This window comes from Kitasatospora sp. NPDC023120, from assembly GCF_055560835.1.
Map to the genome: position 1 here is coordinate 111810 of NZ_JBVHHY010000014.1, position 55911 is coordinate 167720.

Sequence of the window (55911 nt, forward strand, 5' to 3'; positions counted from 1 at the left end):
GCTCTCCCCCGAGACGCTGCTCGCCCGGATCCTCGCCGCGCTGCGCTCGGCGGGTGCCGCGGCCGACCTCTCCGACCTCGTCCTCGCCGACGAGATCCGCCGCCGCATCCGGGACTTCCGCGCCCTGGTCGCCGCCGAGGCCCGCCGCCGGGTCGCCGAACTCCGCGGCCCCGAGCGGATCGCCGAACGCGCCGTCGCCCCCACCGCCGACCGGATCGACTTCCTCTACGCCGGGCGCGACCAGCTCGCCGAACTCCGCCGCACCGTCCACCCCCTGGCCCGCAAACTCGCCACCCGCCTCGCCGCCCGCCGCCGCCGTGCCGCCCGCGGCCACATCGACCTGCGCCGCACCCTGCGCCGCTCGCTCACCACCGGCGGCGTGCCGCTGCGCCCCGCGTACCGGCTGCGCCGCCCGGCCCGACCGGAGCTCGTGCTGCTCTGCGACGTCTCCGGCTCGGTGGCGGGCTTCGCCGACTTCACCATGCTGCTGGTCCAGGCGATGAGCGAACAGTTCAGCAAGGTCCGGGTGTTCGCCTTCGTCAACCGCACCGCCGAAGTCACCGGCCTGCTCCGGGCCGGCGACGACCCGGCCCGCCTCGCTGCCCGGATCCTCACCGAGGCCAAGGTCATGGGCTACCACGGCAACAGCGACTACGGCTCCGCACTCGGCGACTTCGCCGACCACCACCTCGACGCCGTCGGCCCCCGCACCTGCGTCCTGGTCCTCGGCGACGCCCGCAACAACCACCGCGATCCCAACTCCGAGGCCCTGCGCCGCATCGCCGCCCGGGCCCGGCGGGTCTTCTGGCTCAACCCCGAACCCCCGTCCCTCTGGCCCACCGGCGACTCCGCCGCCCTCACCTACGCGGCCGTCGTCGAGATGCACCCCTGCCGCAACGCCCGCCGCCTCGGCGAACTCATCGCCCGCCTCCTGCCGGTGTAGGGCGGTGCGTCGGAGTGCACCACACCCGTCGACCGGCCCGTCTAGGGTGGTCCGGTGGACATAGCAGCGGTGGCGATCGCAGTGACCGGTGTGGCGGGCACCCTCGGGGCCGCGCTGCTCACCCAGCGGGGCGCCGAACGCGCCAAGCGGCGGGAGTTGGAGCTCAGCCAGGCCTTCCAGGAGACCCGCGAAAACCTCGCCCTGCGGCGCGGCTGCTACACCCGGATGTACCGCGACGCGCGGCAGTTCGCGACCGCGCTCAACCGGCACCTGCACGTCCTGCGCCACCGGACGCCCGGGGAGGATGACATCCGTGCGCTGGAGGAGGCCAAGGACGCGCACCGCAACCACTGGTCCGAGACCCTGATGGTCGCGCCCGATGCCGTGATCGCCCCGGGCGACACGGCGAACCGGGCGCTCACCCGCGTGTACGGGACGGTCAAGCGCCTGGAACAGGGCAACGCCCGGCCCGGAGAGAGCCTGCGGTCCGCCACCGAGGCGCAGCGCGAGCTGTGGCCGCTGATCAAGGTCCTGCGGCATGCCATGCGGCAGGACCTGGGGGTGGGCGGGGAGATCTAGCGCCACGCGCCCGGGCGCCCGGGCGGCCGCCGTCCGACCGCCCGGGCGTTCCTCGGGAACCGGCCGAGAAACCGGCCGAGAAGCCGGCCGTCAGTCCAGCGACTTCAGGAAGTCCAGCAGCGCCTCGTTGACCTCCGCGGGCCGCTCCTGCTGCGTCCAGTGCCCGGTGTCCGGGAGCCGGAGGTGCCCGCGCAGCTGCGGCAGGCGGCCCAGCAGGTGGGTCAGCACCTCGCGCGGGACCATGGCGTTGACCAGGTCCTGCTCGCCCGCGATGTACAGAGCGGGCACCTCGACCGTCACCCCGGTGAAGGCGGCGAGCAGTTCGGCGTTGCGGTCGAGGTTGCGGTACCAGTTGAGGCCGCCGGTGAAGGCGCGCTCGCCGTGGGTGGCGTAGTCGGCCGTGAAGGCGTCGAGGTCCGCGTCGGTGAGCCAGTCCGGCAGCTGCTCCGGCTCCGGGAGGGTGCCCAGCAGTGTCCCGCCCTCCGGGACGACCCACGCCCGGGGCACGCCGTCCGGCTGCTTGCCGGAGAGGATCCGGCGCAGGCTGGACCTCACGTCGGCGGCCAGTTCGGCGTCGGCCCGGCCGGGCTCCTGGAAGTAGATCTGGTAGAAGCCCTCGCCGAAGGCCGCCCGGGCGGCCTGCAGCGGCGGCGGCCCGCCCACCGGCAGCGGCGGCACACTCAGCCCGGCGACACCGCGCACCAGGTCGGGCCGCAGGGCGGCGGTGGCCCAGGCGACGGGGGCGCCCCAGTCGTGCCCGATCACCACGGCCTGATCCGCGCCGAGCGCGCCGATCAGCGCCGTCACGTCGCCGACCAGGTGCAGCAGGCTGTACGCGTCCACGTTCTCGGGCTGCTCGCTGCGGGCGTACCCGCGCTGGTCGGGTGCCACCACCCGGTAGCCGGCCTCGGCGAGCGGCGCGAACTGGTGCCGCCAGGAGTACCAGCTCTCCGGGAAGCCGTGCAGCAGCAGGACCAGCGGCCCCTCTCCCTGCTCGGCCAGGTGCAGCCGCACCCCGTTCACCTCGACGTCACTGTGCTTGACGGCGTCGTTCAACTCCCGCTCCCTGCTCGCTCCGTAGGTCTCGTCGGACCCCCTGCCCAGCGCGACCCCCGGGGAACCCCGGCAGTTTCGACAAGCAGCCGAGGCCGCCCCGGAATCCGGGACGGCCTCGGCCTCACAGCGGATCCGACGTGGCGTCAGTTCACCGTGTAGCTGTACGGAATCGCCGCGAGCACCGAACCGGTGGTGTTCAGGGCGTTGTTGGCGGTGGCCACGCCGGTCGGGCCGGACACCAGGTACAGCACGCCCTTGACGGTGCTGCCCTTCGGGCCGGTCGGGGTCAGCGTGACCTGCAGCGAGCCGGTGGCACCCGGTGCGACGGTCACCGGGGTGGCGGCCTGGGCCGCGGCGTTCACCGAGGCGGCGTACGGGTCGCCGGTGCTGGAGGTCAGCGCCGGGTCGAAGGCCTGGGTGTGCGCGGTGGCCGTGATGGTGGAGGTGCCGGTCGGCGCGCCGCCGGTGCCGAACGGGCCGATCTGCTGCACGAATGTGCTCCAGTTGCCCGGGACGATCGGCTGCTCGGCAGTGCCGTTGTCGGTCACGACCGAGATGGTCGAGCCGTTCTGGGCCTTCTTCAGGTCGCCGAACAGGTCCGGCGAGCCGGTGGTGGCGCTCAGCTCGATCTGCGCCGGCGTCGTGGACGCCGCCACGGCCTTGAGCTGGTCGGTGCCCGGCGGCACCAGGAAGGACGGCACCGTGGAGCTGGTGCTCAGCGGCAGGTTGACGGTCGCCGAGGCGGCCTGCGGCACCAGCGGCAGGTCCACCCTGCGGTCCAGTCGGCCGTCGGCCCCGATCTTCTGGGTGGCGACGGTGTTGTTGGTGTAGTTCACCTGGACGGTGACCGGCTTGCCGGCCGCCAGCTTGGTGCGCGCGTCGTTCGGCAGTCCGGCCGCGGTGGCCTGGTTCTGGTTGAACGCGACGGTGCCGGTGAAGTCCTGGGCGAGCTGCTGGCCGCTGACCGGGCCGAGCACGTTCAGGACGAACCGCCAGCGGCCGGCCACCGGGTTGACGGTGGTGGCCGAGACGCCGGCCGCGGTGCCGGTCAGGGTGCCCTGGGCGTCGAACTGGCCGTTGCCCTCGATGTCGATCGGGGTGCCGTTCGGGCTGATCAGCGCGCCCTGCATGAGCAGGTTGGAGTCCTTGCCGACGGTGACGCCGACCCGCAGGTCCTTCTGGCCCTTCGGGACGTCGAAGCCGTAGGTGAAGCTCTGCGTCGGCGAGTAGCTGCGGCCGTTGCCACCGGTGATGGTGCCGGTGAAGGTGCCCTTGCCCTGGGTGACCGGGACGAGGCTGCGCAGCACGACCGGGACGCTGGTGGTGTTGCCGTTGGAGCTGGAGACGGTGATCGCCTCGCTGGAGTCACCGCTGGTCGCCGGGGTGGTCAGATGGACCTTGAGGGTCTTGGTCTGACCGGGCTTCAGCTCGGTGGTGCTCGGGCTCACGGCGCCGGCCGGCACCGCGCGCTGGGTGGCGGTGCCCAGCTGGACGGGGCCGGTGTAGCCCTTGCCCGCCTGGGTGTAGAGGATCGCGGTCCACTCGCCGGCCACCGGGTGCGGGACGTCGACCAGGCCGAAGTTGGCCGGGGTGGCGCCGCCCTGCGGACGGGTGTTGGTCTCGAAGCGGCCCGACGGGTCGAGCAGCGTCATGCGGACCACCGGGCCGTTGGTGACCGGGTTGGGCGCGCCGTGCCAGGCGATCGAGGCCGCGAGGCGGTCGGCGCCTGCCGGGACGGTGAACTTGACCTGCTTCTGCACCCAGTCCGTGCCGTTGGTCGCGTACTTGAAGGTGTCCTTCGAGTTCGCGTCCAGCTGGACGGTCTGCTGGTCGCCCGCCTGCGGGGTGAAGCTGCGGGTCGCGGCGCTCACCGTCTGGGGCTCGTCACTGGTGTTGGTGACGGACACGTCGGTGGTGTGGGTCGAGCCGGGGGTGCCGGCGATGTCGACCTGGCCGGTGTTGACCACGACGGTGTTGGCGCCCGGGGTGCCGTCCCCGTCGTCGTAGCCGCGGGCGGCCTCGACGGCGGCGCGGACGTTCAGCAGGCCGGCGCCCTGCTCCTCGGCCGGAACGCCGAGGTCGGTGGCGGTGCCGGTGAGGAACTTCTTCACCAGGGCCGGGCTGGGCGAGTCGCCGCCGTGGGTGTCGCGGTAAGCCTGGATGACCAGGGCCGCGGCGCCGGTGACGAACGGGGCCGACTGGCTGGTGCCGCCGAAGGGCTGGATCGGCGAGGGCTTGCCGTTGAAGCCCGTGCAGTCCTCGTACTTGGCGGTGTCGGGGGTGCAGAGCGCCCAGTCCGACTCGCCCGGCGCGACCAGGTCGACGGTGCGCCCGGCCTGGGTGAAGCCGCCCGAGGAGAGCGCGGAGATGCGGCTGTTGCTCCAGGTCTTGTCGGAGAACTGGGCGGCCGCGTAGCCGGTCTGCTGGTAGTTCTGGTTGTCGGTGGAGGCGCCGACCGAGATCACGTACGGATCGGTGGACGGCGTGCCGACGGTGCCGCTGATGCCGGCGTCACCGGAGGAGACAGCGACGGTGACACCGGCCTTGACGGCTTGCCCGTTGAAGAGCGAGATGGTGTCGTGCGCGCCGCTGTCCGGGGTGACGTTGCCGCCGAAGGACTCGTTGAGCACGTCGACGTGGGCGACCCGCACCGCGTAGTCGATCGACTGCAGGATCGACGAGTTGGACATCAGCTCGCCGCCGGCCTTCAGGGCGACCAGGTCGGCGTCCGGGGCGAGGCCGCGGATGCGGATGTTGCAGCCGGCGGGCAGCGGGTGCGAGGGGTTGACGAACTGCGAGACGTCGTAGACCTGGCGGCCCTGGGCGATGACCGCCGAGGCGTCGCCGAAGGCCTCCGCCGCGCCGGTCGGCGCGTCCCAGCCGTCGCCCGCGAAGTCCTTGTAGTCGACCACGGCGTGCGAGCCGTCGGCCCGGATGAAGTCCGGGTTGTTCGGGTCGAGGCCGTCCGCGATGTAGGCGACCTTGACGCCCTTGCCGGTGGCCAGGTTCTCCACGCCGGGCTTGCCGTTGCCGGTGTAGGCCCGGGTCGAGTACAGGCCCTCGGGCTCCAGCAGCGGCTTGCTCGGGTCGGAGGGGCAGACCGTGTTGGTCGCGTTCTCCTCGGCACCCTGGCCGTTGCTGCCCGTAACGGCCTGCGGAGCCGCGGCGGCCTTGGGCGCCTTCGCACCCGCGGCGCCCGCGGATTCGGCGGCGTCCTTGGCCTGCTTGGCCTTTCCGGCGGCCGCCGGGGCGACCTGGACCTGGGTGTCCGCCACGACGGCGGAGACGGCCGGGTCCGCCTGCAGCTGGGCGCGCAGGGCGGGGCTGACCGTGGCCGAGAAGGCGTTGCCGACCACGAAGGTCTTGATGTTGGTGCCGCCACCCGCCTTGACCTTGTTCAGCAGCGGCGCCTGGGAGTCGGCGGCCTTCTGCTGACGGGCGCCCAGGTGGCCGTGGTCGGCCGGGGCGTCCGCGATCTGGTCCTTCAGGATCACGATCACCGGCACCGGAGTCCCGTCCGCGGACGCCGTCTGGGCGTTCTGCGGATCGGGAGTCGGAGCTGCGTTGGCGCCGGTCCCGAAGCTCAGGACCATGGACGCGGTGGTGACCGTGACGGCAGCTGCTAGCTGGGCTTTCCGCCAGCCGATCATGGACATCCTTTCGTCTGATGAATGGCTGACGCAATCCAACTCACCCGAACGCGATCACAACAAGGGGGTAAATCCCCATCAGAAAGTAAAGTTGACCATCACTCAGTAAAATTCGCGGCGGAAATCGGGCCGAATCCGCATCTTTCAGCCGATCGGCCCTGCGCGGCGCCGCCCACCCCCGCACCGCGGATTCCGGTGGCGAACTCCGGACACTGGCGAAATCCCGCCACCGGGCTGACCACTTGTCGACACTGCGACATTCCCTTCCCCTGCCGCCCCCGCCGAAACCGGAACCCGCGCGCCGTCCTCCCGGTTCCGCGCGGACGGCGCGCGGGATTCAGTACGCGGCCAGCCGCTCCTGAGCGTCCGCCAGGTCCTCGGCGGTGGGCGCGTCGTCCTGGGTCAGCCGGTGCCGCCAGTACCCGGTGAAGTCCACGGACGGCTTCGGCACCCCGCGCTCCTCGACCAGGTGGCGGCGCAGCACCCGGACCGCGCCCGCCTCCCCCGCCAGCCAGGCGAACGGCGTCCCGGCCGGCAGCTCGGCGGCCCGGACGGCCCCGGCCAGCACGGTGCCGGGGGCGGCGCCGTCCCGGTGCAGCCAGTGCACGGCGAGGTCGGCGCGGCTCTCCAGCGGCTGCCGCTCCGCCTCGTCCGCGACCTCGACGTACGCGAGCGCGCGCACCCCGGCGGGCAGCGCCTCGACCAGCGTCGCGAGCGCGGGCAGCGCCGTCTCGTCCCCGGCCAGCAGCACCCAGTCGGCCGCGGCGGCGGCCTCGGCGAACGGGCGCGGCGGAGCGTACAGCACCGAGGGACCGACCATCCCCAGCCGGTCCCCCGGCGCCGCCCGCAGCGCCCAGGCGACGGCCGGGCCGGTGGCGTTGCGCTCGTCGCCGTGGATCTCGCGGCGCGAGTCACCGTGCAGGTCGCCGCGCAGGGCGCCATGCAGGTCACCGCGCAGGTCGCCGTGCAGCACGAAGTCGATCTCGACCAGCCGGGTGCCGGGGTGTCGGCGGCGCAGCGTGAAGCTGCGCATCAGCGGCCGCTCCGCCTCGGGGATCGCGAGGTAGGCCTGGTACCAGCCCATCGGGTCGTCCTGCTGCGCGGGCAGCTCCGGCTCGGCCTGCCCCGGGCGGGGGAAGCAGAGCTTGAGCTGCTGGTCCGGGGCGGTGCCGACGGTGTCGGACAGCGTCTCGGCCTCGAAGGTGATCCGGGCGGTGCGCGGCGTGATCCGGCGCGCCTCGACCACCTCGACGAGGGTGACGGGCAGTGTCATCGAGAAACCCCTTCGATTGGTAACCTTACGGCATAAAGAGTTGCCGCCGAGGCGATACTTTACGCCATAAGGAGATGTCGGATGACCGTCTACGCCGGGCAGGGCGACGCCCGCCGCTCGCTCGCCCTGCTGTGGGGCACGCCCGAGCAGCCGCGCACCGGGCGCAGCGGCCCTAAACCGGGCCTGAGTGTGGACGCGATCGTGTCCGCAGGAATCGCGGTGGCCGACGCCGAGGGCATGGCGGCGCTCTCGATGCGCGCCGTGGGCGAACGACTCGGCCGCACCGCGATGGCGCTCTACACGTACGTGCCGGGAAAGGCCGAGCTCCTCGACCTGATGCACGACCGCGCGCTCGCCGAACTCCCACCCGCGCCACCGACGGCGGACGACACGGCCGACGACTGGCGTGCCGCCGTCACCGCCTGGGCCGAGGCGCTGTACGCCTGCTACCTGCGCCACCCCTGGGTGCTCCAGGTCTCCCAGGCCCGCCCGGTCCTCGGCCCCGCCGAACTCGCGGCGATGGAAGCCCTGTTGCACGCCCTCCGGCCGGCCGCCCTGCCCCCGCAGCGGCTGCGCGGAGCGGTCGCCGCCCTCTGGCAGTTCGTCCGCGGCCTCGCCGCCACCACCGCCGACGCCCGCGCCGCCGCAGCCGCCACCGGCGTCACCGACGAGGACTGGTGGACCGCCCGATCCACCCAACTCGCAGAGCTGGCCCCGGACTTCTCCGACCGCTTCCCCCTGCTCACCGCCCTGCAGAGCTCCGCCGGCGGCCCCCCGGAGGACAGCCACCGGGAGGCCTTCCGCACCGGCCTCGCCGTCCTGCTCGACGGCATCGCCGTCCCCGCCGACTAGGGTCCGTCTGACAACTCCCGCCGGGCGCGGGTGCGGTGGGCGGTGCGCAGCCCGTGCTTGGCGGCGGTCGCGACCAGGCCGCCGAGGCTGGTCCTGGCGAGGTCGTGGGCGGCGAGGCGTTCCAGCACGGGCAGGGCGCGGTCGTCGGCGGTGGAACCGAGGGCGCGGGCGGCCAGTGCCCGCAGGTCCGGGTCGGGGTCGGCGGTGAGGGCGATCAGGTCGTCCACCACCGGCGGGCCGAAGGCGGCGATCGCCGCCGCGAGGTGACCGGCCTTCGGGTTCCGGCGCTCCGTCATGACCCGCCAGAGCCCCGCGAGCGCCTGGTCTCCGCCGATCTCGCCGAGGGCCCGGGCGGCCATGCTGCGCACCCACTCGGTCTCGTCGTCCAGCCGGGCCGCCAGGGCCGGCACGGCGGCGCGCTCCCCGAGGATGCCGAGCGCCTCGCAGGCGCCCTCGCGGACCATCGGGTCCGGGTGCTCCAGCAGGGCGGTCACCAGCGGAGCGGCCCGGTGGAAGCCGAGTTCGGCGCAGGCGAGCGCCGACCACCGCACCCCGCCGTGCCCGGTGTCGGCGAGCGCGCGCAGCAGGCCGGGCTCCAGCGCCTCGTCGCCGAACAGCTCGATCCGGTTGAGCGCCTTGGTCCAGACGGTGACGTCCTGCGTCCGGTGGTCGGCGGCGACCTCGGACAGGGCAGCCCGCGCCTGCGGGTGGCCGAGCTCGACCCACTCCAGCAGCGCGTCGATCGCCCGCAGCCTGGTCGCGCGGCCGCCCCGCAGTTCGGCGGCGTGGACGGTGACCAGGGACGCGGGCCCGTCGGGCGCAGGCCCGAGCGCGTCGCCGAGCGGGGCGGCGAGGGGCGGTTCGGACGCGCCCAGCCGCAGGGCCAGTGGACCGATTCGGGCGCCGACGTCCGCGTCGTAGCGGCCGTCGCCGCGCAGGTTGGCGGCCAGCTTGGCGACCGTGCGGAACAGGAGCCGCGCGTGGTCGGACGGGTCGTCGGCGAGGGCGCCGAGCCGGCCGGAGACCGCCGCGGCGACGGCGCCGGGCGGGCGGGCGGCGGCCCGCAGGACCGCCTCCGCCCAGGCCAGTGGTTCGCCTTGGCGCTCGTACAGTTGACGCGCCCACAGGCGGAGGACGGCGTCACGATGGTCGGTCACCCCGGGATCCTCCCAGCGGCGGCGCAGGCCTCCAACGGATTTTCCGCCCCGGCCCCGAGTGCCCCGCGGATCGACCTGAGAGGATGTTAAGTCCCTTTTCTCTCGGTTGGTGATCGCTCGTTCGTGGTACTGATTGTCGTACGGGCCAGGTGTTCAGCATGTGCATGCTGGGATCTGGGGCATGGAGCGAGAGCCGTATCCCAGCGACTTATCTGATGAGCAGTGGGTGTTGATCGAGCCGATGATCACGGCCTGGAAACAGGACCGACACCGCGTCATCGCGCCCGACGCCCGCCTTCCACGTGAGCTACACGGTGGAGGGCACGTGGCGGCTGCTGAAGCGGCACGGCTGGTCGTGGCAGCAGCCGGCGCGTCGGGCGATCGAGCGCGACGACGCGGCCGTGGAACGGTGGAGGAAGGAGACCTGGCCGTTGGCAAGAGCACCGCGGCGGCCCTCGGAGCCTTCGCTCAGCCGGTCATGCGTTCCAGGAGTTCGGGATGGTTGGCGAGGGCCTGGTGAAGAACCTTCTGGCGCTGGGGGGCGTACTGACCGGGGTCGGCGGCCTCCCAGTCGATCGGGCCGAACGGAGGCTCGGGGTCGTACTCGACGAACAGCTGGACCTTGCGCGCGATGTCCTGGCCGGCGAGCTCGCCGACCAGGTGGAGTGCCATGTCGATGCCGGCGGACACCCCGGCGGCGGTGATGACGTTCCCGTCCCTCACCCAGCGTTCGGCCACCGGGATCGCCCCGAACTTGGTCAGCAGGCTGAGGACCTACAGGGGGCCGACGATGTCGAGCGGGGTGAGACGAAGGCGATGGTCCTCTACCGGGGCTTCGTGCCGGGGAGCCGAGGATTCGGTCATGGGGATGCTCCTGATGGCTGAGCCGACCCGCTGGGGGCGGAAGAGCTGCCCTACCACCATGCGTGCTGCGGCGGACGGGGACAACGGAAGCGGCTGCGGAGTCCGAGTGAATCCGCAGGTCAGGTGCCGTGGCGAGTGGCTGTCAAGGTGGAAGTCACCACCCCGGCCCCGCCACGCTGCGCCAGGCCTCAGCGGCGAGGGAAGGCGTCCGGCTCGGCACCGGCCGACGCACGTTCGAGGCTTCCATGGGCTCGCCCCACTATTGAACGAGTTCAAATTGGCCTCGCGATACCGGGTTCGGTCGATTCGACGGCCCGTCGCCCCAGCGGGTCTCAGCTGCTGAGCGGGCGCCGGATCGGTGCGGACAGGCCGCGCCGGACGGGCTCTTGGTGATGCCAGTGTGGACTTGTCGATCACTGCGTCCACCTGGCCACCACTGACCCCCGCCTGGAAGACGCGCTCCAAGCCGCCAGGGTCGCCGACCCGGGCCGAGCACGGGCCGCTCGGGCGGCCTGACCGTCATCGACGTCGAGGGAGCCATCGGCGCTCCCGGGAACGCCAGGACGGCGGCCACCTGATGAAGCGTCAAAAATAGAGATTTGTTCTAGAGAACTTCTTCAGTTCTGCTCTATGCTGGCCGAGTTGGCGGCCGGGGCGACGGTCGAGCGGAGGTCCGAAGATGCCCCCCAAGCAGCAACGGGGCGAGGCCACCGTCGAGTTGCTCCTGACCAGCGCGCTGCGCGTGTACGCGGAGGCGGGCCAGCAGGGGTTCACCGTCAGTGCCGTCACCGCGGCGAGCAAGGTCAGCCTGGGCAGCCTCTACCACCACTTCGGGAGCTTCGACGGCCTGGCCGCCGCGCTCTACATCCGCTGCATGGAGCAGTTGTTCGACGAGATGATCGTCGCGCTGCAGCGCAGCCGCACCGCGCGCACCGGGGTGCGGGCGCTCGTCCAGGCCTACCTGCGCTTCACCGAGGAGCACCGGGATGCCGCGCTCTTCCTGCACGCCTCCGCCTACTCCGGCTACCTGGCCGCTCGGGCCGAGCAGATCAAGGCCGCCAAGGCGGCCAAGCTGGCGGTGATCGGCGCCTGGATGCAGCCCCGGATGGAGCGGGGCGAGATCCTGCCCGTTCCCGGTCCACTGGTCGAGGTCCTGGTGATGGGTCCGGTCGCGGAGGCGGCCCGCCGTTGGCTGTCCGACACCTACGAGCTGGACCTGGGTGAGGTCGCGCGAATCCTGCCGGAGAGCATCTGGCGCTCGCTGCGGCCCGAACCGTCCGAGCCGGGCGGTACGGCGGTACGGGCGGGGTGACAGGTGAGGAGGACTGATGGCAGGACATGACGCGCTAGTGGCAACCAGTTGGAGCCGGGCATCGCGAAGGGGCGGGACATGACTGGTCGGGGGGCCGTACTCGGAGGTCGCTACACACTGACCGAGTGGATCGGCGGCGGGGGCATGGGTGCTGTCTGGCGCGCCGACGACCGGGTGCTGGGGCGGCAGGTGGCGGTCAAGGTCCTGCACGCGGGGCTGCTGCAGGAGGGGACGTTCGCCCGGCGCTTCCGGCGCGAGGCCCAACTGCTCGCGGCGATCAGCCACCCGGGCATCGTGGACGTCCACGACTACGGGGAGAGCAGCGGTGAGGCGGAGGGCGGCGCGGAGGGGGAGCGGATCGCGTACATCGTGATGGAGCTCATCGACGGGCGGCCGTTGGACAAGGTCCTCGCAGAAGAGGGCCCGATGCCGCCCGAGCGGGTGCTGAGCATGCTCGCCACGGCGCTCGACGCGCTGCAGGCCGCGCACCAGCAGGAGATCGTGCACCGGGACGTCAAGCCGTCCAACCTGATGCTCGGGGCCGACGGCCAGGTGACGGTGACGGACTTCGGCATCGCGCGGGCGCTCGCAAGCACCACGCTCACGGCGACCAACGTGGTGATCGGCACTGCGCTGTACATGGCCCCCGAGCAGGCCGGTGGCGGCGGCGTCACGCCGGCCTCGGACCTCTACTCGATCGGCGTGGTCTGCTACGAACTGCTCACCGGCACACCGCCGTTCACCGGCGAGAGTGTGGTCGAGGTCGCGCTCAAGCACGTCCAGCAGCCCGCGCCGGAGCTGCCGGAGGAGTTCGCGCCGGCGGTGCGGGAGTTCGTCGCGCGGGCCCTGGCCAAGCAACCGGGGGACCGGTTCGCCGACGCCGCGGCGATGGCGGCCGCAGCGCGGGCCGCGGTCGGCGACCGGTCGGTGCCGGTCGCCGCGGTGGTGCGGGCCGTTCCGCCCGCCCTCGCCGTGGCCGGGGCCGCGGGCTCGTCGGTCGAGATCGCCCGGGTGTCGTCCCGAGCCGCCGCCGAGCCCGGCACGAGGCGGCCGTGGCGTCGCTTCCTGGTGCCCGTCGTCGTCCCGGTGATCGTCACCACCAGCGCCGCCACGGTCCTGCTGGTCGACCGGGGCCCGTTCCAGTCGCAGGGCGAGACCCGCGGCGCGCAGCCCGCCGTCTCAGCGTCCGCCTCCGCGATCACCGGCTCGCCGACGCCCGGCGCGCCGCCGACCGAGCAGCCCCCGACCACATTACCGGGCGGGGAGACGACGCCGGGCACTCCGCCGCCCGCCCCGTCCGAGGCCAACCCGGCGCCGAACGCCGGTGGTCAGCCCCCGGCCCCGGCGCAGAATCCCGGCGGCGGGTCGGCGGGCGGCACCAGCTCGTCGGGAGTGTCCGTCGGTGGATCCGGCGGCACTCCGCCGAAGGCGGGCGGTGGCGGTGGCGGTGGCGGGAGTGCCAGCGGCGGTGGTGGCGGGGCCGCACCCGCGCCCAACCAGCCGGCCCCGCCGGCTCCGGTTCCCAACCAGCCTGTCCCGTCGGCGCCCGCGCCCAATCCGACCGTGTCCAAGCCGCCTACCTCGACCGTGCCCGCAGGGTGCGGCGGCGCGAACTGGGGCGCCATCATCAACGTGGCCGACGGTCAGAAGCTCGGCTTGGCCACCGACAGCCCGTCGGCGGGCGCCGCGGCCGTCATGGGCGGGACGACCGCCTACGGGTGGGTCCGTTCCGCACCGAACCCCGGCGCGTGGTACCAGATCTATCCGTGCAACCTGAGCAGTCCGGCGCTCGTCCAGGGCGACGGCGATGGCTGGTCGGGCCAGAACAGGAAGGTGATGCTTTCGCCGGGCTTCAGCGTCATGACGAACTGGTCGGTGGTCGGGGCGAGCACCTCGGGCGCCTACTACCTCAAGGACTACTCGGGATCGACCTGCCTGACCGACAACGGCCCGGGCAAGCAGGTCACCATGACCACCTGCACCCCGGCCAACAAGTTCCAGGAGTGGCGGATCCCGTAGGGCCTGCCCGGCGGATCTCGCCGCCGCCACCGCCCGCCTTCGGCGGAGTGCCGCCGGATCCACCGACGACCCGCTCGGCTGCCCCTCGGGCTGCTGTCCCCTCACCCCTGCGGATGACGCAAGCCGGCAGATTCTCGTTCAGCATTCCTGCTGAACCGGCCGCTCGGTTGCGGGCCGGTTGAGGGCCCGCGCACGCTCGTCGACGCGCGGACCCTCCGAGCCAGTGCCTCAGGGCCAGCCTCGAGAGGCGTCTGAGGCACCGGGGGTCAGTTGGTCCAGAAAGGCGGGAGGTTCTGGTAGGTGGGGTGATCGGCGATCGGGCCGTCGAAGGAGAGCCTGTTGCCGTTCTGGGTGTCGATGACGACCAGGTGGGAGCCCTTGAAGAGGCGGTAGTCGGAAGGGCCGAACCAGGTTGTCGCGTCGATGCCCTGCTTGAACTCCGCCGGGATGTGCTGGTAGGTGGGGTGATCGGCGATAAGGCCGTCGAAGGGGATGCTGTTGCCGTCCTGGGTGTCGATGACGACCAGGCGGGGGCCCTTGAAGAGGCGGTAGTCGGAACGGCCGATCAGTGTGGTGGCGTCGATGCCCTGCTTGAACTCCTCAGGCAGGTATTCGTAGGTGCCGTGATCGGCGATCTTCCCGTCAAAGGCAATGCTGTTGCCCTTCTGGGTGTCGATGACGACCAGGCGGGGGCCCTTGAAGAGGCGGTAGTCGGAAGGGCCGAACCAGGTTGTCGCGTCGATGCCCTGCTTGAACTCCGCCGGGATCTGCTGGTAGGTGCCGTGGTCCCTGATCTCCCCGTCGAAGGCGATGCGGTTGCCGTTCTGGGTGTCGATGACAGCCAGGCGGGGACCCTTGAAGAGGCGGTAGTCGGAACGGCTGATCAGTGTGGTGGCGTCCATGTTCTTCTCCTCGTTGCGGTTCCATAGCCCCCTGCGGGCAGAACGGTGCCCGCACACCACCGTCCCAAATGCTATCGAAACACTGATAACGGACAAGCGCGTTCGGTAGCCCACCAAACGGCCAGAGCCATACCCGTTCGGGTCTGTCTTGCCGGTCGGTACCCGGTCTGGCCCTTCTTGATGGCCTACGCACCCGACACACCACCCTCGATGCACTGCACCCGGAGCGGGCTGGTCGGCGTCCGGTCGGCGCGCCGCCGCGGGTGCACGATCGAACGGCCCCTGGACGGTTCCCAGGAAGCACTCAGGGAAGGGCAACCGAACGGCCGTTCCAGGCCGTCTCCCGTGCGACCGGGCACACGGGCCCACAGGAGCCCTCTTCGGAGCGGAGCGACGGCGCACGTCGCTGCGCGCGCTCTCGCACCTCGGCACCACCGTGCTGCTCTGCCAGTTCACTGCCGTGGCCATGGTCTTCGTGGTCGTCAACGACGAGAACCAGCTCTACGACAGCTGGGGCGACCGCTGGGCACCTCCAGCCACGTGCGGGCCGTGCCCGTGCCCCCGAAGGACGAGGGGCTCGCCGGGGACCAGGTCGCCGCCTCCGCCGGCCCGTCCGGCACCCCCGCGCCGAAGGTGGTGCAGGCCTTCCACGCGCCCGACTCGGACGCGGTGCCCAGGAGCGTGAAGCAGGCCGACCTCAAGGGCAGGCTCTCCGGCGTCGACGGCGAGGTGCTGGTCTGGACGCCGCCGCAGTACGACGACCCGGCCTACAAGGACAAGACCTTCCCGGTGGTCGAACTGCTCGCCGGCTTCCCCGGATCCTCCAGCGCCTGGTTCGGCGAGGCCATGGAGGCGGCCAAGCAGCTCGAACCGCTGATGAAGTCCGGTCAGGTGACGCCGTTCATCCTGGTCGCACCGCGCGTCACCCTCCTCGGCAAGACCGACACCGGGTGCGCCGACACTCCCGGCAAGGTCAACGCCGACACCTGACTCTCGCGCGACGTCCCGCAGATGATCGTGGACAACTTCCGGGCCGACACCACCCCGGACCGCTGGGCCCTGTCCGGCGTCGAGTCCGCCCAGGCCCGCTGGCGAGCCGTGAATGCACCCCACCTCGTTGCCCTCGTCCGTGCCGGGGCCCGCTTTGAACGCGGCCGGCTCGTTGAACGGCCGCAGACGACCGCGGCGTGAATAGGGTGGCGGACCTGCCTCGAAGTTCGAGAACATCCGGTCATGTTGGATGGCACGGCGGGACAGGACCTTCCGTTCGGCTTCGGGTTCCGGCCGTATCGCGGCGACGAAGACCACGGCGCCATGGCCGCGGTGCGGCTGGGGTGTGTTGAACGGGACCGGGTCGATGTCCATTCGGTTGTGGAAGGGCTCCCGACAGCGGCCGAGATCGCCGAAGCTTCTGCCAAGTTGGAGGAGCCGTCCAAGAACCAGATCCTGGTGGTGCTCGACGGGAGCGTCGTCGGCTACTCGACGATCCGGTGGTGGCAAGAGCGGGACGATACGTGGCTGTACCTGCACCGCGGCTACCTCTTGCCCGAGCATCGCGGCCAGGGCATCGGCTCAGCCATGCTGAACTGGGCCGAAGAGCGGATCCGCCAGCTCGTCAAACAGCATGGAACGGCGCGGACGGCAGTGATCGGCGCGAACGCCATGGCCTCCGAGCAGGACGCCACGGCAATTCTGCGCGCAGCCGGCTACCGACGTGTCTTCAGCCTGGTCGAGCTGGAGCTGGGCGATCTGCAGCAGGTGCCCGGGCCGGGCAGCGAACTGCCGGCCGGGATACGGACAGGGCCGATCGGGACAAGCCACTACCGTGCAGCCTGGAGGACGGTCGTCGATTCGTATGCGGACACCGGCTTCACTCAGAGATGGCCTTTCCAGGACTTCGTCGACACCGCCGACCCGGCATGCTGGAGGGCTGCCTGGAACGGGCAGGACATGGTCGGCGTCGCCCTCTGCTCCATCCGCCATCACGACCACACCGTGGGCGAGGTGGAAGAGCTGAGTGTCCGGACGGACCAGCGACGCCTCGGAATCGGCCGGGTCCTGCTGCTGGACGGGCTGCGGAGCCTTCGCACGCAGGGTGCAACGACCGCCCGGCTGTTCACCGGCACGGCAAATCCGCATCGGTCCTACGACCTTTACGAGAGTGTGGGGTTCCGGCGACGGAACGAGTACGTCCGGTACCGCAAGCCGCTTGCTTGATCGACCGGCCATTGGGCTGTCGGGTCAGTCCACAGGATTTGACAATGCCTCACCAGATCCCCCGGATGGAGACTGTTCGGGGATACGCGCCTGTGGGGCATCTCCCGTCCAGATCCGTCACGCATGCCGATTGCCGGTCATGGCCCAGCGCCGGAAGCGGCTGACCGAGACCGTATCCCAGTACGACGACCCCAAGCTGGGTGCGCGGGTGGCCATTTCCTTGACGAACCCCATAGAGGCACCCCCGCCCGGCCCGCTGCGCCCTCACCCACTGGTCCAACTGCTCGCCCTCGAACGCCGTCTCCAGCGGCAGGCCGGCCCAGTCGACCCGGCCGTCCGACTCCAGCCACCACTGCCGGGCGGTGGCGTACGTGCGCTACCAGGTGATCGGCGAGGCCGGGCACCACCACGGGTCGATCTCCTCCAACGTGGCTCGCCGCTGCGCCGCCCGCTCGGTACGACGCAGACGGAGTACCGGCGCCGGTTGCTGACCATCCGTGGGCGAACGGACGACGGACGCCCGCGGTCCGGGGACCGCGGGCGTCCTGGGTACCTCAGCGGTGCCGCGTCAGCGGCGGGCGCCTCGACGGCGGGCGATCACCAGCGCGCCCCCGCCGACGGCGAGCAGCGCGGCCCCACCAGCGCCGTAGACGACCATCTGGCTGCTGTTGCCACCCGTGCTGGCCAGGGTGCTGGCCGGCGTGGTCGAGACCGGATTGGCGGTCGGCTTGCCGACCGGGCCGGTCGTGTCCGCCGGGGCGGACGGCGCCGGCATGGCCGGGGCGGTCGACGGGGTGCCGCTGGACGGCGTCCCGGTGGTGGCCGGCGCCGACGGCTTGGCGGTGGTGGAGGGCGAGGCGGTGGCCGTCGCGGTGGCGGTGGCCGAAGGCGTCGTCGTGGCGGTGGGCGTCCCGGTCGGGTGCGGGGTCGCGGTGGCCGTGGGCGACGCCGAGGAGGTCGGCACCGGGACGGTCGGCGTGCCGGTCGGGGTCGGCACGCAGGCCTTGCCGCCGTTCCAGGCCGAGATCAGGTTGTCCGGGAAGACGCCGTCCGGGTACCTCGGCGCGGGGTTGGCGACGCCGTCGAACTTCTTGTCGCCGTTGTACAGGTCGATCTGGCCGTAGCACTTCGGCAGGTGGGCGGAGACGTCCAGGGTCGCCTGGCGGTTCCCGCTGCGCAGCGTCGTGGTCGCCCAGCCGAGGAAGGTCTGCTTGCCCGAGGTGGCCCAGGTCGGCCCCTCGGTGTCGTAGGAGGCCAGCGAGACCCGGTAGTCGCAGCCGTCCACGACGTCGCCGACCAGGCGGACCTGGATAACGCCGTGCGGCTGGGACATCCGGCCGTCGGAGATCCAGCCCTTGCCGCCGTCGACGGAGAACTGGACGCCGACGGCGCCGCACCCGTGCTCGGCCTGGGCCTGGGCGGTGCCGGCGGTGAGCAGCGGAGCGCCGACGGCTATGCCGAGGGCGGCGAGGGCCGGAAGGCTCCGGCGCAGGAGTTGGTGCACGAGGAAGCTCCCTAGGGGTTACACGGTTGGGGTGGGACTCACCGCTCCCCGGTGGCGATCCGGACGGACCGTCACCGGAACTGAGCGGACGTGAACCGTGACCGTATCCGATGGCCCGGCAGCCCCTGCCCCCAGGGCGTGAACGTGGCAGCGAGTCAGCCGTACTCTCGTTCAGCCGGACCAGTTCAAGGAGCTGAATTCGCTTCATACGTCCCGAAGTTCCCAGGATCCCCGGCCGCCCTTCGGCGGCGAAGCATCGGACTGTCCCGCTCCGGAGCTCAAGAGCGTCATCGTCGCTCCCTCCGGGGCGGGGAAGTCCTCGCTGCTACGGGCGGGGGTGCTGCCGGCGCTGGCGGCAGGCCGCCTGCCCGGTTCGGCCGACTGGAGCCGGCTGCTGCTGACACCCACCGAGCGGCCGGTCGACGAACTGACTGCCCGGCTGGAGCAGTTTGTCGGGGTTGCCACTGCCCCAGAGGTCCGTCGTGCGATCGAGGGGGCCCGGACGCGGTCGCGTCCGTGCTGTGCGCGTCGCCCGGTACCTCCCACCTCCTGCTGGTCGTGGATGCGGGTAGCCGGTGATCTCGAAGCGCCATTCGTCGCGCAGCATGTCCTCGCGTGTGCAGACGCCGTGGTGCGCCATGCGTGCCACCTCGCCCGTCCTCTGAGTGCCCCGCGACATCAAAACGTAACGTTTCCGTGAAAAGTCGTCAGGCGTAAAGTCTTCCCCAACTCCTCCCCAATCTGGCATGTTTCCTTCAATTCCCGTGCGATCCCCCTCACGCGCGGGCCGAATCGGAGGACACGTGTCACCCCTGATATCCGGGCGGCTCGGCCGCCCCGCCGCAGCCCTCGCCGCTCTCTCCGCCATGGCGCTCGCCGCTCCCACCGCGTTCGCGACCGCCGCCCCCGCTTCCACCACGCCCGCCGTCCCCGGCAGCGTCACGGTGCCCGCCGCCCCGGCGGCCGCGCAGGCCCCCACCGTCGCGGGCACCGCCGCCGGCTGGGCCGCCGGCACCCGCGCCTACCTGGTGATCAGCGCACCCGCCGACGTCGCCGCCGCCAAGGCCGCCGTCGCCGCGAAGGGCGGTACGGTCTTCGCGAGTTACGACGCGATCGGCGTCATCGTCGCCCACTCGACCAGCACCGGCTTCGCCGCCGCACTGCGGACCGTCGCCGGCATCCAGCAGGTGGGCGCGACCCGCACGTCCGACGTGCCGGCCGACGCCTACAGCCCGGCCCTGCCGGCCAACCCGGCCCAGTCGGCGACCACGCTCACCGAGTCCAACCGCTGGGACATGACCCAGATCAAGGCCGACCAGGCCTGGAACGTGACCACCGGCTCCCCGTCCGTCAAGGTCGGTGTGCTCGACACCGGCGTGGACGACCAGCACCAGGACCTCGCGCCGAACTTCGACGCCGCCGACTCGGTCTCCTGCGCGTACGGCAAGCCCGACGCCCGGACCGGCGCCTGGCGCGACGTGGACACCCACGGCACCCACGTGGCCGGCACCATCGCGGCCGCGAAGAACGGCAAGGGCGTCATCGGCGTCGCGCCGGGCGTGAAGATCGCCTCCGTCCGGATCGCCGAGCCGAGCAGCACCCTGTTCTACGCCGAGAACACGGTCTGCGGCTTCGTCTGGGCCGGCGACCACGGCTTCAAGGTGACCAACAACAGCTACTACACCGACCCGTGGCAGTTCAACTGCCCGAACGACCTCGACCAGGCGGCCATCATCGAGGGCGTCAAGCGCGCCCAGGAGTACGCCGAGGGCAAGGGCTCGCTGCAGGTCGCGGCCGCCGGCAACGCCGACTACGACCTGGCGAACAAGACCACCGACACCGAGAGCCCGAACGACTCCACCAAGGTCACCCGGACCATCAGCAACGCCTGCCTCGACATCCCCACCGAACTTCCGGGTGTGGTGACCGTCGCTGCCACGGGCAGCGGCAGCGGCAAGGCCTCCTACTCGAACTACGGTCAGGGCGTCATCGACGTCGCGGCGCCCGGCGGCGACGGCGCGACCGGCGTCTACTCGACCCTGCCCGGCGGCAAGTACGGGACCAAGAGCGGCACTTCGATGGCCTCCCCGCACGTCACCGGGGTGGCCGCGCTGATCGCGAGCACCGACCCGTCGCTCACCCCGGCCGACATCCGGGCGCGGCTGGCGAGCCAGGCCAACGACCTGGCCTGCCCCGCCTCGGACAGCCGCTGCACCGGCACCACCGCCGACAACTCCTTCTTCGGCGAGGGCCAGGTCGACGCGCTGAAGGCGGTCGGCGGCACCACCCCGCCCACCGGGAAGTACTTCGAGAACCTCACCGACGTGGCGATCCCCGACAACACCACGGTGGAGAGCCCGATCACCGTCACCGGCGTCACCGGCAACGCCCCGGCGACGCTCAAGGTCGGCGTGGACATCAAGCACACCTACCGCGGTGACCTGGTCCTCTCCCTGGTCGCCCCCGACGGCACGGTGTACCTGCTGGAGGACTTCCCGAACAGCGACAGCACCGACAACGTCAACAAGACCTACACCGTCAACGCCACCGCGAGCGTGGCGAACGGCACCTGGAAGCTCCGGGTGAAGGACGGCGCCGCCGGCGACACCGGCGCGATCGACGCCTGGAACCTCACCTTCTGACCCACCCGAACCACCTCCGTCGCCCGCCGCCCGCGCCTACCCGCGGCGGGCGGCGGGGATCGACAGCAGGACGCCGAGCACCAGCAGGGTGGCGTACCCCGCGGTCTCGTGGCCGTCCGGCACCAGGTAGCGGACGAAGCCGAACAGCCGGAAGCCCCCGAGCCAACCGGACAGAAGGCCGGAGGCCCCGCCGAGGACGAGCACGAATCCGAGGTAGCCGAGCAGGGTCTTCATGGCCCCGAGCCTAGGAATCCGCCACCGCGCGGGCATCCGACTTTCGGCGCGACCGGGCACCACCAAAGTCGTGCGCGGGGGCCCGGGTGCGGGGATCCGGACGGAGCAGCAGGCGCGGCGGCCCGACGGCGGCCCGGGTACGTTCGCCGTGTGCAGCCCAATCGTGTGCATCCCGACCGTGCCCAGCCCGAGCACGAGCAGCCCGAGCGCCGGCACCTCAGGCGCGTACAGGCCGAATACGGGCACCTCAGGCGCGTGCGCCCCAGGCGCGTGCAGCGGAAGTCCCCGTACGCCAGCAGGGCCGCGGCTGGCGTCGCCGCCTCCGTCCTGGTGCTCGCCGTCGGCACCCCGATGGCCCTCGCGGCGCTCATACGGGGCGCCGGCGGAACCGCCGGCGGAGTCGTCGGCGGGGAGCGGCTCGGCAGTCCGGACGTCCAGGTGGCGCCGCTGGCCGGGGCGCCCGCGCTGCCGTCCGAGCTGACCGGCCGCTCCTGGCTGGTCGCCGACGCGAAGACCGGCGAGGTGCTCGCCGCCCGCAACGCCCATCTGCCGATGCCGCCGGCCAGCACGCTCAAGATGCTGTTCGCGGACACCGTGCTGCCCAAGTTCGACCGCTCGCTGGAGCACCAGGTCACCCCGGCCGAGCTGGCCAACCTCGGAGCCGGCAGCAGCCTGGTCGGCGTGAAGGAGAACCTGCCGTACCGGGTCGAGGACCTCTGGCGGGGCGTCTTCCTCAGCTCCGGCAACGACGCCGTCCACGTCCTCGCCCACATGAACGGCGGCCTCCAGCAGACCGTCACCGAGATGCAGGCCCGCGCCCGGACGCTGCAGGCGATGGACACCAAGGTGGTCTCCCCCGACGGCTACGACATGGACGGCCAGGTCTCCTCCGCGTACGACCTCACCCTGTTCGCCCGCGCCGGGCTGCGCAACGCCGACTTCCGCTCCTACTGCGCCACCCGCATCGCGCGCTTCCCCGGCGGGATGGACAACGTCACCGGGCAGCGCACCAGCTTCGACATCGCCAACACCGACCGGCTGCTCGGCAAGTACCCGGGGCTGATCGGCGTCAAGAACGGCTACACCACCAACGCCGGCGCCACCTTCACCGGCGCCGCCGAGCGCGACGGCCGCACCATGCTGGTCACGGTGATGCACCCGGAGGCACAGGGCAAGGTCTACGACGAGGCCGCCGCCCTGCTCGACTGGGGCTTCGCGGCGGCCGGGAAGGTCCAGCCGGTCGGGCAGCTGGCCGAGGACACCGCCCCCGCGGCCGCCGCTCCCGGCGGCTCCCCGGAGGCCGCTGCCGCCTCCCAGCTGCCACCGTGGTCCCGCCCGCCCGTGATCGGCGGCAGCGGCCCCGGCATCGCCCCCGCCGTCTGGTCGGCCGCCGTCCTCGGCACCGCCCTCGCCGTCTGGGCCGCCGCCCGTACCGCCGTCCGCCGCCGGCCCGCGCCCGCCCCGGCCGCTGCCGCACCGGCGTTCGGCGGCGGCTCCACCGGTCTCGGCGGCCGCGGCCGCCGCCGTCTGACCCGCCGCGCCCGTGCGGTGGTGCACACCGCCCGCACCCGCCGGTCCCGGGCCCGGTCCGGCCCCCTCTAGACTTCCGCCCATGACCACGCCCGACCCCTCCGCCGCGGACCGGCTCGCCCGGATCGTCCGGCTCTCCTCCGGCAGCTACCTGCTCGTCACCACCTACAAGAAGGACGGCACCACCGTGCCGACCCCGGTGTGGGTGGTCCGCGACGGGGAGGCGCTCGGCGTCTGGACCGTCGCGGACTCCTGGAAGGTCAAGCGGATCCGCAACCGCGCCGACGTGCTGGTCGGCCCGTGCGACGTCAAGGGCCGCCCGACCGGCGAGCAGTACCCGGCGACCGCAGAGATCCTCGGCCCCGAGCGCACCGCCGCGTACCGCACCCTGCTGCGCCAGAAGTACGGCCTGCTCGGCGTGCTCACCCTGCTCGGCAGCCGGCTGCGCCGCGGCGAGCGCGGCACCGTCGGCATCCGGATCACGCTGGCGGACTGAGGAGCCGTGGCGGCCGTGGGAGAGGACGGGCGCGCTCCGACGCTGCTGGTGGTGGACGGGGCGAACGTGGTCGGGTCGGTGCCCGACGGCTGGTGGCGGGACCGCCGGGGCGCCGCCGAGCGGCTGCGGGACGCGCTGGTCGCCGTCGCCGGGCGCGGGCTGCCGGAGCGTCCCGGACCGCTGGAGGTGGTCCTGGTGGTGGAGGGCGCGGCCCGGGGCGTCGCCGGGCTGCCCGAGGTGCGGGTGGTGGAGGCGAGCGGCAGCGGGGACGACCGGATCGTGGAGCTGGTCCGGGAGGCGCGGGCCGAGCACCCCGGGCGGGACTGCCTGGTCGTCACCGCCGACCGCGAACTGCGCGCCCGCGTCGGCGCGTTGGGCGCAGCGGCGACCGGCCCGCGCAGCGTGCGGCCCTGATCACTCCTCCCAGGGCCAGGCGACGGTGCTGCCGCGTTCCAGCAGCGGGATGAGCTCGAAGGACGCGTCGCTGAGCCCACCGAAGGTGTGGCGGTGCGGGCCCGGGGCGGCGTGGCCGAAGGCGTAGCCGGCCAGGTTCCAGGTGTAGACCGGGACGCTCTCCGGGACGGGTGCGAAGGTGTTGTACGCCGACCAGTGGGCCTGTTCGTCGGTCACCACGACCACCCGGTCGTGGTCCCGGTAGTGCTGCCGGACCGCGGCGGCCGTGGAGGTGCCGCCGAGGCTGCGGAAGCGCCGCAGGGTCTCCAGCACCGACGGCTCCGGTTCGACCACCCGGCTGTCGCTGCCGAACTGGACCAGGTCGGCCTGCTCTGCCCGCAGGGCGAGCGCGGTGCCGAAGACGGCGGCCGTGTCCGCCCGGTTGAGCTGGGTCCGGGCGGAGGGGAGGTCGAACATCGAGCCCGAGCGGTCCACCAGCACCAGGGTGCGGCCGGGCAGCGCGGGGACCCTGGCCAGCGAGTGGCCGAGGGCGGTCTCCAGCGGCTCGGACCAGCGCGAGGAGCGCGTGGCGCGGTGGGCGGCGAGGAACCGGAACGGGAACTGCCGGGAGCGTCGCACCTCCTCCGGGTCGGAGATCCGGCGGGCCACCTCCGCCGCCACCTCGTCGCGGACTCCGGCCTGGTCGAAGTTGCGCAGGTTGCGCACCAGCGCCATCGGCCCCATCGAGGGGATGACGGCCTCCCAGACGGCGGCGTCCAGCGGGCCCTGCAGCCAGCCGGCCAGGGCCTCCCAGGTCATCCCGGCCTCGGCGAGGCGCTGTGCGCCGCCGGGCTCGGCGACCAGTGCGCGGCGGTCGGCCGGCGGGACCGTGAGCAGGGCGTGGTGGGCGGTCAGCAGGGGCTCGTCGGCGGGCGGCAGGGCGCGGTCCGGGTGGTGGCGGCGGTCCAGGGCGTGGCGGAACAGGGCGTGCTGCCAGGGCCTGGCGGGCGCGGGTGCGGGGTGGGTGAGCTCCAGGACGTCGCCGAAGCGGAAGGCGTGCGAGGGGGTGTCGTACTTCAGCAGGGCCCGGCCGGTGTAGAGGCGGCGGACCGCGTCGCCGATGCCCCGGCGCAGCGGCTGGGGCAGCCTCCGGCCGTACCGGGAAGTCCAGTGGGCGAGCAACTCGCCGGGCTCGTCGGGGCGTTGGAGCACCGCGTCGACGGCCTGCCGGGAGTACCCGGCGGCTCCTGCGGCGGCCCGGGCGTGGACGAACTCGGCGGCCCCGGCCAGGGCTGCCGTGCGGATACGGGCCTCGGTGCGCAGCCAGTGCAGCAGGCCGAGGGTCCACTGCGGGTCGCTCACGGCGTGCTCGCGGACCAGCCGGAGGTAGCGTTCGTCGCGCTCGGCGGCCGCCTCGTAGAAGCTCTCCTGGCCGAACAGGTGGGAGACGGCCAGGAGGAACAGCTCCGACTTCGGCTCCCGCACGTACCCGGTGCCGCCCTGGTGGTTGGCGACCGGCCCGCCCGGGGTGGGCGCCCGGTGCGGGGCGGGTGGCGGCGGCACCGAGCGCAGGTGCGCGACCTCCGGCACCGGCCACAGGCCGTCGGTGGCGAGCGGGGAGGACACCCCGCGCCTGGTGAGTCCCGGTAGTTCTCGCTGGATCTCGGCCCTGGTGGCGGCCTTGGTCCGTTGACGGCTGAACCGGGTCATGCAGTGGTCCCCCTGGTGGGTGGAGCGGCTGGGGCGGGACGGGAGCGGCGCGAACAGGCGCGGAGACGGCGCCTCCCGGGATCAGAAGTGGCACCGGTGGCACTTGTTTTCGTCAGGAAGTAACCGGGGCCGGGCGCATCGGGAGGCGCCGTTCCGGACGCTACCCGGTCGGGTCACGGCGTGTCATCCGATTTGTTTTCGACGCGTTCGGGCGGGGATTTCGGAGCGTACGGGAACCGACGGCGCTGCCCGTCCGACTGCTGGGGGGTGAGTGCGAAGTCGCCGGGTGTCCGGCCGTTGAGTGTGCTGGTGGGGTTCGCCCTGCTGCTGGTGGTGGTGTTCGTGGTGGCCTACGGGGTGGGCAGGCAGGTCGGGCCGGTGGCGCCCGGGCTGCGGCCGGGCAGTGGGGGCGGCGCCTCGCCGGGGATGGGCGGGCACGACATGGGAGGGATGCGGTGAGCGCCGTCGCGGGGGCCGATGCCGGTGCCCCGGGGTCCGACGCCCTGGTCTCCACCGACCTGGCGGTCGGCGGGATGACCTGCGCGGCCTGCGTGGGCCGGGTGGAGAAGCGGCTGGGCCGGATCGACGGGGTGACGGCCGGGGTGAACCTGGCGACCGGCCGGGCCCGGGTGCTGCACCCGGCCGGGGTGCCGGTCGAGGACCTCGTGGCGGCGGTCGAACGGGCGGGCTACACCGCCGAGTTGGCACCCGAAGGGGTGCCGGTCGGGGTGGTGGAGGAGGAGCCGGACGAGCGGTGGCGGCTGCTGATGACCGCCCTGCTCGCCGTCCCGGTGCTGGTGCTGTCCATGGTGCCCTCGCTGCAGTTCACCGCCTGGCAGTGGGTCTGCTTCGCGCTGGCCGTCCCGGTGGTGACCTGGGGGTCGGCCGCCTTCCACCGGCGGGCCTGGCAGGGGCTGCGGCACGCGGCGGCGACCATGGACACCCTGGTGAGCCTGGGTGTGGTGGCCTCCTTCGGCTGGTCGGCGTACGCGCTGGTGTTCGGCGGGGCCGGGGATCCGGGCATGCGGATGCCGTTCTCGCTGACCGCCGACGGCAGCGGCACGGCGCACGTGTACCTGGAGGCGGCGGTCGGCGTGCCGCTGTTCGTCCTGGCCGGTCGGCTGCTGGAGGGCCGGGTGCGGCGGCGCAGCGGTTCCGCGTTGCGGGCGCTGGCCGAGCTGGGCGCCAAGCAGGTGTGCCTGCGCGGGGCGGACGGCGAGGAGCGCCTGGCGCCGATCGAACTGCTGCTGCCCGGGCAGGAGTTCGTGGTGCGCCCGGGCGAGCGGGTGGCCACCGACGGGGTGGTGGTCGAGGGCGGTTCGGCGCTCGACCTGAGCCTGCTGACCGGGGAGAGCGTGCCGGTCGAGGTGGGCCCCGGGGACCGGGTGGCGGGCGCGACGGTGAACGTCGGCGGCGCGCTGGTGGTCCGGGCCACGGCCGTCGGCGAGGACACCCAACTGGCCCGGATCACCGCCCTGGTCGCGGACGCCCAGGCGGGCAAGGCGCGGGCGCAGCGGCTGGCGGACGCGGTGGCCGGGGCTTTCGTGCCCTGCGTGCTGACGGTCGCGGCCGCCGTGCTGGGGTTCTGGCTGGGCGCGGGCGCGGCCCCGCAGGCGGCGGTGACGGCGGCCGTCGCGGTGCTGGTGGTGGCCTGCCCGTGCGCGCTCGGACTGGCGACGCCCACGGCGCTGCTGGCGGCGACCGGGCGTGGTGCGGAGCTGGGTGTGCTGGTGCGTGGCCCGGAGGTGCTGGAGAGCCTGCGGCGGGTGGACACCGTGGTGATGGACAAGACCGGGACGCTGACCACCGGCCGGATGGAACTCGCGGCGGTCACCACGACGGAGAACGTCGAAGAGGCGCAGGTGCTGCGGCTGGCGGGCGCGGTCGAGCACCGCTCCGAGCACCCGATCGGCCGGGCGGTCGCCGCGGCGGCCCGGGAGCGCTGCGGCGCCCCGCCGCCCGTGGACGGCTTCGCCGCGGCCACCGGGCTCGGGGTGTCCGGGACGGTCGAGGGCCGGGCCGTCCGGGTGGTCCGCCCGGACGGCACCGCGCTGCCCCCGGCGCTGGCCGGGGCGGTCAGCGCGGCCGGCGACGCGGGCCGCACCGCCGTCGTGGTCGAGCTGGACGGGCGTCCGGCGGCCGTCCTGGCGGTCGGCGACACGCTGCGCTCGGGCAGCTGGCGCGCACTCCACCGGCTGCGCGGGATGGGCCTGGAGACCGTCCTGCTGACCGGGGACGGGCCGGGCGCCGCCCGGGCGGTGGCGGCCGAGCTGGGCATCGAGCGGGTGCACGACTCCGCCTCGCCCGAGCGCAAGGCCGAGGTGGTGGCCGAACTGCGGGCCGCCGGGCGGACGGTGGCGGTGGTCGGCGACGGCGTCAACGACGCGGTCGCGCTGGCCTCGGCCGACCTCGGGGTGGCGCTGGCCTCGGGCAGCGACGCCGCGATCGGCGCGGCCGGGCTGACCCTGGTGCGCGGCGACATCGAGGCGGTGGTGGACGCCGTACGGCTGGCGCGGCAGACCCTCGCGACGATCCGGGCGAACCTGCTGTGGGCCTTCGGCTACAACCTGGTGCTGATCCCGCTGGCGGCGGTCGGGCTGCTCAACCCGATGCTGGCGGCGGTCGCGATGTCGCTCAGCTCCCTGCTCGTGGTGGGCAACAGCCTGCGGCTGCGCACCTGGGAGCCGGGGCGGGGCAGCCCGGCACGCGCGAAGGGGGCTCGACGGTGAAGGCGCTGGGACGGCTGAAGGGGGCTCGACGGTGAGGGCACAGGAACGGCTGAAGGGGGCTCGACAGTGAAGGCGCTGGAACGGCTGAAGGGGGCTCGACGGTGAAGGCGCTGGGACGGCTGAAGGTCGCCGGCCCGCCGGTCGGCGCGGCGGTGCTGGCGCTGGTGCTGCTGACCGGCTGGACGGCGGTCGGCGGGGCGGGCCGGACCCGCCCGGTGGAGGCCGGGCCCGGCTGGGTGCTGCTGCCCACGGCGGGCGCGGCCACGGCCACCGCGGCCTTCTTCACGGTCCGCAACCCGGGCGACGTGCCGGACGAACTGATCGGCGCCCGCTGGGAGTTCGGCGGGCCGATCACCCTGAAGCGGCACCTCCACCAGGGCGCGGCGGGCCGCTGGGAGCCGGTCGCGGCACTGCCCGTCCCCGGGGGCGGCGAACTCGCGATGACCCCGGAGGACGCCGACCTGATGATCGCCGACCCGCCGCCGCTGCGGGCCGGCCAGTGGGTGGAGTTCACCCTCACCTTCCGCCACAGCCCCGAACTCCGGCTCGGGGCCCGGGTGCTGGCACCGGCCGACCGCCCGCGCTGAGCTCCGCCCGGGCCCCGGGCTCGGCAGCGCCGGTGCTCGCGCCGCGCGCGTACGATGCCCCGGTGGCGGGGAGAGCGGGGAGAGAGGTCCGGCTGCGGCCGGCGCGGGCCTTGGTGGTCGCGGTGGCTGTCGCGCTGGCGGCGGCGCACCTGTTGAGGGGGTTGGCGCGGATACCGGCGGAGCCGGTCGCCGGGGCCGCGGTGGTGGCGTCCTGCCTCGCGCTGGTGGCGCTGCAGCTGCGGCACACCCGGCCCGAGCCCGGCGGGGTGCCCGCGTGGGCGGGCTGGACGGTCGTGGAGCTGGCGGTCGGCTTCCTCGCGGTCGGCCCGTTCGGCGTCTCGATCGGGCTGCTCTGCCTGCCCGCGGCCTCGCTCCTGCTGGAGCGCCGCCGGCTGCTGCTGCCGCCGTTCGCGGCGGGCGCCGTCCTGGCCGGGGCGGTCCGGTCCGCCGACGTGCGCGACACCGCCGACCTGCTGGTGACGGTCGCGCTCGGCGGCGTCATGCTGTACGCCGTCACCACGCTCGCCCTGCTGGCGGCCGGCGTCCACACCGCGCGGCTCACCCTGGCCGCGGCCGCGGTCACCGACGAGCGGCTGCGCATCGCGTCGAGCCTGCGCAGCGAGCTGTCCGAGGGGCTGGCGCGGATCCACGGCCTGGCCGTCGAAGGCGGTCCCGCCGCCCTCGACCGGCTGATCGACGCGGCCCGCACGACGCTGGCGGCCGCCCGCGCCACCACCGCCGAGCTGCGCAGCCTCTCGCTCGCCCCGGAGGCGGCCAGCGCCCGCGCGCTGCTCTCCTCCGCCGGCATCACCGCCGACATCCGGGTCGGGCACCGCGAGCCGCTCGGACCGACCGGCACGGTGCTCGCGGTGGTGCTGCGCGAGGCGGTCACGGCGGTCGTCCGGGTCGGCGACGCCCGCCGGTGCGAGGTCACCACCGGTGAGCGGACCGGGCGGGTGGTCCTGCGCGTGGTCAGCGACGGCGTGCCCACGGCGGCACTCGGCGCGGACGTCCTGGACGGCCTCGCGGAGCGGGTCCGCGCCGTGGGCGGCCGGCTGACGGCCGGTCTGGAACCGGACGGGCGCTTCGCCGTGGAGGCGACCGTCGCCGCCACCCCCGCCCCGGCGGCCGCCGCCGACCCGCCCGAGCTGCGCACCGCGCTCGGCCTCTACTACTTCCTGCTCGCCGCGTTCTGCGCCAAGGCGCTGCTGTTCGTCCCCTGGTCGGTGTCCGGACTCGCCCTCGGCCTGGCCTGCGCACTGGCGTTCTGTGCCTTCCAGGTCCGCTTCTCGATCAAGGACGCCACCCGGCACGCCCGCCCCGCCCTGCTCGCCTCGGCGGTCCTCGCCCTGGCACCGCTGCCCTGGCTGGGGCGGAACTGGATCGGCGCGGCCGGCATCCTGGCCGGCTCCCTGCTGATCGCCCTGCCGCTGCGCGCGGGCGCGGCCCTGGCCGCCGCTATGGCGCTGGCCGCCGGGGTGATCGGCGGGGGCGGCCCGGCCGCCGTGCTGCTGACCGGTGTCAACGTGACCATCACCTGCGTGGTGGTCTTCGCGGTGCTGCGCCTGGTCCGGCTGGTACGGGAGCTGCAGCGGGCAGGGGCGGGACTGGCCCGCGCCGCCGTCGTCACCGAGCGCCTGCGCGCCGCCCGGGACCTGCACGACCTGCTCGGGCACGGATTGGCCGCGATCCTGCTCAAGGCCGAACTCGCCCGGCGTCTGGCGGACGCCGCGACGGACCCCGGTACCGGGGCTTCCCGGGGGCCCGGCGGCAGTGCCCGCGCGGCAGCCGATGACCGCTGCCGGGCCGAGCTGGCGGACATCGCGCGGCTGGCCACACGCGGGCAGGCCGAGCTGGGCGCGGTGGCGAGCGAGAGCCCCCGGCTCTCCTTCGCGGCCGAACTCGCCTCGGCGGCGGCCGTCCTGGAGGCGGCCGCCATCACGGTGGAGCTGGACGACGCACCGGTGCCGGCCGAGGCGGGGACGGTGCTGAGCGTGGCCCTGCGCGAGGCCGTGACCAACATCCTGCGGCACAGTTCCGCCCGCCATGCCAGGATCGCTACCTCCGTCACCGGCGGCTCGGTGCGCCTGGAGGTGGAGAACGACGGCGTCCGGGCCGGCGTCACCGCGCCAGGCTCCGGGATCGGCGGCCTGACCGTACGCCTCACCGAGGCCGGCGGCACCCTGAGCGCCGGCCCGGACGACGGCTGGTACCTGCTGCGCGCCGAACTGCCGCTGAACCGGCGGCACGAAGCCGGAGCAGCGGTCCCCGTGGTGTGACGACGGGCAGCTGCCCTACGCCACCAGCCAGCCCGCCTCGCGGGCGATGCGCACCGCGTCCGTCCGGTTCCGGGCGTTCAGCTTGCCGACGACCGCGGTGAGCACATTGCGCACCGTCCCCGTCGACAGGTGCAGCCGCGCGGCGATCTCGGGCGGCTCGGCGCCCTCCGCCAGCTCCCGCAGCACGTCGTTCTCGCGCGGCGTGAGCGGATTGTCCGCCAGGTCCCAGGCCACCACCGCCAGCGACGGATCCAGTACCCGGCCGCCGCCGGCGACCCGGCGGATGGCCGCGACCAGCTCCGCCGGCGGGGCGGTCTTCAGCAGGAAGCCGTCGACCTTCGCGTCCAGGGCCCGGCGGAGCAGCCCGGGGCGGCCGAGCGAGGTCAGCATCAGCGTCCGGCAGCCCGGCAGCCGCTCCTTGAGCGCCGCGGCGGCCTGCAGACCGTCCGTCCGGCCGGGCATCTCGATGTCGAGCACCGCGACGTCGGGCGTGAAGACCATCGCGCGGTCCACCACGTCGTCGGCCGAGTCGGCCTGTGCGACCACCTCGAGGTCGGGCTCCAGCTCCAGGAGCGCCACCAGTGCGCCGCGTACCACGTGCTGGTCCTCGGCCAGCAGGAGTCTGATCATGTCCCGACCCTACCCGTGACGATGTCACGGGTGCCCCGTGATCCGCTCCCTGGGAAGGGAGTTCGCAGGTCGACAGGCTTGGGGACATGAACGAAGCGATCACTCTGGACGCCGTGAGCAAGGTCTACGGCAAGGGGCGGGGCGCGGTCGCCGCCCTGCGCGAGGTGACGGTGCGGCTGCCCAAGGGCGGCTTCACCGCCGTGATGGGGCCCTCCGGTTCGGGCAAGTCCACCTTCCTGCACTGCGCGGCCGGCCTGGACCGTCCGACCTCCGGGACGGTCCGCCTCGGCGACACCGACCTGTCGCGGCTGAGTGAGACCAAGCTGACCGAACTGCGCCGGGAGCGCGCGGGGTTCGTGTTCCAGGCCTTCAACCTGATCTCCTCGCTGACCGTCGAACAGAACGTCACCCTGCCGCTGCGGCTGGCCAAGCGGCGCGCCGACGCCGGGCGGCTGGCCGAACTCATCCGCCGGGTGGGGCTGCAGGAGCGCGCCGGGCACCGGCCCGGTCAGCTGTCCGGCGGCCAGCAGCAGCGGGTGGCGATCGCCCGGGCGCTCATCTCGGACCCCGAGGTGGTGTTCGCCGACGAGCCCACCGGCGCGCTGGACACCATGACCGCCCGCGAGGTCCTGACGCTGCTCCGGCAGACCGTCGACGAGTTCGGCCAGACCATCGTCATGGTCACCCACGACCCCGTCGCCGCGTCCTACGCCGACGAGGTCCTCTTCCTGGCCGACGGCCGGGTCGCCGACACCATGTCCGAGCCGACCGCCGCCAAGGTCGCCGACCGCATGATCCGCCTGGGAGCGTGGAACCGATGATGCTGAGCTTCGCCCTCACCACCCTCCGGCACCGCACGGCCGGCTTCGCGGGCGCCTTCGTCGCCCTGTTCTGCGCGGCCGCCCTCGTCTGCGGCTGCGGGACCCTCCTGGCCACCGGCCTCACCGGCACCGTCCGGCCCGAGCGCTACGCGGCCGCCCCGATCGTCGTGTCCGGCGACCAGGAGGTGCACACCGTCGAGGACAAGGGCAAGGGGAAGGTCAAGGAGAAGGCCAAGCCGTTCGCCGGCCACGCCTGGGTGCCGGCCGACCTCGCCGCCCGCATCGCCGCCCTGCCGTCGGTGCGGTCGGTCGCCACCGAGGTGACCTTCCCGGTGCTGCTGCCCGGCGGGCCCGACGGCGGCTCCTGGGGCCACGGTTGGGAGTCCGCGCCGCTGAGCGGGCTCACCCTCGCCGCCGGCCGCGCACCCTCCGGACCGGACGAGGTCGTGGTCGACGCCGCCACCGCGGCCCGGGCCCACCTGTCGCCCGGCTCCACCACCGCCGCCCGTACCGCCGCGGGCACGCTGACCGTCCGCGTGGTCGGCGTCACCGCGCAGGGATTCGACAGCCAGGCCGCGGTCTACTTCGCCCCCGACCGGGCCCGCCGGCTCGCCGGGCACGACGGACTGGTCGGCGCGATCGGCGTCTTCCCGGCCGCGCCGTCGGCCGCCGAAGACGTCCGGGCGCTGCTCGCCGGCACCCGGACCACCCCGGCCCCCGTGGTCCGCACCGGCGACGACCGCGGCCGGGTGGAGTTCCCCGACGCCGCCAACGCCCAGGTCCGCCTGGTCAGCATGGGCGCCGTCCTGGCCGGCACCTCGCTGCTGGTCGCGCTGCTGGTCGTCGTCGGCACCTTCGGGCTGTCGATCCAGCAGCGGCAGCGGGAGATCGCCGTCCTGCGGGCCGTGGCCGCGACCAGCCGGCAGGTCCGCAAGATGATCGGCGGCGAGGCACTCGCCATCGGCCTGGCCGCCGGAACCCTCGGCGCCGCCGCCGGACTGCCGCTGGGCGACTGGCTGCACGGACGCTTCGTCGCCCTGGACGTCATCCCGGCCAACCTGCCCGTCGTCCTCTCGCCCTTCCCGGCGATCGCCGCCACGGCCACCACCCTGCTGGCCGGCTGGGGAGCCGCCCGCATCTCCGCCCGGCGCGCCACCGCCATCAAGCCGGTCGAGGCCCTCGGCGAAGCCGAACTCAAGCCGCTGCGCCTGTCCTGGCCCCGGATCCTCCTCGGTGTCCTCGCCGCCGCCGGCGCCGTCACACTCACCGCCCTGCTCACCGCGCTGCACTCCGACCAGGCCTCGACCCCGGTCTGCTTCATCGCCGTCCTGCTGTGGTGCACCTCCCTCGCGCTGCTCGGCCCGCTGGTGGTCCGGGGCGGCACCGGGATCCTCGGGCTGCCGCTGCGGGCGTCCCGGGTCGGCGGCTACCTCGCCGCCCACAACCTGCGCGCCGGGGCGCACCGGCTCGCCTCGGTCGTCACCCCGCTGACCCTGCTGATCGCGATGGCCTGCACCATCCTGTTCACCCAGACCACCGTCGACGGCGCGGCGGGCGCGCAGCGCGAGCGCGGGAACACCGCCGACTTCGTCGTCGGACCGCGGGTGCCGGACACCGCCGCCGAGGCGCTCGCCGCCGTCCCGGGCGTACGGACCGTCACCCGGGTGCTCCACACCCAGGTCCGTGACGGGCTGACCAAGCGCAGCGTCCAGGCCGTCACGCCCGAGCGCCTGTCCGACACCCTCGACCTCGGCGTCACCGCCGGCGACCTCGGCCGTCTGACGGACGGTACGGCGGCGGCCGCCGACGGGCTGGGCTACCGGCTCGGCCAGCGGGTGCGCTTGGTCCTCGCCGACGGCACCCCGGCCGAGGTGACGGTCGTCGCCCTCTACGGCCGCGGCCTCGGCTTCGGCGACCTCACCCTCGCGCACTCCCTGGTCGCCGCCCACGTCGACGTGCCGCTCGACAGCGAGCTGCTGGTACGCGGCAACGGTCAGGGCGCGGGCCCCACCCGGGAGTCCCTCGCCGCGGCCCTGCACGCCGAGCCCGGCCTGGGAGTGCTGGACCGCGCCGCCGCCCAGGCCTCGGAGACCCGGGTCAGCGCGCAGATCGGCTACGTCACCCTCGGGCTGATCATCGCCTTCGTCGCCATCGCCGTCCTCAACACGCTGGCCATGAGCATCGCCGACCGCCGCCCCGAGTTCGCCGCCCTCGGGCTCACCGGCGCCACCCGCGGCCAGATCCGGCGCATGCTCGGCTGGGAGACCGCGACCTCCGTGGCCATCGCCGCCGCACTCGGCCTCGCCATCTCCTTCGCGGTGCTCACCACCTACGCCCAGGGCATCACCCGCGGCACCGCCGGAGCCGCCGTCCCCGCCACCGGCCTCGCCCTGGTCCTCGCCGGCGCCGCCGCCCTCGCCGCCCTCGGCACCTGGATCCCCGCCCACACCACCCTGCGCGCCCTGCGTCGTCAGGGGTGAACGCCCGGTCCCGGGTTGACGAGGTGGTTCGTAGTCGGGACGATGTGTCGCCGCGCGAGTGCGCGAGGGCGCGAAGGCGCGCAGAAACGGTTCCGAAGGGGTGGGTCATGGGGTTCGCTGGGTCCGACAGGTTCGCCGGGAAGGCCGCTCTGGCCGTCGGCACGGCGCTGGTCCTGGCGGCCTGCACGCCCGGGGGCAGCGGAACGTCCTCCGACCACCGGTCGTCCGGCAAGCCTCCGTACGGCCCGGCTGTCACCGAGGCCGTCAACTCCGTCAACACCGAACTCGCCAAGGCCGCCGCGGCGAAGGACCTGACCGAGTTCGGCGCCGCGCTGGACGCGCTCAGCAGTGAGGCGAGCCTGAACGGTCAGACGCTGGGCCTGACCGACGATCCGGCCGACGCGGGAGCGGCGACAGCGAAGAGCCAGCTGGTGTTCGCCCTCAGGTCGCTGTCCACCTCCGCCTCGTCGGTGCGCCGTGACGTGGACCGCCGGAAGGTCTGCGCTCTGGGCTCCGCCGAGGCCGAGCTCGGCTCCTCCCCGGCGCTGACGGATGTGTCGGCCGCCCTCACCAAGCTGGCGGCGGCCGGCCAGTCGGCGACCCTGACCGTCCCGCAGTTCCCCAAGCAGCAGTCCCGCTCGCTGGAGAACGGCACCATGGTCCGCAGCGGGAAACTGCGCGGGGAGGGCGTGTTCAAGGTCGACAACGGCGGCACCACGGACGCGGTGGTCTCGCTCGCGCTGAACGGCAAGGCGGTGCACTCGGTGTTCGTCGCCAAGGGTGCGAAGGCCAGTGTCGAAGGCGTGGAGGACGGGACGTACCAGGTCTACGTCTCCGACGGCGTCGACTGGGACGCCGAAGCCAAGGGCTTCACCCGGAGCTGCGTGTTCACCAAGTTCGAGGACACCTTCGCGTTCGAGACCGGCCGGACCACGACCTCGTGGGAGATCACCCTCCAGCCGACGGTCGACGGCAACGCCAAGACCAGCGACGTGGACCCGAACGCCTTCCCGCAGCCGTGATCACGCCCCGTCCAGCGTCTCGGTGACCGGGCGGCGGGGCGTGGCCCTCCCGGGCGGGCCGTAGCCGACGCGCAGGACCAGCCGGAGCGTCATGACGATCCACTCCTTCGACCGGAACGCGGTCCGCTCGCGCGACCGCGGGGCCCTCACTGCTTCCGAGCGTGCGCGCCGTACCCGGCGGGCGACGGAGCCGTTGGGCCTGGCTTCGCCCCGCAGCCGGGGGCCGAAGACAGGCCCTGAGGCCTTCGTCCGGCGGGGCTTTCGTCACCCGTGCGGGACGACCGCGACCGGCGCCTCGGCGTGGTGCAGCACCGCGTGCGCGACCCCGCCGAGCCGGGGGCCGAAGTCGAAGGGGCGGCGGCGCCGGCCGACCACGACCAGCGCCGCCCCCGCCGAGGCCCCGACCAGACCGCGGGCCGCACCCAGCCGGACGTCCTCGACCACCGCGACGCCCGGGTACTGCTCGCGCGGACCGGCCAGGGCGAGCGAGAGCAGCTTCGCCTCCAGCGCCTCCAACTGGGCGATCTCGCCCGCCGGGAGGGCCCCGCCCGCGTAGCCGAACAGCGGCGGCAGGTCCCAGCCGTGCACCGCCCGTACCGGGGCACCGCGCAGGGCGGCCTCGTGGAAGGCGAAGTCGAGCACCTCCTCCTCCGGGCCGTGTGCGTCGACGCCGACCACCACCTCGGCCGCGCCCCGCGCACCCTCGTGGGCGTCGCGCACCACGACCACCGGCACCCCGCTGCGCCCGGCCACCGCCATGCTGACCGAGCCGAGCAGCAGTCCGGTGAAGCCGCCGCGGCCGCGCGAGCCGAGCACCAGCAGTCCGGCGTCCGCGGCGGCGGCCACCAGACCGTCGACCGGCGCGTCCAGGACCGCGTCGGTCTGCACGGCCAGCTCTGGGTGGCGCCCGCGGACGTCCTCGGCCGCCTCCTCCAGGGTCCGCTGGACGGCCTCGGGCAGGTCGTCGGGCTCGGCGAAGGCGGACACGCCGTCGGTCAGCCACGGCCAGGCGTGCACCAGCCTCAGCGATCCGCCGCGGCGCATCGCCTCCTCGGCGGCCCAGTGGGCGGCGGCGGCGCTCTGCGGCGAGCCGTCGATCCCGGCCAGCACGGTCGACCTCGGCTCGCTTCGCTCGCTCATGGGACGTTCCTCCACGGTGTCGGCACTCGGTGGTTCGGCGCTGGCGGCGGGGTCCGCTGACGCCCCGTCCGCTCCTCCCCCACCCTGGCAGCCGCGTCCGGCCCGGGACAGAGGCCGCAGGACCCTCCGCGACGGGACGAAAGGCCCGCCCGACGGAGCCTACGAGCAGCGACCCCCCTGTACCCGCCCGCGACACCCTGCCACTACCGTGAACGGGGCAATCCCGCTGGTCGGACGGCACCCGTGTCGGGCAGGCGCGGGGTCAGGGCGGGAGACGAGGAGGACAGCGGTGGGCGGAGCGGACGACCGCGCGGCGGGTGACGACGCGCGGATGCCCCGGCTGCGCCTGGACGAGCTGCTGGAGGAGCTCCAGTGGCGGATCGACGCGGCGCGCGGGACGCAGAACCGGGTGCACAGCCTGCTGGAGGCGGTGCTCGCGGTCGGCCGCGAGCTGGACCTGTCGCAGGCGCTGCACCGGATCATCGAGGCCGCCGCGGACCTGGTGGACGCCCGCTACGGCGCGCTGGGGGTGATCGGCCCGGACGGGCACTCGCTGTCGCAGTTCCTGACGGTGGGTCTGACCGCGGAGGAGATCGCCAAGATCGGCCCGCCGCCGTCCGGCCGGGGCATCCTCGGCGAGCTGATCCGCGAGCCGCAGCCGCTGCGCTGCCCGGTGCTGTCCGACCACCAGGCCTCGGTCGGGTTCCCGTCCAACCACCCGCCGATGCACACCTTCCTGGGGGTGCCGGTGCGGGTGCACGGCGAGGTCTTCGGCAACCTCTACCTGACCGACAAGCGCGGCGGGCTGGACTTCGACGAGGACGACGAGGCGGTGATCGCCACCCTGGCGGTCGCGGCCGGGGTGGCGATCGACAACGCCCGGCTGTACGAGGAGGCGCAGCTGCGCCAGCGCTGGCTGCGGGCGAGCACCGAGATCACCCGCAGCCTGCTGTCGGGCGCGCCGCGCCTGGAGGTGGTCGAGCTGATCGCCCGTCGGGCCCGGGAGATCTCCGGCGCCGAGCTGGCGGACGTGTCGGTGGCGCTGGCCGGCCCGCAGGAGCGGGCCGAGGAGCTGGCGGTGGAGGTCGCGCTGGGCGGCACGCCGTCGGCGCGGCTGGGGGTGACGGTGCCGGTGGACGGCACGCTGTCGGGCGCCGCGTACGCCTCCGGCTCGCCGGTCACCAGCGACGAGCTGTCCTGCGACGCCCGCTTCCCGGCCGGCCCGGCGGGCCGCTTCGAGGGGCTGGGCGCCGCGGTGGCGGTACCGCTGGGCACCGGGTCCGGGTACGGGCGGGGCGTGCTGCTGCTGGCCCGGGCGCAGGGGCAGCCCGCCTTCGGCCCGGAGGAGACCGGCCCGCTGCTGGGCTTCGCCGACCAGGCCGCGCTCGCCCTGGAGCTGGCCGAACGGCGGCGCGACGCCGAGCAGTTGAACCTGCTGGAGGACCGCGACCGGATCGCCCGCGACCTGCACGACCTGGCGATCCAGCGGCTGTTCGCGACCGGCATGACGCTGCAGAGCGCGGGCCGGCTGATCGAGAGCCCGGCCGCCGCGGACCGGGTGGCCCGGGCGGTGGCGGACCTGGACGAGACCATCAAGATCATCCGCTCGACCATCTTCGGCCTGCGCGCCCACAGCGAGCCCGACCGCGGCCTGCGTGCCCGCGCCACCCGGGTGGTCACCGACGCCCAGGGCACGCTCGGCTTCGCGCCCCGGCTGAGCATGGAGGGCCTGCTGGACACCGACGTGCCGCAGGAGCTGGCCGAGCACGTGGTGGCCGTCCTCGCCGAGGCGCTCAGCAACGCCGCCCGGCACGCCCGCGCCTCCCGGGTCGAGGTGACGCTGCGCGCCATCGCCGGGCGGGTGGTGCTGACCGTCGCGGACGACGGCGTGGGCGTGCCCGAGGGCGGGCGGCGCAGCGGCCTGCGCAACCTCGCCGAGCGCGCCGAGCGGGTCGGCGGGTCCTTCACGGTCGCCCCGGCCGAGGGCGGCGGCACCCGACTGTCGTGGGACGCCCCGGTCGGCTCGTAGCGGCACCCCCGGGGCCTCCGGCCACCGTCGGCCGGGCCCCGGGCCGGTCAGCCGCGCCCGGCGCGCAGCGGGGAGGGCTGCGCGGCGGCGGACGCCTGGCGCAGCTCGGTGGCGATCAGCGCCGCCTGCACCCGCCGCTCCACGCCCAGCTTGGCGAGCAGCCGCGAGACGTGGTTCTTGACGGTCTTCTCGGCGAGGTAGAGCCGCTCGCCGATCTGCCGGTTGGTCAGCCCTTCGCCGATCAGCGCCAGCACCTCATGCTCGCGGACGGTCAGCCCGGGGCCGGTGGTGACCGGCTGGGCCGGTTCGGCATCGCTGCGCAGCCGGTTGAGCAGGCGGGTGGCCGCGCCGGGGTCGAGCATCGAGCGGCCGGAGGCGACGGTGCGGACGGCGGCGACCAGGTCGGTGCCGCTGATCTGCTTCAGCACGTACCCGGCGGCGCCCGCCATCACGGCGTCCAGCAGGGCCTCCTCGTCGTCGAAGGAGGTGAGCATCAGACAGGCGAGGTCGGGCATCCGCGAGCGCAGCTCGCGGCAGACGGAGACGCCGTCCCCGTCACCGAGGCGGACGTCCAGCACGGCGACGTCGGGCCGCAGCGCCGGCACCCGGACCAGCGCCTGCTCGGCGGTCGCCGCCTCGCCGACCACCTCCAGGTCCGGCGCGCCGTCCAGCAGGTCGTGCACGCCGCGGCGCACCACCTCGTGGTCGTCCAGCAGGAACACCCGGACCGGCGCCGAGGCCTCGGCGCCCTCCGTCTTGGTCGCCATCACGCGGCTCCACCTTCGTCACCCCCGCACACTCCCAGCGGGGCCCAGGGCATCATCGCCCACCGGGCGGCCTGCTCCCAGGGCCGAACGGCCCCATTGCGGCCGCCCTCCGTACGGCTCCGCCCGCCTCCGCGCCGCCCCCTCGCCTCCTCCGCCGTCAGCCCCGAGTCGGCGCCAGCCGGAGGAGCTCGCCGCGCTCCAGCGCCGCGTACACGGCGCCGTCCGGTCCGACGGCGATCCCGTGCGGCTCGGCGCCCTCGCCCGGGATCGGGTGGCCGTCGAGCCGCCCGCCCGGGGTCAGCACCCCGATCCGGCCTGCGCCCCACTCGGTGAACCAGAGCCGCCCGTCCGGTCCCGCCGCGATCGCGTGCGGCCTGGCGGCCCGGTCGGCCAGCGGATACTCCGTCACCTCCCCGTCCACGGTGATCCGCCCGACCAGTCCGCCGCCGATGCCGACGTACCAGAGCGCCCCGTCCGCCCCGGCGGCGATCCCGACCGGCGCGGTGCCCCCGGTGGGCAGCCGGTGGACGGTCACCTCCCCGTCCGTCGCGACCCTCGCCACCGCGTCCGCGCGGTTGAGCGTGCACCACAGGGCGCCGTCCGGCCCGGCCGTGATCAGCGAGGGGAACGCCTCGGGGAGGGGCAGCGGATACTCCGTCACCTCGCCGTCCACGGTGATCCGTCCGACCCGGTTCGCGTTCATCTCGGTGAACCACACCGCCCCGTCCGGCCCGGCGGCGATCCCGTACGGCCCGGCGTTCTCCCCCGGCAGCGCGAACGAGCCCACCCTGCCGTCCGGATCGATCCGCCCGATCCGGTGGTCCCGCATCCGGCTGAACCACATCGCCCCGTCGGGCCCGGCAGTGATCACCGCCGGGCCGCACTCCGGCGCCCCCAGTCCGTACCGCGCCACCGAACCGTCCGCCGCCAGCCGCCCGACCTCCCCGCTGTGCACCAAGGTGAACCAGACGTCCCCGCCCGCCCCCACCGCAACCCCGTACGGCCCAGCCCCGGCCTCGGCCACCCCGAACAGTTCCATCTGCACCCTCCCAGCGCTATCGCAACTTCCGTCGCATTAGTGATGCTGTCACGACCACCCCACCGACGGCAACCCGATTCGACGCCATGTCAGCGGCCGCCCCTACGATGCGGACCATGACCGATCCGGCCGCACTCACCGATCAGGAGATCCTCGCCGGGATCCGCAGGTACGCCGCGCGCGAGCGGCTGCCCCCGCCGGCGACCGCGGAGGCCCTACTCCCCCGCCTCCGGTGGGCGCCCCGGGGCGCCGCGCAGGACGGAGATGACGCCCGTGACAGCCGCGCAGACCGGGACGGCGAGCAGGGCGCCGATGATTCCGGCGATGCCGGAGCCGGCGACGACGGCGACCATGATGGTCGCCGGGTGCAGTTCCACCGTCCGGCTCTGGATGACCGGCTGCAGGATGTTGCCCTCGATCAGCTGGACGGCGAGGACCACGCCGAGGGCCCAGAGGGCTGTGCCGAGGCCACCGTCGGCGAGGGCGACCAGGACGGCGACGGCGCCGGAGAGGAAGGCGCCGACGAAGGGGATGTAGGCGCCCATGAAGACGAGCGCGCCGAGGCCGGGCGCGCCGGGGACGCCGAGGGCGACCAGGCCGATGGTGATGAAGCCGGCGTCGATCAGGGCGATCAGGGTGGTGCCGCGCATGAAGCCGGCCATCGCGTCGAAGGCCCGCTCGGCGCAGGCGATGACGGTCTCGCCGCTGTGCCCCGGCAGGTAGGAGCGGATGGCGTCGCCGGTGCGGTGGCCGTCGCGGAGGAAGAAGAAGACCAGGGCGAGGGCCAGTACCGCGCCGGTGGCCAGCTGGGTGAACAGGCCGAGCCCGGAGAGCACCCCGTTCGTCAGTGTCGAGACCAGGGAGTTGGTCTCGCCCTTGGCGTTCCTCAGGGCGTGCCGGATCTTGTCTCCGGCCGGGCCGAGCCATTCGGCGAGCCGCCGACCGGCGGCCGGGAGCGATTCGGCGATCTGCGGGGCGCTGTGCACCAGGGAGTTGACCAGGAGCGCGATCACCCCGCCGACCGCGACGACCAGCACCGCGCAGGTCAGCCCGGCGGCCAGGCCGCGCCCGACGCCCCGCCGGACCAGCCAGGGCACCACCGGGTAGAGCAGCGAGGCTCCGAGCAGCGCCAGGATGAACGGCACGGTCGCGGCCCGCAGCTCGACCAGGGCGAAGACCACCAGCGAGGCGACGGCGATCAGCAGGATCACCGCCACCGACCAGGCCGCCGCCCGCCGCAGCGCGGGCGGCAGCATCAGGTACGGCCTGCGGTGGTCGGGCCGGCTGTCGGGCGGGCGCTCCACGGACACGGCCACCTCCGCCGGGGATCGTCGACCAGTAAGAACCGACCCATCTCAGCAGAGAACGTGACGATCCGCCCGTTGTGGAGGTCTCGCGGATGGGCGCGGTCGGGGTCGTCGGCACCAGTCCGGGCCCAGGTCCGGCAACTCCGCCCGCGGCGACCCCTGCGACGGCTCCGCCCATCGACGCTGCTCGGCCGTGCCGCACAGCGCCGTGCCCTGCTCGCCGCAGGGCGCACGGTCCTGCGGCGATCCCTCTCCCGGGCACGGTTCGACCGAACGGCGCAAGAGCCCGGGGCCGCCCGAAGGGCCACCCCGGGAACAGGCCGTGCGGTCGCTACCGTCCGGTGTAGGTGAACTCGTCGGCCGGGCTGGTGGGAGAGGTGGCCTTGCCGACCGTCACGGTGATGTCCACCGTCTGCTGGTCGTCGAGCAGACCGGGCGCGATTGCGGTGATCTCGCCAGTGGAGACGAACGTGACCGAACCGGACGCCTTGTCCTTGAACTTCACGGTGGCGCCGTCGGCGAAGCCCGAGCCGCTGATGGTGACCGGGGTGCCGACCTTTCCGCTGGTCGGGCTGACCGCACTGACCACCACAGGTGCGGGTCCGCCGTAGGCGAACTGCCCCATCGCGGCGGGCTGGGAAGTGCCGAGGGTGTTGGTGACGCGGACGTGGACGACGCCGGTTCCGTCCGGGACCTGAGCGGTGATCCTGATGCCGGAGGGGTCGATGTCGGTCTTGCTGCAGGCGAACTGGCCGAAGTCGACCACGCTGTCCGGACTGAAACCGGTGCCGTTGATGGTCACCGTGGCGCCCGGTGCGCCGAAGGTGGGGGTCACGTCGGTCACCTCCGGCCCGGAAGGGACGTCAGGCGCCCCCACCAGGTCCAGGTAGGTGGAGTTGGCGTGCTGGAAGCCGACCTGGCCGAGGAAGTCCTGGGTGGTCTTGTTGACCAGGACTTTGTTGAGGCTCGTGTATCCGGTGTTCATCAGGCAGAGCGTGCCGGGCTGGACGTAGGTATTGCCCTTGGTGCGCTGGGAGAACGCCCCGATGAGCGCCTTCACCTCCAGGGTCGCCTCCGGCCCCGGGCTCGGGTACCAGCCGGCGGTGGTGTCGAGATCGGCCCACGCGTGCGGTACCAGGTCGTAGGCGTTGTTCTGGCGCTCGTCGATGACCCACGGCAGGGAGTTGACGTAGTCGACGAAGCTCTGCAAGCCGGCGGTGGGAGCGGCATAGGTGATCACCGCGAACTTCGGCTGTTTCGGCCACGTCTGCGCCTGTGCCTGCAGGTACGGCGCGAGCATGGAGGCGATGCAGCCGCCCAGGCTGTGACCGGTCAGATAGACGGTCGGCTGCGGCGAGGAGGGCGCCGCCTTGATCGCGGCGGCGAGCGCCTGAACGAGCGTGACGTTCGGGGAGGGTGAGGCGATCGAGAGGGCGTTGACAACCCGGTCGAACGCGTCCTTCGCCCCCTTGGAAACGCGGGGCTTCGGTGATCCGCTTTCGGGGAACGGGACAACTGTGCCGACCTCGAGGTCCTCGAGGATGTCGGTCCAATCGGCGTCCGTTCCGCGAGCGGCCACGGCGAACTCGTTCGAGCCGTTGGTGCTCTTCGCGATGTAAGCCATGTTGGCGTTGGCCTCGCTCAGGGCGAGCCACACCAGCTGCCACGCGCCCTGCGTCGCAAGGCCGGGATCGTTCAGTTGCGCGTTGATGCCGGTGATGATCCGTGCGGTCTGATGCTCCAGGGTTTCCCCGGACGGACGCGGGGTGGCCCCGGTGGATGCAAGGGCAGCCAGGGTCATGGTCACTTGGGCGATTGTCGGATCGGGTGCCATCGTCGTTCCTGCTCCTCGGATGTTTTGCCGGTGCGGAGGCGGGACGGCCCTTCGTCGGCATCAGGGCAGGCCTGTGCCGAACCGACCGCCAGAATGGCCGCACACAATCAGACCTCCCCCCTGCGTTGTCCGCTGCTTTTCCTGCCTGCAGGTTGGCCAGGTTCACCTCGTCGGCCGTTCGTCGTACGTGTGTGCGGTTCGCCGAGCCAGGTGCGCAACGTGATCCACCGGGCCTGGGTCACCTTGCCGGGCCACTCGCCCCCTGGCGGCACCCGGGACCACCCGCCTCTCTGCGCGACCTCCTTACGCCGGCGGCTCGATCCGGACCGTCCCGCTTCCGCGGCCGGTGCCGCCTCCGCTCCCGGCCCGGCTGCCGTCCCCGCTCCCGCTCCCGCTCCCGCTCCCGGCCGCGAAGGCCAGCACCCGCTCCGCCTCGGCCTCCGCCGCCTGCCGGTCGGCCCGCCGCAGCGGCGCGAAGGGCTGCACGACGACCTCCTGCTCGTCCGTCAGCCGCCAGGACCCGGCGACCAGCCCGTCCACCAGCAGCGTCCCGAGCACGATCCCGTTCTGAGTCATCACCCGCCCCCGGTACTCCTCGGGCAGCACCCGGGTGCGGTCCGCGTGCGAGAGCAGCAGGTTGTCGAAGGGTGCGACCAGCCGTACCGGCGCCGGGGTGTCCGGGTCGGGGCGGGGTGCGTCCGGCAGGTCGTACAGCAGGCGGCCCTGCTCGTCCCGGAAGGTCAGCAGCCGTGGCGCGAGCCGCCGCAGCACCGGGGAGAGCCCGCTGAGGCCGCACCACTTCTTCAGGTCCGCCGCGGTGGTGGGCCCGAAGGCGGCGAAGTAGCGCAGGACCAGGTCGTCGAGCGAGGGCGCCGGGTCGAGCGGGCGTCCGAGCCAGGCCTCGGCGGTGGTGTGCGCGGCCGGGCCGCCGCGCCCCCACAGGCCGCGCGGCGGCACCTGGACCAGCGGCAGCAGGCAGCGGGCTGCCTGGGCGAGCGCGGCCGGGTCGCGGTCCGGGCGGGTCGCGGCGAGCAGGGCGCCCAGCTGCCGGAAGGTGCGCGGCTGTGCCTCGACCAGCTCCCGGGCTTCGGCGGCGAGCGCGTCCGGGTCCAGCCCGGCAAGCCGTTTGCCGTAGGTGGTGCGCAGGGCCTGGTCGAGGACGGGCTGGAGCAGCGGACGCAGCGTCAGGCAGTCCTCGGCGGTGACCAGGTGGATGGTGCCGCGCTGCAGTGCGATCCGGACCGCCCCGCGCTGCTCGATCAGGGTGCTCAGCGGTTCGGGTGTGAAGCCGTCGAGGCGGGCGAGCAGCCCGAGGTAGGGCGGCTGGGGCGCGGCCTGGGCCTGGAGGCCACCGAGGTGGTGGACCATCGCGGCGGGCGCCAGGCGGCTGCGTGTGAGCAGGTGCTGACGGGCCAGCAGGGCGCGGCCCAGCGCCCGACGGCCCAGGGTCTTCACCGACTCCGCCGCCTGGTCCGTCACCGGCGGCCGTCCAGGACCGAGCGCAGCAGGGAGATCCGGTTGGTGGTGATGGAGGCGACCCCGGTGTCCCTCAGTCGGCGCATGGTGCGGCGCAGGTCGGCGGTCCAGGTGGAGACGGCGAGCCCGGCGTCCGCCGCGGCGGCGGTGAACTCGGGGGTGACCAGGCCGAACGGCGGGTTGAGGTAGCGCGGGCGCAGGTCGTCCAGCAGGGCCCGGACGGGCATCCGCGGCTGCTTCCAGGTGAGCGCGATCTCGGCGTCCGGGGTCAGCTCGCGCACGGCGAGCATCGCGGTGACGGGGCCGCAGAAGGCGACCTGCCGCTCGGCGCCGAGGCCCGTGACCACGGACCAGGTGGCGGCGGCCGGCCCGGGCGTGTCGAGGTCGATCAGCAGTCGGCGGCCCTCGACGGCGGTCACCGCCTTGATCGCCTCGGCGAGGGTGGGGACGGCGAGCGGGCCCTGCCGCAGTTCGTCCAGCTGCTCGGCGGTGACCCGGTCGATCGACCGCGGGTCGCCCCAGAGCCGCTCCAGGGTGGGGTCGTGCAGCAGGACGGGCACCTTGTCGCGGGTGAGCTGGACGTCCACCTCGACGGCGTCGGCCCCGGCGGCGAGGGCGGACTCGACGGAGGGGAGGGTGTTCTCGCGGTGGCGGTACGGGTCGCCGCGGTGGGCGACGGCCTGTACCCGGGGGCTGCGGTCGGTGTTCATCGGATCCTTCGAGGAGACCCCGGCTTCAGCCGGGGGAGGACATGCGGAGCAGGTCGGCGATCGGCGTTTCGCTGCCAAGGCGGATCACAGCCTCGCGGTAGCTCGGCTCCGCAGCGACGGCCTCGATCGCGAGCACGGCGCTCCGGGTGGTCGGCAGGTGTGCGGGCGGCATCCGGGTCTCTCGTTCGGTTCCGGGTCTCGTCGGCGGCGCGTCAGCGCCGCTCGACCATCACATTGGTGGACTTGATGACCGCCGTGGCGGGCGCACCGGGCACCAGGTTGAGCTCCTCCGCCGCGTCCCGGCTGATCAGTGACACCACCCGGAACGCCCCGGCCTGGATCTCCACCTGCGCGACCACGTCGCCGAGCACCACCTCGGTGACGATCCCCGGGAAGCGGTTGCGAGCCGAGGACGGGCGGCCCTCCGCCTCGGCGTTCTCCGGGCGCGCCAACTCCCGGGCGAAGGCGGCGAGTTCGACACCGGGGATGATCCGGTGCCCGTGCTCGTCCCGCGTGGCGGCGACCCGCCCGGCGTCCACCCAGCGCCGCATGGTGTCGGCGCTGACGCCGAGCAGCGCCGCGGCCTCGCCGATCCGGTACGGGTTGACCGGCGCCTCGGACTGGCCCATGTGCGACTCCTGACGGTGGTTCGACGATCGGGGAACAGGGCGTACGGACACTGCGCGCACCCCGCCGCCATCCTGCCGTACCGGGGACGGCTACGGGAAAGCCAGGGCCGCCGGACAGGCCCTACGGCTCGCCGAAGAGGTCCCGCCGCACCGCGTCCCCGGCGGTCAGCACCGCGCCGGCGAGCACCGCGCCGCCGCCCGCCGTACCGGCCCGCACCTCGGTGCTCAGCGGGGAGAGCCGGGCCAGCCGCCGCTCCACCCGGCCGGCCAGCTCGGCGCCGCCGGCCCGGCCTATCTCCCCGCCGAGCACCACGCAGCCGGGGTCGAGCACCACGCAGACGCTCGCCGCGCCGATGGCGATCCGCTCGGCCAGCTCGTCCAGGAAGCGCCCGGCGGCCGAACCCTCCGCTTCGCCCGCCGCCTCGCCCTCCGCCGCGTCCGAGACCGCCGCGCGGACGACGGCTTCGGCGGCCGCCGCGTCCCCCGCCGGGTCGGCGGGCAGCCCGTGCGCGAGGGCGAGCGCGCAGATCGCCGCGCTGCCGACCAGCCCGTGGAAGCCGCCCTCGCAGCTGTCGGCACTGGGCAGCCCGACGGTCCCGGGGACGGGCAGGAAGCAGATCTCGCCGGTGCCGCCGGAGAAGCCGCGGCGCAGCCGCCCGTCCAGGATGACGGCGGCGCCGACGCTGTGGCCGAGCCACATCAGCACGAAGGTGTCGCGGCCGCGCGCGGCGCCGACCCGGTACTCGGCCCGCCCGGCGAGGTTGACCTCGTTCTCCAGGATCACCTCGGTGCCGGGCAGCTCCTCCAGCGCGGCGAGGAGTTCGGAGTGCCAGGCGGGGAGCTTGCCGGTGCTCTGCAGCCGCCCGGTGGCGGGGTCGACGAGGCCGGGGGCGCCGACCGCGACGGTGTGCAGCCGCTCGACGCCGGCGCCACGCGCGGCGTCCAGCAGGGTGGCGGTGATCGCCGCCGCGGTGTCCGGTCCGCCGTCGCCCTCGACCGGGACCTCGGCGGTGGCGAGCACGTGCCCGGCCAGGTCGGCGACGACCAGGCTGACGCCGCCGGAGCGGACGTCGAAGGCGGCGATGTGCGCGCGGGAGGCGACCAGCGCGTAGACCCGGGCGTTGGGGCCGCGCCGCTGCTCGCCGCGTTCGCCGACGACGGCCACCAGGCCGGTGCGTTGGAGGCGGTCGAGCAGGTCGGCGACGGTCGGCCGGGACAGGCCGGTGAGGTCGCGCAGCTCGGTCGCGGTCAGGGGGCCCTGTTCGAGCAGGAGGTTGAGCGCCAGCCGGTCGTTGATCGCCCGGGCGGTGCTCGGCGTGGCCGTACGCGCGGTGGTCATGGCAGCTCATCCTTCCAGAGTGTTTCTATCAGGGTCCCTTCCTGATAGTTTATCGAAGCGTCCAGCCGAACAGTCCGACCGAACCACCCGCCCGGGAGGGAACGCCGATGAGCCGCACGACCGCACCGCCGCCGGAACCACTGACCGCCCCGCGCCGGGCCCGGGCGAGCATCGCCCTGGTCTTCGGCGTCCACGGTGCCGTCAGCGGCAGCTTCGTCACCCGTATCCCGTGGATCCAGGACCGCCTGGACCTCTCCGCCGGACAGCTCGGCCTGGCGCTGGTCATGCCCGCCATCGGCTCCTCCCTCGCCATGCCGCTGGCCGGCCGCTTCGTCCACCGCTACGGCGGGCGGGCCGCGGTGCGCGGACTGATCGCGCTCTGGTGCCTGGCGCTCGCCCTGCCCGCGCTCGCCCCCTCGCTGCCGGTGCTCTGCGCGGTGCTGCTGGTGTACGGGGCGACCGCCGGGATGGCGGACGTCGCGATGAACGCGCAGGGCGTGGAGATCGAGGAGCGACTGGGCCGTTCGATCATGTCCGGACTGCACGGGATGTGGAGCGCGGGCGGCCTGCTGGCCTCCGGCTTCGGCATCCTGGCCGCCCACCTCGAGCTGGACGCCCGGCTGCAGCTGGCCGTCACCGCGCTGGTCCTGCTCGCGCTCGTCCAGCCGGTCTGCCGCGGACTGCCCGACCTGCGGGCGCAGGAGGGCGCGGAGGCACCGCCGCGGTTCGCGCTGCCGCCGCGCAGCTCGCTGGTGATCGGGCTGGTCGGCTTCTGCGCGGTCTTCGCCGAGGGCGCCTCGATGGACTGGAGCGGCGTCTACCTGCGGGACGTCACCGGCTCCTCGGCCACCGTCGCCGCCGCCTCGTACACCGCCTTCGCGCTCACCATGGCGGTCAGCCGCCTCGCCGGGGACGCAGCCATCCGCCGCCTCGGCGCCGTCCGCACCACCCGGATCGGCGGCGCCGTCGCCACCGCCGGCGGCCTGCTGGTGGTCGCCGCCGACAGCCCGGCACTGGCCATCCCCGGCTTCGCGCTCATCGGCATCGGCATCGCCGTCATCGTGCCGCTCGCCTTCGCCGCCGCCGGCCGGATCGGCACCAACGCCAGCCAGGCCATCGCGGGCGTCGCCACCGTCACCTACACCTCCGGCCTGATCGCCCCCGCGGTCATCGGCGCCCTCGCCCAGGCCACCTCGCTGACCGTCTCCTTCGCACTGGTCACCGCCCTTGCCTTCGCCCTGCTGCTGAGCGCCGGGGCGCTGCGCCTGGCCGAACGGAATACCCCCGGCGAGAACGCGGCCACCGGAATCACGAACGGAGAAATCGTGACCGCACCGGAATCGGAGAGGCCTTCCGGAATAGATCTCTCTTCGCTATGGTGAGGAATTCCCGAGGGAATTCCCCGCTAGCATCACCAGCCGTCGGGCGCAGCCGCGCCCGGCGGTTTCGCGTACCGCGAGAGGGATTCCCGTGTGCTACGACCCGGACGCCGCTCCGCCCGCCTTCTCCCCCGTCCTCCAGCCCCTGGCCGAGGCCGCACCGCTCACCCTGACCTCGGCGGACGGCACCGAATTCGGCGCCTTCCTGGCCCGCCCGGAAATCGCCACCGGGGTCGGCGTACTCGTCCTGCCGGACAACAAGGGCCTTTCCGCGTTCTACCGGCAGACCGCCGCCCGGCTCGCCGAACAGGGCCACCCGGCGCTCGTCCTCGACTATTACGGACGGACCGCCGGCGCCGCCCCGGAAAACCGTCCGCCGGAATTCGGCGAGCTGCCGAACCTGCTCCCCCACCTCCTCGCGCTCACCCCCGAGAACCTGGACGCCGACCTCGCCGCGGCCCTGGAGCGGCTGCGCACCGCCGGACCGGCCGAGGTGGTCGCGCTCGGCTTCTGCTTCGGCGGCCGCCAGGCCTTCCGCGCCGCCGCACCCCGCTTCGGCCTGGCCGGCGCGGTCGGCTACTACGGCTACCCCGACACCATCGCCGGCGCCCCCGGGCCCACCCAGCTCGCTGCCGGCCTCACCGCCCCGATCCTCGCCTTCTGGGGCGGCGCCGACGAGCACATCCCGCCCGCCGCCGTCGACGCCTTCGACGCGGCGCTCACCGAGGCGGGCACTCCGCACCAATTCGTCACCTATCCGGGCGCTCCGCACAACTTCTTCGAACTCTCGGCCGTCGAACATTGCGGCGCGGCCCGGGACTCCTGGCACCGTCTGCTGGGGTTCCTGGCCAGGTCGCGCTGAACCGCACCACCGGAGGTCGACCGATGTTCCGTCGTACGCGGCTCGCCGCCGTCACCACCGTCCTCGCCACCACCGTCCTCGCCACCCCCGCCGTGGCCCTCGCCGCCCCGGCGGCCCCCTCTCCCGCCGCGGACTTCGGCCCCGCCGAGATCCGCACCGGAGGGTTCCCCGGGCCCCACGACCTCTGCCTGGAGGTCGCCGACTGGCGCACCGACAACGGCGCCCCGGTGCGGATCTGGACCTGCACCGGCGGTGAGAACCAGAAGTGGACCCAGACCGCCCACGGCTGGATCAACCTGCACAGCGGCAAGTGCCTGGAGATCCCGGCCTTCAGCACCACCTGGGGCACCCAGGCCGACCAGCGGACCTGCAACGGCGGCGCCAACCAGAAGTGGAGCGACCCGCCCGCCGGCCACCCCGGCACCCCGCGCGGCATCGTGAACGCCTACAGCGGCCTCGTGCTCGACGTCCCCGGCGGCGCCCTGGTCGACGGCACTCCGGTGATCCAGTGGGAGTACCACGGCGGCACCAACCAGTTCTGGCACTACAACCCGGAGAAGGACCCGTTCAGCTGATCCCCCGGACCGCCCGCTGACGCCCGGGACCGACCCGCCCGTCGGTCCCGGTTAGGCTCGGGCGGTGTCCCAGCCCGATGCCACCCCCGCTCCCCCCGCTCCCCCTGCTCCCGCCGCGGCGCCCCGGTCGTCCTGGTGGCGCCTGGCGCTGCTGATCGCGCTGCTCGGCGCGGCGGCCGGGTCGCTGCTGCTGTGGAGCCCGACGGAGCTGCTGTCCGGCGGGCTGGCGGACCGGATGCCCGGGTACTGGTTCGGACCGCTGTTCGCCCTGGTGTTCGCGGTGGGAACGCTGGCCTTCGTGCCCCGGCCCGCGCTGAACGCGGCGGCGGGGCTGCTGCTCGGCGTCCAGCAGGGCGTCGCGATGGCGGTGCTCGGCACCACGCTGGGCGCCGCCCTGGCCTTCGGCCTCGGCCGGGGGCTCGGGCGGGACGCGCTGCGCCCGTACCTGCGGGGGAAGGTGCTCGGCGCCCTGGACCGGCGGTTCACCGAGCAGGGGTTCCGCAGCGTGCTGGTGCTGCGGCTGCTGCCCGGCGTGCCGTTCCAGGCGATCAACTACGGCGCGGCCTTCTCCGGGACGCGCTTCCTGCCCTTCGTCCTCGCCACCGCGGTCGGCGCGGTGCCGACCACCGCGGTGTACGTGACGGCGGCGGCCAGCTCGGGCGAGCCGGGCTCGGCGGCGTTCCTGCTGTCGGCGGGCGTGATCGCGCTGCTGGGCCTGGGCAGCGTGGCCGGGCTCTGGCGGGCGGCGAAGGCGCGTCGCCGCGCGACGGCAGCCTGAGCGGCCCCCTGGACCCTCCGGGCTCTCCGGGCTCTCCGGGCTCTCCACCCGGGCATCCGCCGGGAAATCGTTCGCGCCCGTGCGCCGCCGGGCGCCAGGATGGCCCGCATGACCGAATCGAACCTGCGGGTGGACCCGCCGATGGCCGCCGACGAAACCGCCACCCTCACCGCCTTCCTCGACTACCACCGCAGCACCCTCGCGCTGAAGTGTGAGGGGCTGACCGACGACCAGCTGCGCCTGCGCGCCGTCCCGCCGTCCAACCTCTCGCTGCTCGGGCTGGTCCGGCACATGGCCGAGGTGGAGCGGTACTGGTTCCAGTGCGTCCTGCTCGGCGAGGAGCTCGAGAACGGCCACTACTGGACCAAGGCCGACCCGGACGGCGACTTCGACAACGTCGACACCGGCGACGTCGCGGCCGACTTCGCCACCTGGCGCGCCGAGGTCGAGGCCTCCCGCCGCGCGGCCGCCGGCCTGCCGCCGGAGACCGTCGGCAAGCGGCCGCGCCGCGGCGAGGAAGTGACGCTCCGCTGGATCCTCGCGCACATGGTCGAGGAGTACGCGCGACACAACGGCCACGCCGATCTTCTGCGCGAATCCGTGGACGGCTCGACCGGCGAGTGAACCGCCGCGCGAAATCGTTTCCGCATTGTTGACAGAAGGTCAATTAAGCGGTGACCGCTACCGATATGGTCTACGCGCGCAACCGTACTCAGCCCAGCCGCGTCTGCTCTCTTTGCCCGGGTCCGCCCGGGTTTCCGGCGCGGCACGACTCGTACGGGGGTCGCGAGCGGGCACGGGACCGGTGAACAGTGCGATACTCGGACAGTTCCGACGAGTGGATGACGTGTCAAAAAACGGCACCCACCCCCGGGGGACCAGACGGGACGAGGCAGGGAGGCGCGGCATGGGAGCACTTCGCGACGAGCACCACAACGGGTGGCTGATGCCCTCCGGGAACTACCCGGCCGCGGTGTACGACGACGAGTGGGTGGATCAGGAGACGGTACCGTCCGTCGCCGCGCCCGCGAAGATCGTCTCCCTGCGGCCGACGGGCTTCGAGGCGGCCCGCACGGTCGGTGAGCACATCCGGGCGAACACCCCGGTGGTCATGGACCTCACCGAGATGGACGAGGCCGAGGCCAAGCGCATGGTCGACTTCGCCTCCGGGCTGATCTTCGGCACCCGGGGCGGCATCGAGCGGATCGCCCGCAGGGTCTTCCTGCTCACCCCGGCCGAGGTCGAGGTCATGGTGATCGACCGCCCGCTCGACGACACCGGTTTCTACAACCAGAGCTGAGCCGCAGCGCCAAGCACCGCAGCGGCACCCCGACCGGGGACGGCACCCGCCGTCCCCGGTTTTTTGCTGCCCGGACCTCCGCCTGCCCAAGAACCCGCAGGTCAGCGGCTCATTTGAGACTCGCCGCGAAATTCTGAGACATCCATGTCTCATATGACCTAGACTCGACTCATGGCAACCGACCGCGACACCGTCCTCGAAGCCGCCGTCGGCGTGCTCTCCCGCCGCCCGACCGCCCACCTGGACGAGATCGCGCGCGCCGCCGGCATCAGCCGCGCCACGCTGCACCGGCTCTTCCCGGGGCGCGAGGCACTGATCCGCGAGGTCGGACTGCTCGGCCTGCGCCGGTTCGCCGCCGCACTGGACACCGCCGGGGTCGAGGAGGGCGACGCCGAGGCCGCGCTGCGCCGCCTGGTGGACGCCTCCGTACCGGACGCCATGCTCTGCGCCTTCCTGGCCGGCGAGAACCAGCTCTACGAGAACGACGACATCAACGACCTCTGGGAGCTGCAGATCGCCCGGCTGCACGCGCTCTTCCTGCGCGGCCAGCAGCAGGGCGTGTTCCGCATCGAGCTCAGCGCCGCCTGGCTGAGCGAGGCCTTCTTCGACCTGGTCGCCGGCGTCGGCTGGTCCATCCAGGACGGTCGGCTCGCCCCGCGCGACGCCGCCTTCTCGCTCACCGAGCTCTTCCTCGGCGGCGCGCTGCGCAGACCGGACGCCACCGCCGCCACGCCCACCGCCCACAGCACCTCGGACCGCAGCACCTCCGACGGCAGACCGGACACCGATAAGCCATGAACACGCCCCTGACCGCCCGCCAGCGCTGGACCGGCCTCGCCGTCCTCGTACTGGCCGTCACCGTGGTCGCCCTGGACGCGACCGTCCTCTCCCTCGCCCTCCCGTCGATCAGCGAGACGCTGCGCCCCAGCGGCACCCAGCTGCTCTGGATCGGCGACTCCTACTCCTTCGTACTGGCCGGCCTGCTGGTCAGCATGGGCGCGCTGAGCGACCGGATCGGCCGCAAGCGGCTGCTGCTGGCCGGTGCCACCGCCTTCGGCGCCGCGTCGCTGCTGGCCGCCTACGCGCCGAGCGCGGGCTGGCTGATCCTGGCCCGCGCCCTGCTCGGCGTGGCCGGGGCGACGATCATGCCCTCCACCCTGTCGCTGATCCGCAGCCTCTTCCCGGACGACCGGGAGCGGGCCACCGCGATCGGTATCTGGGGCGCGGCCGCCACCGCCGGCGCCGCGCTCGGGCCGGTGGTCGGCGGGGCGCTGCTGGAGCACTTCTGGTGGGGCTCGGTGTTCCTGCTGAACATCCCGGTGCTGCTCCTGCTGCTGGGCCTCGGCATCTGGCTGCTGCCGGAGTCCAAGGACCCGAAGCCGGGCCGCTGGGACGTGCTGAGCGTCGCCCTGTCGATGGCCGGGGTGATCGGCGTGGTGTACGCGATCAAGGAGGCCGCCGCGCACGGTGTGGCCCGCTGGGACGTCCCGGTCGCGTTCTTCCTGGGCGCCGCCGCGCTGGCCGTGTTCGTCCGCCGCCAGCTGCGGCTGGAGACCCCGCTGCTCGACGTCCGGCTGTTCCGCGACCCTCGGTTCACGGCGGCGGTGTCGGCCTCGCTGATATCCCTGGTCGGGTTGTCCGGTGTGATCTTCGTGGTCTCGCAGTACCTGCAGCTGGTCCGCGGCTACCAGCCGCTGCAGGCGGGTCTGGCCGAGCTGCCGGCCTTCGCGGGCTCGGTGGTCGGCGGTCTGCTGACCGCCCGGGTGGCCCGGCGCTTCGGCGCCCGATCGGCGCTGACGGCCTGTCTGCTGGCGATGGGTCTGGGCGTCGGCGTGCTCGGGTGGCTGGGGCAGGACACCACCTACCTGCTGCTGGCCGCCTCCTTCCTGCTGGTCGGAACGGCCGAGGGCGTGGTCTACACGCTCGGCGCCGACCTGGTGCTGGGCGCCGCGCCCGCCGAGAAGGCCGGAGCCGCCTCGGCCGTCTCGGAGACGGCGTACGAGCTGGGCACCGCGCTCGGCATCGCGGTGGTCGGCTCGGTGGTGGGCTCGATCTACGCGAACGGACTGTCCGTCCCGGCGGGGACGGACCCGGCGGTCGCTGCCCGGGCGGGCGAGTCGCTGGGCTCGGCGGTGGAGTCCGCGCAGGGGCTGCCGCCGGAGCTGGCGCAGCCGCTGCTGGCGAGCGCGAAGGAGGTCTTCGTCGGCGGCATGAACAGCGCCGGGCTGCTGGCCGCCGCGTTGCTGGTCGGCGCGGCCGTGATGGCCTGGCGGCTGCTGCGCGGGCTGTCCGGGCCGGGTGCTGCGGCGGCGGCAGCCGAGGCCACCGTCGGGACGACCGCGGAGAAGGTGCACGCGTAACCCGCGCACCCGCGGTGCCGCGTCTCCGCACCCTCGCCGTCACGGCAGGGAACGGGGAACCGTCCTTCTCGGATCGGCTGCACACGGAACGGCCGTTCTCCTGGCGAGAACGGCCGTTCCCGCGCCACCACCGCGCGGGTGTCCTCGGGGACGGCTAGTTCACCCCGAAGGGCAGTTCCAGCTCCGCCCAGACGACCTTGCCGTCCCGGGTGAGCCGGCTGCCCCAGCGCTGGGCCAGCTCGCTGACCAGGAACATCCCGCGCCCGCCCTCGTCCTGCTCGGCGAAGGGGCGCAGCTGCGGGGTCTGCCCGCCGGCGTCGGAGACCTCGACGGTGAGCACCCGGTCGCGGAACAGTCTCAGCCGGCGCGGGGCGTCGGCGTGCAGCAGGGCGTTCGTCACCAGCTCGCTGACCAGCAGCTCGGCGTAGTCGGTGAGCGCGGACAGGCCCCAGGCCTCCAGGGTGGTGCGGGTGAAGCGGCGGGCCTTGCCGGGCAGGCGGCCGCCG

At 73.8% G+C, this 55911-nt stretch carries 51 protein-coding genes and 2 pseudogenes (2 of these 53 running past the window's edge); 32 read left to right on the forward strand and 21 right to left on the reverse strand.

Going from position 1 to position 55911, the window contains the following annotated elements:
* Together ACZ3TI_RS21735 and ACZ3TI_RS21740 are read left to right on the forward strand one after the other, a co-directional pair.
* Positions 1-943 carry the 3' portion of a VWA domain-containing protein gene (locus ACZ3TI_RS21735; RefSeq protein WP_465728527.1) on the forward strand. 503 nt of this gene lie to the left of the window's left edge, so 943 of the gene's 1446 nt are visible here — the last part of the coding sequence; its start codon lies off the left edge, out of view; its stop codon occupies positions 941-943.
* A 54-nt stretch (positions 944-997) separates the two neighbouring features.
* Positions 998-1522, forward strand: a complete 525-nt coding sequence (locus tag ACZ3TI_RS21740; RefSeq protein ID WP_465728529.1) for a hypothetical protein — start codon at positions 998-1000, stop codon at positions 1520-1522.
* A 90-nt stretch (positions 1523-1612) separates the two neighbouring features.
* Here the strand turns inward: ACZ3TI_RS21740 and ACZ3TI_RS21745 are convergent, their stop codons facing one another.
* Together ACZ3TI_RS21745 and ACZ3TI_RS21750 are read right to left on the reverse strand one after the other, a co-directional pair.
* Positions 1613-2578, reverse strand: coding sequence for an alpha/beta fold hydrolase (locus ACZ3TI_RS21745; protein WP_465728531.1), 966 nt, complete (start codon positions 2576-2578; stop codon positions 1613-1615).
* A gap of 143 nt (positions 2579-2721) precedes the next feature.
* Complete coding sequence (locus tag ACZ3TI_RS21750; RefSeq protein ID WP_465728533.1) at positions 2722-6171, reverse strand: S8 family serine peptidase; 3450 nt, start codon at positions 6169-6171, stop codon at positions 2722-2724.
* Here ACZ3TI_RS21750 and ACZ3TI_RS21755 point away from each other — a divergent pair.
* The gene (locus ACZ3TI_RS21755; RefSeq protein ID WP_465728535.1) at positions 6170-6337 is read left to right on the forward strand and encodes a hypothetical protein; all 168 of its coding nucleotides are present in this window, start codon (positions 6170-6172) and stop codon (positions 6335-6337) included. The two genes, ACZ3TI_RS21750 and ACZ3TI_RS21755, sit on opposite strands and share 2 nt — an antisense overlap.
* A 228-nt stretch (positions 6338-6565) precedes the next feature.
* On the opposite strand, the gene ACZ3TI_RS21760 is transcribed toward ACZ3TI_RS21755, so the two are convergent.
* Positions 6566-7501 (reverse strand): siderophore-interacting protein, encoded by a 936-nt coding sequence (locus ACZ3TI_RS21760; RefSeq protein ID WP_465728537.1) that lies wholly within the window; start codon positions 7499-7501, stop codon positions 6566-6568.
* 81 nt (positions 7502-7582) lie between these two features.
* On the opposite strand from ACZ3TI_RS21760, the gene ACZ3TI_RS21765 reads away from it, so the two are divergent.
* Entirely contained in the window at positions 7583-8353 is a 771-nt protein-coding gene (locus ACZ3TI_RS21765) for a TetR/AcrR family transcriptional regulator (RefSeq protein ID WP_465728539.1), read from the forward strand.
* On the opposite strand, the gene ACZ3TI_RS21770 is transcribed toward ACZ3TI_RS21765, so the two are convergent.
* Entirely contained in the window at positions 8350-9510 is a 1161-nt protein-coding gene (locus ACZ3TI_RS21770; RefSeq protein ID WP_465728541.1) for a HEAT repeat domain-containing protein, read from the reverse strand. The two genes, ACZ3TI_RS21765 and ACZ3TI_RS21770, sit on opposite strands and share 4 nt — an antisense overlap.
* 181 nt (positions 9511-9691) lie before the next feature.
* On the opposite strand from ACZ3TI_RS21770, the pseudogene ACZ3TI_RS21775 reads away from it, so the two are divergent.
* Both ACZ3TI_RS21775 and ACZ3TI_RS21780 read left to right on the forward strand, forming a co-directional pair.
* Positions 9692-9793 (forward strand): annotated as a pseudogene (locus ACZ3TI_RS21775) (IS5/IS1182 family transposase); the annotation flags it as partial.
* A 13-nt stretch (positions 9794-9806) separates the two neighbouring features.
* Positions 9807-9976 (forward strand): annotated as a pseudogene (locus ACZ3TI_RS21780) (helix-turn-helix domain-containing protein); the annotation flags it as partial.
* A 2-nt stretch (positions 9977-9978) separates the two neighbouring features.
* Here the strand turns inward: ACZ3TI_RS21780 and ACZ3TI_RS21785 are convergent.
* A complete protein-coding gene (locus ACZ3TI_RS21785; RefSeq protein ID WP_465728768.1) occupies positions 9979-10248 on the reverse strand; it encodes a hypothetical protein in 270 nt (89 codons plus the stop codon).
* Between the two features lie 805 nt (positions 10249-11053).
* Between ACZ3TI_RS21785 and ACZ3TI_RS21790 the strand changes: the two genes are divergently transcribed.
* Together ACZ3TI_RS21790 and ACZ3TI_RS21795 are read left to right on the forward strand one after the other, a co-directional pair.
* Positions 11054-11686 (forward strand): TetR/AcrR family transcriptional regulator, encoded by a 633-nt coding sequence (locus tag ACZ3TI_RS21790; protein ID WP_465728544.1) that lies wholly within the window; start codon positions 11054-11056, stop codon positions 11684-11686.
* 78 nt (positions 11687-11764) lie between these two features.
* Entirely contained in the window at positions 11765-13705 is a 1941-nt protein-coding gene (locus tag ACZ3TI_RS21795) for a serine/threonine-protein kinase (protein ID WP_465728546.1), read from the forward strand.
* A gap of 266 nt (positions 13706-13971) precedes the next feature.
* Here ACZ3TI_RS21795 and ACZ3TI_RS21800 read toward each other — a convergent pair whose 3' ends face one another.
* Positions 13972-14607, reverse strand: coding sequence for a hypothetical protein (locus ACZ3TI_RS21800; RefSeq protein WP_465728548.1), 636 nt, complete (start codon positions 14605-14607; stop codon positions 13972-13974).
* A gap of 549 nt (positions 14608-15156) precedes the next feature.
* Between ACZ3TI_RS21800 and ACZ3TI_RS21805 the strand changes: the two genes are divergently transcribed.
* Genes ACZ3TI_RS21805 through ACZ3TI_RS21815 form a run of 3 tightly spaced genes read left to right on the forward strand, consistent with a single transcriptional unit; the run spans position 15157 to position 16824 of the window.
* Entirely contained in the window at positions 15157-15597 is a 441-nt protein-coding gene (locus ACZ3TI_RS21805) for an alpha/beta hydrolase (protein WP_465728550.1), read from the forward strand.
* A 21-nt stretch (positions 15598-15618) separates the two neighbouring features.
* On the forward strand, positions 15619-15798 hold the full coding sequence (locus tag ACZ3TI_RS21810) for a hypothetical protein (RefSeq protein WP_465728770.1): 180 nt from the start codon (positions 15619-15621) through the stop codon (positions 15796-15798).
* Positions 15799-15840: 42 nt separating this feature from the next.
* The gene (locus ACZ3TI_RS21815) at positions 15841-16824 is read left to right on the forward strand and encodes a GNAT family N-acetyltransferase (RefSeq protein WP_465728552.1); all 984 of its coding nucleotides are present in this window, start codon (positions 15841-15843) and stop codon (positions 16822-16824) included.
* Between the two features lie 568 nt (positions 16825-17392).
* Here the strand turns inward: ACZ3TI_RS21815 and ACZ3TI_RS21820 are convergent.
* Positions 17393-18328 carry an LAETG motif-containing sortase-dependent surface protein gene (locus ACZ3TI_RS21820; protein WP_465728554.1) on the reverse strand — a complete coding sequence of 312 codons (936 nt, stop codon included), beginning with the start codon at positions 18326-18328 and terminating at the stop codon, positions 17393-17395.
* A gap of 289 nt (positions 18329-18617) precedes the next feature.
* Here ACZ3TI_RS21820 and ACZ3TI_RS21825 point away from each other — a divergent pair, with 289 nt between their 5' ends.
* Positions 18618-19028, forward strand: a complete 411-nt coding sequence (locus ACZ3TI_RS21825; RefSeq protein WP_465728746.1) for an nSTAND1 domain-containing NTPase — start codon at positions 18618-18620, stop codon at positions 19026-19028.
* Between the two features lie 166 nt (positions 19029-19194).
* On the forward strand, positions 19195-20970 hold the full coding sequence (locus ACZ3TI_RS21830) for a S8 family peptidase (protein ID WP_465728748.1): 1776 nt from the start codon (positions 19195-19197) through the stop codon (positions 20968-20970).
* A gap of 36 nt (positions 20971-21006) precedes the next feature.
* Here the strand turns inward: ACZ3TI_RS21830 and ACZ3TI_RS21835 are convergent, their stop codons facing one another.
* Entirely contained in the window at positions 21007-21204 is a 198-nt protein-coding gene (locus tag ACZ3TI_RS21835; RefSeq protein ID WP_465728556.1) for a hypothetical protein, read from the reverse strand.
* Positions 21205-21459: 255 nt separating this feature from the next.
* On the opposite strand from ACZ3TI_RS21835, the gene ACZ3TI_RS21840 reads away from it, so the two are divergent.
* Genes ACZ3TI_RS21840 through ACZ3TI_RS21850 form a run of 3 tightly spaced genes read left to right on the forward strand, consistent with a single transcriptional unit; the run spans position 21460 to position 23644 of the window.
* A complete protein-coding gene (locus tag ACZ3TI_RS21840; RefSeq protein WP_465728558.1) occupies positions 21460-22806 on the forward strand; it encodes a D-alanyl-D-alanine carboxypeptidase family protein in 1347 nt (448 codons plus the stop codon).
* 10 nt (positions 22807-22816) lie between these two features.
* Entirely contained in the window at positions 22817-23230 is a 414-nt protein-coding gene (locus tag ACZ3TI_RS21845; RefSeq protein WP_465728560.1) for a PPOX class F420-dependent oxidoreductase, read from the forward strand.
* Positions 23231-23236: 6 nt separating this feature from the next.
* Positions 23237-23644 (forward strand): PIN domain-containing protein, encoded by a 408-nt coding sequence (locus ACZ3TI_RS21850; RefSeq protein ID WP_465728562.1) that lies wholly within the window; start codon positions 23237-23239, stop codon positions 23642-23644.
* Here the strand turns inward: ACZ3TI_RS21850 and ACZ3TI_RS21855 are convergent, their stop codons facing one another.
* On the reverse strand, positions 23645-25333 hold the full coding sequence (locus ACZ3TI_RS21855) for a TROVE domain-containing protein (protein WP_465728564.1): 1689 nt from the start codon (positions 25331-25333) through the stop codon (positions 23645-23647).
* 297 nt (positions 25334-25630) lie between these two features.
* Between ACZ3TI_RS21855 and ACZ3TI_RS21860 the strand changes: the two genes are divergently transcribed.
* The 4 genes from ACZ3TI_RS21860 to ACZ3TI_RS21875 all read left to right on the forward strand — a co-directional run bounded on the left by ACZ3TI_RS21860 (position 25631) and on the right by ACZ3TI_RS21875 (position 30928).
* A complete protein-coding gene (locus ACZ3TI_RS21860; protein ID WP_465728566.1) occupies positions 25631-25792 on the forward strand; it encodes a hypothetical protein in 162 nt (53 codons plus the stop codon).
* Positions 25789-28062 carry a heavy metal translocating P-type ATPase gene (locus ACZ3TI_RS21865; protein WP_465728568.1) on the forward strand — a complete coding sequence of 758 codons (2274 nt, stop codon included), beginning with the start codon at positions 25789-25791 and terminating at the stop codon, positions 28060-28062. The genes ACZ3TI_RS21860 and ACZ3TI_RS21865 overlap by 4 nt, the downstream gene beginning before the upstream one ends.
* 101 nt (positions 28063-28163) lie before the next feature.
* The gene (locus tag ACZ3TI_RS21870) at positions 28164-28649 is read left to right on the forward strand and encodes a copper chaperone PCu(A)C (RefSeq protein WP_465728570.1); all 486 of its coding nucleotides are present in this window, start codon (positions 28164-28166) and stop codon (positions 28647-28649) included.
* A gap of 62 nt (positions 28650-28711) precedes the next feature.
* Positions 28712-30928, forward strand: coding sequence for a histidine kinase (locus ACZ3TI_RS21875; RefSeq protein WP_465728572.1), 2217 nt, complete (start codon positions 28712-28714; stop codon positions 30926-30928).
* 15 nt (positions 30929-30943) lie between these two features.
* Here ACZ3TI_RS21875 and ACZ3TI_RS21880 read toward each other — a convergent pair whose 3' ends face one another.
* Complete coding sequence (locus ACZ3TI_RS21880; protein ID WP_465728574.1) at positions 30944-31558, reverse strand: response regulator transcription factor; 615 nt, start codon at positions 31556-31558, stop codon at positions 30944-30946.
* A gap of 86 nt (positions 31559-31644) precedes the next feature.
* Here ACZ3TI_RS21880 and ACZ3TI_RS21885 point away from each other — a divergent pair, with 86 nt between their 5' ends.
* The 3 genes from ACZ3TI_RS21885 to ACZ3TI_RS21895 all read left to right on the forward strand — a co-directional run bounded on the left by ACZ3TI_RS21885 (position 31645) and on the right by ACZ3TI_RS21895 (position 35881).
* Positions 31645-32379, forward strand: a complete 735-nt coding sequence (locus ACZ3TI_RS21885) for an ABC transporter ATP-binding protein (protein ID WP_465728576.1) — start codon at positions 31645-31647, stop codon at positions 32377-32379.
* The gene (locus tag ACZ3TI_RS21890) at positions 32376-34859 is read left to right on the forward strand and encodes an ABC transporter permease (RefSeq protein ID WP_465728578.1); all 2484 of its coding nucleotides are present in this window, start codon (positions 32376-32378) and stop codon (positions 34857-34859) included. Before ACZ3TI_RS21885 ends, ACZ3TI_RS21890 begins: the two co-directional genes overlap by 4 nt.
* Positions 34860-34966: 107 nt before the next feature.
* Complete coding sequence (locus tag ACZ3TI_RS21895) at positions 34967-35881, forward strand: hypothetical protein (protein WP_465728580.1); 915 nt, start codon at positions 34967-34969, stop codon at positions 35879-35881.
* Positions 35882-36145: 264 nt separating this feature from the next.
* Here ACZ3TI_RS21895 and ACZ3TI_RS21900 read toward each other — a convergent pair whose 3' ends face one another.
* Positions 36146-37021: a universal stress protein gene (locus ACZ3TI_RS21900; protein ID WP_465728582.1), complete on the reverse strand. Its 876-nt coding sequence runs from the start codon at positions 37019-37021 to the stop codon at positions 36146-36148.
* A gap of 331 nt (positions 37022-37352) precedes the next feature.
* On the opposite strand from ACZ3TI_RS21900, the gene ACZ3TI_RS21905 reads away from it, so the two are divergent.
* Complete coding sequence (locus ACZ3TI_RS21905) at positions 37353-39050, forward strand: sensor histidine kinase (RefSeq protein ID WP_465728750.1); 1698 nt, start codon at positions 37353-37355, stop codon at positions 39048-39050.
* 47 nt (positions 39051-39097) lie between these two features.
* Here ACZ3TI_RS21905 and ACZ3TI_RS21910 read toward each other — a convergent pair whose 3' ends face one another.
* The 9 genes from ACZ3TI_RS21910 to ACZ3TI_RS21950 all read right to left on the reverse strand — a co-directional run bounded on the left by ACZ3TI_RS21910 (position 39098) and on the right by ACZ3TI_RS21950 (position 48151).
* Positions 39098-39817 carry a response regulator gene (locus tag ACZ3TI_RS21910; RefSeq protein ID WP_465728584.1) on the reverse strand — a complete coding sequence of 240 codons (720 nt, stop codon included), beginning with the start codon at positions 39815-39817 and terminating at the stop codon, positions 39098-39100.
* 157 nt (positions 39818-39974) lie between these two features.
* The gene (locus ACZ3TI_RS21915) at positions 39975-40856 is read right to left on the reverse strand and encodes a Vgb family protein (RefSeq protein ID WP_465728586.1); all 882 of its coding nucleotides are present in this window, start codon (positions 40854-40856) and stop codon (positions 39975-39977) included.
* A 215-nt stretch (positions 40857-41071) separates the two neighbouring features.
* On the reverse strand, positions 41072-42160 hold the full coding sequence (locus ACZ3TI_RS21920) for an AI-2E family transporter (protein WP_465728588.1): 1089 nt from the start codon (positions 42158-42160) through the stop codon (positions 41072-41074).
* Between the two features lie 334 nt (positions 42161-42494).
* Positions 42495-43997 carry an IPT/TIG domain-containing protein gene (locus ACZ3TI_RS21925; RefSeq protein ID WP_465728590.1) on the reverse strand — a complete coding sequence of 501 codons (1503 nt, stop codon included), beginning with the start codon at positions 43995-43997 and terminating at the stop codon, positions 42495-42497.
* Positions 43998-44300: 303 nt separating this feature from the next.
* Positions 44301-45476, reverse strand: a complete 1176-nt coding sequence (locus ACZ3TI_RS21930; protein ID WP_465728592.1) for a winged helix DNA-binding domain-containing protein — start codon at positions 45474-45476, stop codon at positions 44301-44303.
* Positions 45473-46183 (reverse strand): glycerophosphodiester phosphodiesterase, encoded by a 711-nt coding sequence (locus ACZ3TI_RS21935; RefSeq protein WP_465728594.1) that lies wholly within the window; start codon positions 46181-46183, stop codon positions 45473-45475. The genes ACZ3TI_RS21930 and ACZ3TI_RS21935 overlap by 4 nt, the downstream gene beginning before the upstream one ends.
* Before the next feature lie 25 nt (positions 46184-46208).
* Positions 46209-46355, reverse strand: coding sequence for a hypothetical protein (locus ACZ3TI_RS21940; RefSeq protein WP_465728596.1), 147 nt, complete (start codon positions 46353-46355; stop codon positions 46209-46211).
* 40 nt (positions 46356-46395) lie between these two features.
* Positions 46396-46812 carry a TOBE domain-containing protein gene (locus ACZ3TI_RS21945; protein ID WP_465728598.1) on the reverse strand — a complete coding sequence of 139 codons (417 nt, stop codon included), beginning with the start codon at positions 46810-46812 and terminating at the stop codon, positions 46396-46398.
* Between the two features lie 121 nt (positions 46813-46933).
* The gene (locus ACZ3TI_RS21950) at positions 46934-48151 is read right to left on the reverse strand and encodes an ROK family transcriptional regulator (protein ID WP_465728600.1); all 1218 of its coding nucleotides are present in this window, start codon (positions 48149-48151) and stop codon (positions 46934-46936) included.
* Positions 48152-48258: 107 nt separating this feature from the next.
* Here ACZ3TI_RS21950 and ACZ3TI_RS21955 point away from each other — a divergent pair, with 107 nt between their 5' ends.
* From ACZ3TI_RS21955 to ACZ3TI_RS21990, 8 genes are all read left to right on the forward strand, one after another.
* Positions 48259-49533 (forward strand): MFS transporter, encoded by a 1275-nt coding sequence (locus ACZ3TI_RS21955; RefSeq protein WP_465728602.1) that lies wholly within the window; start codon positions 48259-48261, stop codon positions 49531-49533.
* 88 nt (positions 49534-49621) lie between these two features.
* Positions 49622-50392 carry a dienelactone hydrolase family protein gene (locus ACZ3TI_RS21960; RefSeq protein ID WP_465728604.1) on the forward strand — a complete coding sequence of 257 codons (771 nt, stop codon included), beginning with the start codon at positions 49622-49624 and terminating at the stop codon, positions 50390-50392.
* A 23-nt stretch (positions 50393-50415) separates the two neighbouring features.
* Entirely contained in the window at positions 50416-50967 is a 552-nt protein-coding gene (locus ACZ3TI_RS21965; RefSeq protein WP_465728606.1) for an RICIN domain-containing protein, read from the forward strand.
* A 64-nt stretch (positions 50968-51031) separates the two neighbouring features.
* On the forward strand, positions 51032-51745 hold the full coding sequence (locus tag ACZ3TI_RS21970) for a TVP38/TMEM64 family protein (protein ID WP_465728608.1): 714 nt from the start codon (positions 51032-51034) through the stop codon (positions 51743-51745).
* Between the two features lie 108 nt (positions 51746-51853).
* Positions 51854-52369, forward strand: coding sequence for a DinB family protein (locus ACZ3TI_RS21975; protein WP_465728610.1), 516 nt, complete (start codon positions 51854-51856; stop codon positions 52367-52369).
* Between the two features lie 283 nt (positions 52370-52652).
* Positions 52653-53045 (forward strand): cell division protein SepF, encoded by a 393-nt coding sequence (locus ACZ3TI_RS21980; RefSeq protein ID WP_465728612.1) that lies wholly within the window; start codon positions 52653-52655, stop codon positions 53043-53045.
* A 171-nt stretch (positions 53046-53216) separates the two neighbouring features.
* The gene (locus ACZ3TI_RS21985) at positions 53217-53843 is read left to right on the forward strand and encodes a TetR/AcrR family transcriptional regulator (RefSeq protein WP_465728614.1); all 627 of its coding nucleotides are present in this window, start codon (positions 53217-53219) and stop codon (positions 53841-53843) included.
* Positions 53840-55405, forward strand: coding sequence for an MFS transporter (locus ACZ3TI_RS21990; protein ID WP_465728616.1), 1566 nt, complete (start codon positions 53840-53842; stop codon positions 55403-55405). The genes ACZ3TI_RS21985 and ACZ3TI_RS21990 overlap by 4 nt, the downstream gene beginning before the upstream one ends.
* Positions 55406-55559: 154 nt before the next feature.
* On the opposite strand, the gene ACZ3TI_RS21995 is transcribed toward ACZ3TI_RS21990, so the two are convergent.
* On the reverse strand, positions 55560-55911 hold the end of the coding sequence (locus ACZ3TI_RS21995; RefSeq protein ID WP_465728618.1) for a SpoIIE family protein phosphatase. The gene runs 2171 nt beyond the window's last position; the window shows 352 of its 2523 coding nt (coding positions 2172-2523); its start codon lies off the right edge, out of view; it ends in the stop codon at positions 55560-55562.

What these genes read in the sequence shown, in the direction of transcription:
- ACZ3TI_RS21985 (WP_465728614.1), top strand. Translation starts at nt 53,217, where the DNA reads ATGGCAACCGACCGCGACACCGTCCTCGAAGCCGCCGTCGGCGTGCTC.
- ACZ3TI_RS21800 (WP_465728548.1), bottom strand. Translation starts at nt 14,607, where the DNA reads ATGGACGCCACCACACTGATCAGCCGTTCCGACTACCGCCTCTTCAAG.
- ACZ3TI_RS21940 (WP_465728596.1), bottom strand. Translation starts at nt 46,355, where the DNA reads ATGCCGCCCGCACACCTGCCGACCACCCGGAGCGCCGTGCTCGCGATC.
- ACZ3TI_RS21910 (WP_465728584.1), bottom strand. Translation starts at nt 39,817, where the DNA reads ATGGCGACCAAGACGGAGGGCGCCGAGGCCTCGGCGCCGGTCCGGGTG.
- ACZ3TI_RS21950 (WP_465728600.1), bottom strand. Translation starts at nt 48,151, where the DNA reads ATGACCACCGCGCGTACGGCCACGCCGAGCACCGCCCGGGCGATCAAC.
- ACZ3TI_RS21760 (WP_465728537.1), bottom strand. Translation starts at nt 7,501, where the DNA reads ATGACACTGCCCGTCACCCTCGTCGAGGTGGTCGAGGCGCGCCGGATC.
- ACZ3TI_RS21935 (WP_465728594.1), bottom strand. Translation starts at nt 46,183, where the DNA reads ATGAACACCGACCGCAGCCCCCGGGTACAGGCCGTCGCCCACCGCGGC.
- ACZ3TI_RS21765 (WP_465728539.1), top strand. Translation starts at nt 7,583, where the DNA reads ATGACCGTCTACGCCGGGCAGGGCGACGCCCGCCGCTCGCTCGCCCTG.
- ACZ3TI_RS21965 (WP_465728606.1), top strand. Translation starts at nt 50,416, where the DNA reads ATGTTCCGTCGTACGCGGCTCGCCGCCGTCACCACCGTCCTCGCCACC.
- ACZ3TI_RS21890 (WP_465728578.1), top strand. Translation starts at nt 32,376, where the DNA reads ATGATGCTGAGCTTCGCCCTCACCACCCTCCGGCACCGCACGGCCGGC.
- ACZ3TI_RS21905 (WP_465728750.1), top strand. Translation starts at nt 37,353, where the DNA reads ATGCCCCGGCTGCGCCTGGACGAGCTGCTGGAGGAGCTCCAGTGGCGG.
- ACZ3TI_RS21975 (WP_465728610.1), top strand. Translation starts at nt 51,854, where the DNA reads ATGACCGAATCGAACCTGCGGGTGGACCCGCCGATGGCCGCCGACGAA.
- ACZ3TI_RS21880 (WP_465728574.1), bottom strand. Translation starts at nt 31,558, where the DNA reads ATGATCAGACTCCTGCTGGCCGAGGACCAGCACGTGGTACGCGGCGCA.
- ACZ3TI_RS21750 (WP_465728533.1), bottom strand. Translation starts at nt 6,171, where the DNA reads ATGGTCCTGAGCTTCGGGACCGGCGCCAACGCAGCTCCGACTCCCGAT.
- ACZ3TI_RS21900 (WP_465728582.1), bottom strand. Translation starts at nt 37,021, where the DNA reads ATGAGCGAGCGAAGCGAGCCGAGGTCGACCGTGCTGGCCGGGATCGAC.
- ACZ3TI_RS21915 (WP_465728586.1), bottom strand. Translation starts at nt 40,856, where the DNA reads ATGGAACTGTTCGGGGTGGCCGAGGCCGGGGCTGGGCCGTACGGGGTT.
- ACZ3TI_RS21795 (WP_465728546.1), top strand. Translation starts at nt 11,765, where the DNA reads ATGACTGGTCGGGGGGCCGTACTCGGAGGTCGCTACACACTGACCGAG.
- ACZ3TI_RS21925 (WP_465728590.1), bottom strand. Translation starts at nt 43,997, where the DNA reads ATGGCACCCGATCCGACAATCGCCCAAGTGACCATGACCCTGGCTGCC.
- ACZ3TI_RS21845 (WP_465728560.1), top strand. Translation starts at nt 22,817, where the DNA reads ATGACCACGCCCGACCCCTCCGCCGCGGACCGGCTCGCCCGGATCGTC.
- ACZ3TI_RS21895 (WP_465728580.1), top strand. Translation starts at nt 34,967, where the DNA reads ATGGGGTTCGCTGGGTCCGACAGGTTCGCCGGGAAGGCCGCTCTGGCC.
- ACZ3TI_RS21885 (WP_465728576.1), top strand. Translation starts at nt 31,645, where the DNA reads ATGAACGAAGCGATCACTCTGGACGCCGTGAGCAAGGTCTACGGCAAG.
- ACZ3TI_RS21945 (WP_465728598.1), bottom strand. Translation starts at nt 46,812, where the DNA reads ATGGGCCAGTCCGAGGCGCCGGTCAACCCGTACCGGATCGGCGAGGCC.
- ACZ3TI_RS21815 (WP_465728552.1), top strand. Translation starts at nt 15,841, where the DNA reads ATGTTGGATGGCACGGCGGGACAGGACCTTCCGTTCGGCTTCGGGTTC.
- ACZ3TI_RS21835 (WP_465728556.1), bottom strand. Translation starts at nt 21,204, where the DNA reads ATGAAGACCCTGCTCGGCTACCTCGGATTCGTGCTCGTCCTCGGCGGG.
- ACZ3TI_RS21855 (WP_465728564.1), bottom strand. Translation starts at nt 25,333, where the DNA reads ATGACCCGGTTCAGCCGTCAACGGACCAAGGCCGCCACCAGGGCCGAG.
- ACZ3TI_RS21990 (WP_465728616.1), top strand. Translation starts at nt 53,840, where the DNA reads ATGAACACGCCCCTGACCGCCCGCCAGCGCTGGACCGGCCTCGCCGTC.
- ACZ3TI_RS21980 (WP_465728612.1), top strand. Translation starts at nt 52,653, where the DNA reads ATGGGAGCACTTCGCGACGAGCACCACAACGGGTGGCTGATGCCCTCC.
- ACZ3TI_RS21830 (WP_465728748.1), top strand. Translation starts at nt 19,195, where the DNA reads ATGGCGCTCGCCGCTCCCACCGCGTTCGCGACCGCCGCCCCCGCTTCC.
- ACZ3TI_RS21810 (WP_465728770.1), top strand. Translation starts at nt 15,619, where the DNA reads ATGATCGTGGACAACTTCCGGGCCGACACCACCCCGGACCGCTGGGCC.
- ACZ3TI_RS21955 (WP_465728602.1), top strand. Translation starts at nt 48,259, where the DNA reads ATGAGCCGCACGACCGCACCGCCGCCGGAACCACTGACCGCCCCGCGC.
- ACZ3TI_RS21790 (WP_465728544.1), top strand. Translation starts at nt 11,054, where the DNA reads ATGCCCCCCAAGCAGCAACGGGGCGAGGCCACCGTCGAGTTGCTCCTG.
- ACZ3TI_RS21755 (WP_465728535.1), top strand. Translation starts at nt 6,170, where the DNA reads ATGGACGCGGTGGTGACCGTGACGGCAGCTGCTAGCTGGGCTTTCCGC.